At 73.3% G+C, this 54,160-nt stretch carries 58 protein-coding genes, 3 tRNA genes and 2 pseudogenes (1 of these 63 cut by a window edge); 42 read left to right on the forward strand and 21 right to left on the reverse strand.

The genetic code is table 11. The annotated features are described in order from the left end of the window. Nucleotides 1–201: pseudogene (locus GA0070558_RS34485) on the reverse strand (IS1380 family transposase); the annotation flags it as partial. A 1,351-nt stretch (nucleotides 202–1,552) separates the two neighbouring features. After that, nucleotides 1,553–1,837, reverse strand: coding sequence for a helix-turn-helix domain-containing protein (locus GA0070558_RS19645; protein WP_091282372.1), 285 nt, complete (start codon nucleotides 1,835–1,837; stop codon nucleotides 1,553–1,555). Nucleotides 1,838–2,007: 170 nt separating this feature from the next. On the opposite strand from GA0070558_RS19645, the gene GA0070558_RS19650 reads away from it, so the two are divergent. Next, nucleotides 2,008–2,400 carry a helix-turn-helix domain-containing protein gene (locus GA0070558_RS19650; protein ID WP_176734276.1) on the forward strand — a complete coding sequence of 131 codons (393 nt, stop codon included), beginning with the start codon at nucleotides 2,008–2,010 and terminating at the stop codon, nucleotides 2,398–2,400. A gap of 78 nt (nucleotides 2,401–2,478) precedes the next feature. Here the strand turns inward: GA0070558_RS19650 and GA0070558_RS19655 are convergent, their stop codons facing one another. Continuing rightward, a complete protein-coding gene (locus tag GA0070558_RS19655) occupies nucleotides 2,479–3,522 on the reverse strand; it encodes a LacI family DNA-binding transcriptional regulator (protein WP_091282379.1) in 1,044 nt (347 codons plus the stop codon). A 442-nt stretch (nucleotides 3,523–3,964) separates the two neighbouring features. On the opposite strand from GA0070558_RS19655, the gene GA0070558_RS19660 reads away from it, so the two are divergent. From GA0070558_RS19660 to GA0070558_RS19700, 9 genes are all read left to right on the forward strand, one after another. Then, a complete protein-coding gene (locus GA0070558_RS19660) occupies nucleotides 3,965–5,164 on the forward strand; it encodes an extracellular solute-binding protein (RefSeq protein WP_091282382.1) in 1,200 nt (399 codons plus the stop codon). Beyond that, nucleotides 5,161–6,285, forward strand: coding sequence for an ABC transporter ATP-binding protein (locus tag GA0070558_RS19665; protein WP_091282386.1), 1,125 nt, complete (start codon nucleotides 5,161–5,163; stop codon nucleotides 6,283–6,285). The genes GA0070558_RS19660 and GA0070558_RS19665 overlap by 4 nt, the downstream gene beginning before the upstream one ends. After that, entirely contained in the window at nucleotides 6,282–7,223 is a 942-nt protein-coding gene (locus GA0070558_RS19670) for an ABC transporter permease (protein ID WP_256092029.1), read from the forward strand. The genes GA0070558_RS19665 and GA0070558_RS19670 overlap by 4 nt, the downstream gene beginning before the upstream one ends. Further along, nucleotides 7,220–8,110 (forward strand): ABC transporter permease, encoded by an 891-nt coding sequence (locus GA0070558_RS19675; protein WP_091282390.1) that lies wholly within the window; start codon nucleotides 7,220–7,222, stop codon nucleotides 8,108–8,110. Before GA0070558_RS19670 ends, GA0070558_RS19675 begins: the two co-directional genes overlap by 4 nt. 67 nt (nucleotides 8,111–8,177) lie before the next feature. After that, on the forward strand, nucleotides 8,178–9,293 hold the full coding sequence (locus tag GA0070558_RS19680) for a Gfo/Idh/MocA family protein (protein ID WP_091282394.1): 1,116 nt from the start codon (nucleotides 8,178–8,180) through the stop codon (nucleotides 9,291–9,293). Further along, a complete protein-coding gene (locus GA0070558_RS19685) occupies nucleotides 9,290–10,216 on the forward strand; it encodes a DUF6807 domain-containing protein (RefSeq protein WP_091282397.1) in 927 nt (308 codons plus the stop codon). Before GA0070558_RS19680 ends, GA0070558_RS19685 begins: the two co-directional genes overlap by 4 nt. Next, a complete protein-coding gene (locus GA0070558_RS19690; protein ID WP_091282400.1) occupies nucleotides 10,210–10,929 on the forward strand; it encodes a cupin domain-containing protein in 720 nt (239 codons plus the stop codon). Before GA0070558_RS19685 ends, GA0070558_RS19690 begins: the two co-directional genes overlap by 7 nt. Nucleotides 10,930–11,113: 184 nt before the next feature. Further along, nucleotides 11,114–12,886 (forward strand): hypothetical protein, encoded by a 1,773-nt coding sequence (locus tag GA0070558_RS19695; protein WP_141722266.1) that lies wholly within the window; start codon nucleotides 11,114–11,116, stop codon nucleotides 12,884–12,886. A 245-nt stretch (nucleotides 12,887–13,131) separates the two neighbouring features. After that, a complete protein-coding gene (locus GA0070558_RS19700) occupies nucleotides 13,132–14,664 on the forward strand; it encodes a serine/threonine protein kinase (protein ID WP_091282406.1) in 1,533 nt (510 codons plus the stop codon). Between the two features lie 18 nt (nucleotides 14,665–14,682). Here GA0070558_RS19700 and GA0070558_RS19705 read toward each other — a convergent pair whose 3' ends face one another. After that, nucleotides 14,683–15,219 carry a hypothetical protein gene (locus tag GA0070558_RS19705; RefSeq protein ID WP_091282410.1) on the reverse strand — a complete coding sequence of 179 codons (537 nt, stop codon included), beginning with the start codon at nucleotides 15,217–15,219 and terminating at the stop codon, nucleotides 14,683–14,685. 170 nt (nucleotides 15,220–15,389) lie between these two features. Between GA0070558_RS19705 and GA0070558_RS19710 the strand changes: the two genes are divergently transcribed. Then, nucleotides 15,390–15,647, forward strand: a complete 258-nt coding sequence (locus tag GA0070558_RS19710) for a DUF6289 family protein (RefSeq protein WP_077935551.1) — start codon at nucleotides 15,390–15,392, stop codon at nucleotides 15,645–15,647. Nucleotides 15,648–15,716: 69 nt separating this feature from the next. Here the strand turns inward: GA0070558_RS19710 and GA0070558_RS19715 are convergent, their stop codons facing one another. After that, nucleotides 15,717–16,559, reverse strand: coding sequence for an SAM-dependent methyltransferase (locus GA0070558_RS19715; RefSeq protein WP_256092030.1), 843 nt, complete (start codon nucleotides 16,557–16,559; stop codon nucleotides 15,717–15,719). A gap of 189 nt (nucleotides 16,560–16,748) precedes the next feature. On the opposite strand from GA0070558_RS19715, the gene GA0070558_RS19720 reads away from it, so the two are divergent. Both GA0070558_RS19720 and GA0070558_RS19725 read left to right on the forward strand, forming a co-directional pair. Then, complete coding sequence (locus tag GA0070558_RS19720; protein ID WP_091282413.1) at nucleotides 16,749–17,240, forward strand: DUF8243 domain-containing protein; 492 nt, start codon at nucleotides 16,749–16,751, stop codon at nucleotides 17,238–17,240. A 79-nt stretch (nucleotides 17,241–17,319) separates the two neighbouring features. After that, nucleotides 17,320–17,943: a phosphatase PAP2 family protein gene (locus GA0070558_RS19725; protein ID WP_091282417.1), complete on the forward strand. Its 624-nt coding sequence runs from the start codon at nucleotides 17,320–17,322 to the stop codon at nucleotides 17,941–17,943. A 15-nt stretch (nucleotides 17,944–17,958) separates the two neighbouring features. Here the strand turns inward: GA0070558_RS19725 and GA0070558_RS19730 are convergent, their stop codons facing one another. Next, a complete protein-coding gene (locus tag GA0070558_RS19730; protein WP_091282717.1) occupies nucleotides 17,959–18,723 on the reverse strand; it encodes a prepilin peptidase in 765 nt (254 codons plus the stop codon). Between the two features lie 616 nt (nucleotides 18,724–19,339). Here GA0070558_RS19730 and GA0070558_RS19735 point away from each other — a divergent pair. The 12 genes from GA0070558_RS19735 to GA0070558_RS19790 all read left to right on the forward strand — a co-directional run bounded on the left by GA0070558_RS19735 (nucleotide 19,340) and on the right by GA0070558_RS19790 (nucleotide 28,728). Then, nucleotides 19,340–19,879, forward strand: a complete 540-nt coding sequence (locus GA0070558_RS19735; protein WP_439709617.1) for a hypothetical protein — start codon at nucleotides 19,340–19,342, stop codon at nucleotides 19,877–19,879. Next, entirely contained in the window at nucleotides 19,873–20,889 is a 1,017-nt protein-coding gene (locus GA0070558_RS19740) for a hypothetical protein (protein WP_439709618.1), read from the forward strand. Before GA0070558_RS19735 ends, GA0070558_RS19740 begins: the two co-directional genes overlap by 7 nt. Then, nucleotides 20,886–21,545 (forward strand): SAF domain-containing protein, encoded by a 660-nt coding sequence (locus GA0070558_RS19745; protein WP_091282424.1) that lies wholly within the window; start codon nucleotides 20,886–20,888, stop codon nucleotides 21,543–21,545. Before GA0070558_RS19740 ends, GA0070558_RS19745 begins: the two co-directional genes overlap by 4 nt. A gap of 2 nt (nucleotides 21,546–21,547) precedes the next feature. Then, nucleotides 21,548–22,348, forward strand: a complete 801-nt coding sequence (locus GA0070558_RS19750; RefSeq protein ID WP_091282427.1) for a CpaE/TadZ family protein — start codon at nucleotides 21,548–21,550, stop codon at nucleotides 22,346–22,348. Beyond that, nucleotides 22,338–23,921, forward strand: a complete 1,584-nt coding sequence (locus tag GA0070558_RS19755; protein WP_091282431.1) for a TadA family conjugal transfer-associated ATPase — start codon at nucleotides 22,338–22,340, stop codon at nucleotides 23,919–23,921. Before GA0070558_RS19750 ends, GA0070558_RS19755 begins: the two co-directional genes overlap by 11 nt. Further along, nucleotides 23,870–24,823 (forward strand): type II secretion system F family protein, encoded by a 954-nt coding sequence (locus tag GA0070558_RS19760; RefSeq protein WP_439709619.1) that lies wholly within the window; start codon nucleotides 23,870–23,872, stop codon nucleotides 24,821–24,823. Before GA0070558_RS19755 ends, GA0070558_RS19760 begins: the two co-directional genes overlap by 52 nt. Next, nucleotides 24,823–25,686: a type II secretion system F family protein gene (locus GA0070558_RS19765; protein ID WP_176734287.1), complete on the forward strand. Its 864-nt coding sequence runs from the start codon at nucleotides 24,823–24,825 to the stop codon at nucleotides 25,684–25,686. The genes GA0070558_RS19760 and GA0070558_RS19765 overlap by 1 nt, the downstream gene beginning before the upstream one ends. A 29-nt stretch (nucleotides 25,687–25,715) precedes the next feature. Then, nucleotides 25,716–25,925, forward strand: coding sequence for a hypothetical protein (locus tag GA0070558_RS19770; RefSeq protein ID WP_091282437.1), 210 nt, complete (start codon nucleotides 25,716–25,718; stop codon nucleotides 25,923–25,925). After that, a complete protein-coding gene (locus GA0070558_RS19775; protein ID WP_439709620.1) occupies nucleotides 25,925–26,518 on the forward strand; it encodes a TadE/TadG family type IV pilus assembly protein in 594 nt (197 codons plus the stop codon). The genes GA0070558_RS19770 and GA0070558_RS19775 overlap by 1 nt, the downstream gene beginning before the upstream one ends. Beyond that, nucleotides 26,515–26,994 (forward strand): TadE/TadG family type IV pilus assembly protein, encoded by a 480-nt coding sequence (locus GA0070558_RS19780; RefSeq protein WP_091282730.1) that lies wholly within the window; start codon nucleotides 26,515–26,517, stop codon nucleotides 26,992–26,994. The genes GA0070558_RS19775 and GA0070558_RS19780 overlap by 4 nt, the downstream gene beginning before the upstream one ends. 140 nt (nucleotides 26,995–27,134) lie before the next feature. Further along, nucleotides 27,135–27,506 (forward strand): hypothetical protein, encoded by a 372-nt coding sequence (locus GA0070558_RS19785; RefSeq protein WP_256092041.1) that lies wholly within the window; start codon nucleotides 27,135–27,137, stop codon nucleotides 27,504–27,506. A 16-nt stretch (nucleotides 27,507–27,522) separates the two neighbouring features. Continuing rightward, on the forward strand, nucleotides 27,523–28,728 hold the full coding sequence (locus tag GA0070558_RS19790; RefSeq protein WP_091282440.1) for a LysM peptidoglycan-binding domain-containing protein: 1,206 nt from the start codon (nucleotides 27,523–27,525) through the stop codon (nucleotides 28,726–28,728). Between the two features lie 175 nt (nucleotides 28,729–28,903). On the opposite strand, the gene GA0070558_RS19795 is transcribed toward GA0070558_RS19790, so the two are convergent. The 5 genes and pseudogenes from GA0070558_RS19795 to GA0070558_RS19815 form a co-directional block, all read right to left on the reverse strand. Further along, entirely contained in the window at nucleotides 28,904–29,755 is an 852-nt protein-coding gene (locus GA0070558_RS19795; RefSeq protein ID WP_091282442.1) for a Rieske (2Fe-2S) protein, read from the reverse strand. Nucleotides 29,756–29,854: 99 nt separating this feature from the next. Further along, nucleotides 29,855–30,181: a hypothetical protein gene (locus GA0070558_RS19800; protein ID WP_091282445.1), complete on the reverse strand. Its 327-nt coding sequence runs from the start codon at nucleotides 30,179–30,181 to the stop codon at nucleotides 29,855–29,857. Between the two features lie 73 nt (nucleotides 30,182–30,254). Continuing rightward, a pseudogene (locus GA0070558_RS19805) lies at nucleotides 30,255–30,524 on the reverse strand (nitroreductase family protein); the annotation flags it as partial. A gap of 170 nt (nucleotides 30,525–30,694) precedes the next feature. Further along, nucleotides 30,695–31,630 (reverse strand): helix-turn-helix domain-containing protein, encoded by a 936-nt coding sequence (locus GA0070558_RS19810; protein WP_176734277.1) that lies wholly within the window; start codon nucleotides 31,628–31,630, stop codon nucleotides 30,695–30,697. A gap of 119 nt (nucleotides 31,631–31,749) precedes the next feature. After that, nucleotides 31,750–32,772 carry a helix-turn-helix transcriptional regulator gene (locus GA0070558_RS19815; protein ID WP_218107042.1) on the reverse strand — a complete coding sequence of 341 codons (1,023 nt, stop codon included), beginning with the start codon at nucleotides 32,770–32,772 and terminating at the stop codon, nucleotides 31,750–31,752. A 293-nt stretch (nucleotides 32,773–33,065) separates the two neighbouring features. Between GA0070558_RS19815 and GA0070558_RS19820 the strand changes: the two genes are divergently transcribed. Further along, on the forward strand, nucleotides 33,066–33,827 hold the full coding sequence (locus GA0070558_RS19820) for a crotonase/enoyl-CoA hydratase family protein (protein WP_091282453.1): 762 nt from the start codon (nucleotides 33,066–33,068) through the stop codon (nucleotides 33,825–33,827). A 13-nt stretch (nucleotides 33,828–33,840) separates the two neighbouring features. Here GA0070558_RS19820 and GA0070558_RS19825 read toward each other — a convergent pair whose 3' ends face one another. The 5 genes from GA0070558_RS19825 to GA0070558_RS19845 all read right to left on the reverse strand — a co-directional run bounded on the left by GA0070558_RS19825 (nucleotide 33,841) and on the right by GA0070558_RS19845 (nucleotide 38,508). Next, the gene (locus GA0070558_RS19825) at nucleotides 33,841–35,289 is read right to left on the reverse strand and encodes a dihydrolipoyl dehydrogenase family protein (protein ID WP_091282455.1); all 1,449 of its coding nucleotides are present in this window, start codon (nucleotides 35,287–35,289) and stop codon (nucleotides 33,841–33,843) included. Nucleotides 35,290–35,446: 157 nt separating this feature from the next. Continuing rightward, on the reverse strand, nucleotides 35,447–35,626 hold the full coding sequence (locus GA0070558_RS19830; RefSeq protein WP_091282457.1) for a hypothetical protein: 180 nt from the start codon (nucleotides 35,624–35,626) through the stop codon (nucleotides 35,447–35,449). 94 nt (nucleotides 35,627–35,720) lie between these two features. Then, nucleotides 35,721–36,440 (reverse strand): hypothetical protein, encoded by a 720-nt coding sequence (locus GA0070558_RS19835; RefSeq protein WP_091282460.1) that lies wholly within the window; start codon nucleotides 36,438–36,440, stop codon nucleotides 35,721–35,723. Between the two features lie 175 nt (nucleotides 36,441–36,615). Further along, on the reverse strand, nucleotides 36,616–37,263 hold the full coding sequence (locus GA0070558_RS19840; RefSeq protein ID WP_256092031.1) for a response regulator: 648 nt from the start codon (nucleotides 37,261–37,263) through the stop codon (nucleotides 36,616–36,618). 66 nt (nucleotides 37,264–37,329) lie between these two features. Beyond that, nucleotides 37,330–38,508: a sensor histidine kinase gene (locus tag GA0070558_RS19845; protein WP_091282462.1), complete on the reverse strand. Its 1,179-nt coding sequence runs from the start codon at nucleotides 38,506–38,508 to the stop codon at nucleotides 37,330–37,332. Between the two features lie 166 nt (nucleotides 38,509–38,674). On the opposite strand from GA0070558_RS19845, the gene GA0070558_RS19850 reads away from it, so the two are divergent. Further along, nucleotides 38,675–39,838, forward strand: a complete 1,164-nt coding sequence (locus GA0070558_RS19850) for a sensor histidine kinase (RefSeq protein WP_091282465.1) — start codon at nucleotides 38,675–38,677, stop codon at nucleotides 39,836–39,838. Nucleotides 39,839–39,937: 99 nt separating this feature from the next. Here the strand turns inward: GA0070558_RS19850 and GA0070558_RS19855 are convergent, their stop codons facing one another. Next, on the reverse strand, nucleotides 39,938–41,212 hold the full coding sequence (locus GA0070558_RS19855; protein ID WP_091282468.1) for a cryptochrome/photolyase family protein: 1,275 nt from the start codon (nucleotides 41,210–41,212) through the stop codon (nucleotides 39,938–39,940). Next, nucleotides 41,209–42,132, reverse strand: coding sequence for a phytoene/squalene synthase family protein (locus GA0070558_RS19860; protein ID WP_091282471.1), 924 nt, complete (start codon nucleotides 42,130–42,132; stop codon nucleotides 41,209–41,211). Before GA0070558_RS19860 ends, GA0070558_RS19855 begins: the two co-directional genes overlap by 4 nt. Nucleotides 42,133–42,197: 65 nt before the next feature. On the opposite strand from GA0070558_RS19860, the gene GA0070558_RS19865 reads away from it, so the two are divergent. From GA0070558_RS19865 to GA0070558_RS19900, 8 genes are all read left to right on the forward strand, one after another. Continuing rightward, complete coding sequence (locus GA0070558_RS19865) at nucleotides 42,198–43,352, forward strand: polyprenyl synthetase family protein (RefSeq protein ID WP_091282475.1); 1,155 nt, start codon at nucleotides 42,198–42,200, stop codon at nucleotides 43,350–43,352. Between the two features lie 28 nt (nucleotides 43,353–43,380). Then, nucleotides 43,381–44,862, forward strand: a complete 1,482-nt coding sequence (gene crtI / locus GA0070558_RS19870) for a phytoene desaturase family protein (protein WP_091282478.1) — start codon at nucleotides 43,381–43,383, stop codon at nucleotides 44,860–44,862. A 25-nt stretch (nucleotides 44,863–44,887) separates the two neighbouring features. Next, nucleotides 44,888–45,514: an isopentenyl-diphosphate Delta-isomerase gene (gene idi, locus GA0070558_RS19875; protein ID WP_091282481.1), complete on the forward strand. Its 627-nt coding sequence runs from the start codon at nucleotides 44,888–44,890 to the stop codon at nucleotides 45,512–45,514. Further along, nucleotides 45,504–46,463 carry a MerR family transcriptional regulator gene (locus GA0070558_RS19880; protein ID WP_091282485.1) on the forward strand — a complete coding sequence of 320 codons (960 nt, stop codon included), beginning with the start codon at nucleotides 45,504–45,506 and terminating at the stop codon, nucleotides 46,461–46,463. Before idi ends, GA0070558_RS19880 begins: the two co-directional genes overlap by 11 nt. A gap of 72 nt (nucleotides 46,464–46,535) precedes the next feature. Beyond that, nucleotides 46,536–47,333, forward strand: coding sequence for a polysaccharide deacetylase family protein (locus GA0070558_RS19885; protein ID WP_091282488.1), 798 nt, complete (start codon nucleotides 46,536–46,538; stop codon nucleotides 47,331–47,333). Nucleotides 47,334–47,487: 154 nt separating this feature from the next. Beyond that, nucleotides 47,488–47,560 (forward strand) — tRNA-Glu (locus tag GA0070558_RS19890). A gap of 40 nt (nucleotides 47,561–47,600) precedes the next feature. Further along, nucleotides 47,601–47,674: transfer RNA gene (locus GA0070558_RS19895), tRNA-Asp, on the forward strand. Between the two features lie 103 nt (nucleotides 47,675–47,777). Continuing rightward, nucleotides 47,778–47,851 (forward strand) — tRNA-Phe (locus GA0070558_RS19900). 342 nt (nucleotides 47,852–48,193) lie between these two features. Here the strand turns inward: GA0070558_RS19900 and GA0070558_RS19905 are convergent. Further along, a complete protein-coding gene (locus tag GA0070558_RS19905) occupies nucleotides 48,194–48,652 on the reverse strand; it encodes a hypothetical protein (RefSeq protein WP_091282493.1) in 459 nt (152 codons plus the stop codon). A 188-nt stretch (nucleotides 48,653–48,840) separates the two neighbouring features. Between GA0070558_RS19905 and GA0070558_RS33460 the strand changes: the two genes are divergently transcribed. The 5 genes from GA0070558_RS33460 to GA0070558_RS19920 all read left to right on the forward strand — a co-directional run bounded on the left by GA0070558_RS33460 (nucleotide 48,841) and on the right by GA0070558_RS19920 (nucleotide 51,270). Continuing rightward, nucleotides 48,841–49,626, forward strand: coding sequence for a GntR family transcriptional regulator (locus tag GA0070558_RS33460; RefSeq protein WP_256092032.1), 786 nt, complete (start codon nucleotides 48,841–48,843; stop codon nucleotides 49,624–49,626). Then, the gene (locus GA0070558_RS33465; protein WP_176734280.1) at nucleotides 49,623–50,249 is read left to right on the forward strand and encodes a GNAT family N-acetyltransferase; all 627 of its coding nucleotides are present in this window, start codon (nucleotides 49,623–49,625) and stop codon (nucleotides 50,247–50,249) included. Before GA0070558_RS33460 ends, GA0070558_RS33465 begins: the two co-directional genes overlap by 4 nt. After that, entirely contained in the window at nucleotides 50,246–50,416 is a 171-nt protein-coding gene (locus GA0070558_RS33470) for a hypothetical protein (RefSeq protein ID WP_158229360.1), read from the forward strand. The genes GA0070558_RS33465 and GA0070558_RS33470 overlap by 4 nt, the downstream gene beginning before the upstream one ends. 10 nt (nucleotides 50,417–50,426) lie before the next feature. Next, entirely contained in the window at nucleotides 50,427–50,615 is a 189-nt protein-coding gene (locus tag GA0070558_RS19915; RefSeq protein ID WP_256092033.1) for a hypothetical protein, read from the forward strand. Nucleotides 50,616–50,751: 136 nt separating this feature from the next. Next, nucleotides 50,752–51,270, forward strand: coding sequence for an SRPBCC family protein (locus GA0070558_RS19920; RefSeq protein ID WP_091282499.1), 519 nt, complete (start codon nucleotides 50,752–50,754; stop codon nucleotides 51,268–51,270). 2 nt (nucleotides 51,271–51,272) lie between these two features. Here GA0070558_RS19920 and GA0070558_RS19925 read toward each other — a convergent pair whose 3' ends face one another. Next, nucleotides 51,273–51,980: a DUF2786 domain-containing protein gene (locus GA0070558_RS19925; RefSeq protein ID WP_091282502.1), complete on the reverse strand. Its 708-nt coding sequence runs from the start codon at nucleotides 51,978–51,980 to the stop codon at nucleotides 51,273–51,275. A 123-nt stretch (nucleotides 51,981–52,103) separates the two neighbouring features. On the opposite strand from GA0070558_RS19925, the gene GA0070558_RS19930 reads away from it, so the two are divergent. Further along, nucleotides 52,104–52,538 carry a hypothetical protein gene (locus GA0070558_RS19930; protein ID WP_091282505.1) on the forward strand — a complete coding sequence of 145 codons (435 nt, stop codon included), beginning with the start codon at nucleotides 52,104–52,106 and terminating at the stop codon, nucleotides 52,536–52,538. Nucleotides 52,539–52,580: 42 nt separating this feature from the next. Here the strand turns inward: GA0070558_RS19930 and GA0070558_RS19935 are convergent, their stop codons facing one another. After that, a complete protein-coding gene (locus tag GA0070558_RS19935; RefSeq protein WP_043961233.1) occupies nucleotides 52,581–52,970 on the reverse strand; it encodes a hypothetical protein in 390 nt (129 codons plus the stop codon). Nucleotides 52,971–53,139: 169 nt separating this feature from the next. On the opposite strand from GA0070558_RS19935, the gene GA0070558_RS19940 reads away from it, so the two are divergent. Continuing rightward, a protein-coding gene (locus GA0070558_RS19940) for an ABC transporter substrate-binding protein (RefSeq protein ID WP_091282508.1) crosses the window boundary here: on the forward strand, nucleotides 53,140–54,160 show its 5' portion. The gene runs 323 nt beyond the window's last position; 1,021 of the gene's 1,344 nt are visible here — the first part of the coding sequence; the start codon lies at nucleotides 53,140–53,142; the stop codon falls past the right edge of the window.

A 54,160-nucleotide genomic window follows, 5' to 3' on the forward strand; every position in this document is an offset into this window, starting at 1 on the left:
GATCATCACCGCGAGATCGGTCAACACCCGCCCCCGGTCCCTGCCCGGTGTGAACCCCCGACGCGCCACCGCCTGCGACAACGCCCCGGTCAGACCGGTCCGGTCAGCCAGCGTACGGAGCAACACCAACCCGGCGTGCGACACCACACCACGACCGCCGACCTCGACGGACAACCCTCTGGACCAATCGGTACTCTGCACCTACGAAGTGCCTTCCGCGCGCGGAACTCTGAACGACTCGACACCGGTCAGTTTTCCTTACGCGGCAGGCACTTCGCCGTCTCCGCAGACCCTTCCCAACCCCCAAGATCACGGCAGCCGTGAAAGACCGAGGCTACCGGGGCGTCCTCACGGCCACCAGAACCCCATCGGGGCCGACGGGTGCTCCACGGGTGCTCGTATGTCCCCGACACGGACGGATTCACGGCGCGAATCCTGGACTTCGACCTCGACCCACCCTCGCCCGGCTGCAGTAGGCGACACCGGGGGCGACAGTCTCCCCCGGTGTCGTCAGCAAGCGTTGGGCTCACCTTCGACGTCGGCTGCACTGCCAGCAGTCGCCTACGCCGCCTAGCCGGTCCGGGCCCTCAGTCGAGGAGACCACTGGTGCGGCGGGAGAGTGCGGCGAGCCGGCCGTCGGCCCGCTCTCACCCGGTCCTCACCCTCTGCCGTAACACCCGCCGGCACTCGCCGGGTCTGGCGCAGCGCCCTGGGTAGTGCAGTCGAATGTGGACAAGGCGGCGTCGCGGACGTCGATTGCCTGGCGGCGCATGATGACAGGTCACCGCCACGGCACGAACCTTCGATCGTGGGCAATGTCACACGGCGTTGCATGGTGCAAATTGCAACTAGCGACAAGCGCGTCGCTGCATTTCGTCAAACGTGTCCGTTACAAGGAATATGAGACCTTTTGTAAGGTCGGGAAGCAGGATTCGACCCGAATGTCAACGTACAAACCGTGTGGCAAGACGGTGAGGGAATAGTCACGGCGACCGGCGACCCCTGGGGCGGTGCCCGCGTTTCCGTCGCAACGTCCGTCACTCCCGCCCCTGCTGAGCGTTGAGTCGAACGCGGAGGGGAGTACGTAGACCTTCTTCGGGTCACCGGTGTCCGAAGAAACTGAAAGGCCTGAAGGCCCCAACGAAACAAGCCCCGCCCGTCCCGGGAGGCAGCCAGCACCCCGAGACGGCACGGTCCGAGCAGTGGAGGCGCTGGCCACCGCGTTCGAGCTTGCAGCAGTAGTGCTGGAGGCCCGGGGAAACGGTGGCCCTGCTGACGCAGCCAGGGCCACCGCCCATCTGCTACGCCTGATCGCCGCACTCGCAAAGTTCAACGATCAGAGGTAGCCGCTCCCGGTGCGGGGCCGGCGCATGCCGGCCCCGCACCATTCTCAGCATCCAACGAGGACGCTTCAATAACGACGCGGCACTCTCACAAATATGCACTGACGTGCGAAAACATCTGACTGTGAACCAGATGGCCGCCCGTCGATCGGGCATAGCGCGCAGTCACCTCCGGGCCACACCTGTCGGAGGCGGCACTGTGTCATGGGTCAGGACGGCGGTCGCGCGCGATGTGCACCCGGACCTAGCACCGGACCGGCGCCACCGGCACGGGGTGGATCGCCTCGCCCCCTTTCAGAGCCGGCGACAGTGTGGGCCTCGATGTAGGCATGCAGACTTCGGAGCGGGATGCGGATGCTGCCGTTCGGCCCGTCGCCCTTGATCGCCTCCAGTGCGCCGGCCCCGATGTAACGCCCGACGCTCCATCGGGAGACCCGGAGGACGTCCGCGACCTCCTGGACGGTCAGGAAGCGGTCTGTATCCAGCTCCGTCATCGAAGCCCACCTTGCATCGAATCGCAGCGTATCCGTGCGTTACAAGATGCTAGTCGACGCACGAAGCCGACGCAAAGCGATGCGGGACGAACACGCAGTAAGGCCCCGTGGCCTGGCACCATCGCGGCTGGGACTATGTCCGGATCATGCAGTCGTGCTACAACATGCACGTGACTCGGGGGCCCGAAAGGGGCGTGGCGTACGACCTCTGGTGGCGCGTGCGCCACGAGCAGGGCACACGCGGCTGGACGGACGAGGAGCTACGCGCCCGGACCGGCGTCGCCCGCACGACGGTCGACCGCCTCCGGGGTGGGAAGCGGCCACCCACCGCCCGCGTCGTCAATGCCCTCGCGGACGCCCTCGACATCGACCTGACCGAGGCGCACCGGCTCGCCGGTCGCGCGCCCGCCCCGCCGGCCGCCTCCATCGACGGGGAGGGCGCGCCCCGGGTGAGCGCCCGTGAGGCGATCCTGCGGGATCCGGCCTACACCGACCAGCAGCGCAGGGCGATAATGGAGCTGCTCGACATCTTCGAGCAGGCCAATCGCAGCCGCCGGCCGTGAGCACGGCCGGACCTGAGCACGGCCGGGCGGGCGGGGACGCCGCCACCCCGTCGGTCGCCTGGCGCGCGAGTGGTCGGCTCACGCCCCCGGCGCCGGGCCTGTCGATTGGCGCAGCACGACGTGGTTGAGGCCGGGCGGGTGTGCCAGGCTTTCCGGCTCCTCGCCTCTCAGGAGGGCGAGGAGCCGCAGCATCACCTCCCGGCCCTGCCGTTCCCGGTCGACCCTGACGGTCGACAGCGCGGGCCGCATGTACCGGCCGATCTCCTCGTCGTCCCAGCCGACGACGCTGATCTGGCCGGGCACGTCGATGTGCAGGCTCTGTAGCCCCTGGATGACCCCGAACGCGACCCGGTCGTTGGCGGCCAGCACGGCGGTGGCTCCGCACCGGGCTATCACCGTGGTGGCCGCCTCCCAGCCGGACCGTACGGTCCAGTCGCCATCGACGACCGCGCAGGAGGTGAGGCCGAGTTCCGCGACGGTCGCCTCGTAGACCTTGCGGCGGTTGCGCGCGGAGGCCCACAGGTCGGAGCCGGCCACGTGCACGAAGCGGCGGTGGCCGTCGGCGGCGAGTCGGCGCACGATCTCGGCCATCGGCGCGGCGTCCGCGAGCAGGCCCTGGGCCCGCATGTTGTCGTCGTACTCGCCCTCGACCAGCACCGGCACGGGAAAGGACGTGAGGTCGAGGCCCGCCATGCGGGTGGCGAGCGGGGCGAAGGCCAGGATGCCGTCGATGTTGTCGGGATGCAGCAGTGTGTGCATCCGGTCGGCCCTGGCGGAAGCGTCGCCTTCGAGCCCCACGACGTCCAGCAGGTAGCCGGACTCGTGGGCCGCGTCGGCGGCACCGTTCAGCAGCCGCGTGGGCACGAAGTCGGTGGGGCCGGGCAGCACGACGGCGACGCGGCCGGACCGCCGGGTCCGCATGGACCTCGCGGCGAGGTTCGGCCGGTAGTTGAGCTTCTCGATGGCCTGGGTGACCTTCTGCAACGTCTGGGGCTTGAGCCCTCCCTGGCCTCTGAGGAACCGCGACACCGTCTGGTGGGAGACGCCGGCGGCACGGGCCACCTCGTGGATCGTGGCAGCCTTCCCGGTGCGGCCGGCCGGCTCTGGATACCCGGTTGCCATGTCTCATCCCCCCTGGTCGGCAGCATTGATCGATGAGCGTTGACAGAAAAGTGATCGATCACTATCGTAGGCGAAAAGCATCGATGTGCGTCTAATTGCAGTGCGGGTCCGCGGCGGATCCGAACCAGCTGACCGGCGGCGACGGTTGCCGTCCGTTCGCAGGGTACTTCGCTCGGTGTTCGGGCGCGCCCCGGCCGGGTCCCGCCCGGTCCCCGCCGGGCGAGTTCCCGCCGCCCTCGTGCCATGCCCTGGCCCGGGCACCGTCCGTGCCGCCACAGGCGGGGCCCCGGCCAGGTCCGCGCAGTTCACGTCGCAAGCGATGACCAACGGGACCGGCCCGCACCAGCGGGCCGGGCGTCCGCCGGCTCGTCGTGCGCTGACGCCCGATCGGTGACCGCCGCCGGTGTCGGCCTCCGCACCATCCTGACCAGGAGGATCGTCGATGACGAGATCCCGTCCGACCGCGCTCGCGACAGCCCTCGCCCTGCTCGTCGCGGTCGCCGCCGGGTGCGCCGCCCCGGACCGTACCCCGGTCGCGGCACCGCCGACGACGGTGCCGGACCTACCGACCAGGCCGGTCGCGTTACGCATCCTGGACGTGTCCGGCGTCCTCGCCCTGACCAAGCCGATCATCGAGAACTTCGCCAGGGAACACCCGCAGCTCGTGTCCTCGGTGCGGTACGAAAGCGGCACACCGACCGACGTCGTCGGGAAGCTCTACGCCCAGCAGCAGTCGGGCAACGTCACGGACGACCTGGTGCTCACCGGCACCGAGGGGCTGTCCCTGCTCACCAAGCAGCAGACCGTCGTGCCGCTGCTGCCGGGCTACGCCACCGCCCTGCCCGACCCCGCCGCCGTGATGACCCAGGCGGCACGGCAGTTGCAGACCGCCCTCGACGGCACCGGCATGATCATCTCGGGCCAGCCGGACGGCCCGGTGCTCGCGTACGACACCCGGACGGTCGCGCACCCGCCGAAGACCCCGCAGGAGCTGCTGGCCTGGGCGAAGGCCCACCCGGGACGGTTCGGGTACGCCGCCGTGCCCACCGGCAGCGGGCCGGCGAACCAGTTCACCGACGCGCTGCCCCACATGCTCGGCGACACCAACCCGGCCGACCCGGCGACGTGGACGAGGACCTGGGCGTACCTGGCGGAGCTGAACAGGTACACGGCGCCGTACGCCACCAAGACCGTCGACACCTTCGACGCGCTCGCCCGGGGCTCGCTCGACATCGTGCTGACCGAGACCGGCTTCGACGTCCAGATGAGGGCGAAGGGCGTGCTCGGCGACCAGTTCGCGCTGCAGGCGTTCGACGATCCGGTCACGATCGAGGTCGCCCAGTGGGCCGCCGTACCGAGGGGCGTCGCTCCGGACAGGCTGGCCGTCTGCCTGGCCCTGATCAAGTATCTGTTGCAACCCCGTCAGCAGGCGCTGACGATCCCGTTCCGCGCCGCCTTCCCGGTGCAGGGCGTGGAGCTGTCGATGGCCTCCGCCGACGCGCGGGCGCGGTACCAGCGGTTCGGCAGCCCGGACTTCAACGAGCGGCTCCTGGCGACCGCGCAGGTGCAGAACCCCGTGGTCGGCGACCACGTGCAGGTGAAGTACGACATCTGGAACCGGTCGATCGGCGCGAAGAGGTGACCGGCCGGGGAAGCGGCGGCGGCGCGCTGCGGATCCGCGCCCTGCGCCGGGAGTTCGGCTCCTTCGCCGCGCTGGAGGGCCTCGACCTCGACGTGCCCGCCGGCGAGTTCGTGGCGCTGCTGGGCCCGTCCGGCTGCGGGAAGTCGACGGCGTTGAACCTGCTGGCCGGGCTCCTCGAACCGACGACCGGCACCGTCAGCCTGGACGGCCGGCGCATCGACCGGCTGCCGCCGGAGAAGCGCGGCATCGGGATGGTCTTCCAGAACTACGCGCTCTTCCCGCACCTGACCGTGGCCGACAACGTCGCCTTCGGCCTGCGCATGCGCGGCTGCCCGAAGCCCGAACGGGCCGAGCGGGTGCGGCGGTCCCTCGACCTCGTACGCCTGCGGGCCCAGGCCGACCGGTATCCGCGCCAGCTCTCCGGTGGCCAGCAGCAGCGGGTGGCGATCGCCCGCGCCGTGGTGGTCGAACCGCGGCTGGTCCTGATGGACGAGCCCCTGTCCAACCTCGACGCGAGCCTGCGGCTGGACCTGCGTACGGAGATCCGGGCGCTGCACCAGCAGCTCGGCCTGACCACCATCTACGTGACCCACGACCAGGCCGAGGCGCTGTCGCTGGCCGACCGGCTGGTGGTGCTCCGCGACGGCACGGTCCAACAGGTCGGCACGCCCGCCGAGGTGTACGAGCGGCCGGCCAACGCGTTCGTGGCCGGGTTCGTGGGCTACCGCAACAGCGTGCCGGGGGAACTGGCCGCCGGGGTGTTCGACGCGGGTCCCCTCGTGCTCCGGGTGGGCGGCACCGGGAGCACCCCGCCGGACGGTGGTCGCGTCGTGGCGATGATCCGGCCCGAGGACCTGCTGATCACCCGGGAACCCGCGACGGGCGCCGGCAACGAGGTGCCCGTCGACGTGCGGGTGTGCGAGTACCAGGGCCGGAGCTTCGCCGTCGAGGGGACCGGCCCCGGTGGGCGCGTCCTGCACGGCCGCTCGGACCAGCCGGTCCGGCCCGGCGAGCGGGCGGTGGCCGTCGTCGCGCCGGACCGGATCCGGGTCTTCGCCGCCCCCGAGGAGGGCGCGCGGGCCGGCGGGGCCGCCCTGTTGGCCGGTCGGGAGCCGTCGTGAGGGCGGCCGGGCCCGCCGGGGCCACCAGCGACCTCGACCACCCGGAGGCGTACCGGCTCACCTGGCGGGACCGGGCCCGCCAGCGGGGCCTCACGCCCACGCTGTGGCTGGTCGCGCCGGGCGTGGTGTTCATGATCGTGTTCTTCGTCTATCCGCTGTGCTACGGCGTCGGGCTGTCGCTGCAGGGCACGGGCGGCTGGTTCTCGGCCTACCGTGACTTCTTCGCCAACCGGCTGGTCAACGACCACGGCAGCCGCGAGTCGATCCTGATCACGCTGGAACTGGCGCTCGCCGCCTCGATCGTCAACGTCGCGCTGGCGGTGCCGGTCGCGTACCGGATGCGGGGAACGGTCCGGGCCAAGCGCACCATCATGGCGGTCGTCCTGGTGCCCATGACGCTGGGCACCGTCTTCGTCGCCTCGGCGATGAAGGAGTTCCTCGGCCCGTCCGGCTGGCTCAACCGGGCGTTGCTGCACACCGGCGTCGTCGACCAGCCCCTGCAACTGGTCGGGAACTTCACCGGGGTGCTGCTGTCGCTGGTGTTCACCGGGCTGCCCTTCGCGTTCCTGCTGATGGTCGGGTACACCTCCGGCATCGACCCCAGCCTGGTGCAGGCCGCCGCGGTCTGCGGCGCGCGTCCCGCCCAGCGGTTCTGGCTGGTGACGTTCCCGCTGCTGCTGCCCGGGATGACGATCACGTTCTGCCTGTCGTTCGTGCTGGCGTTCGGGGTGTTCCCCTCCGCCACCCTGGTGGGCAACGACGCCGGGCCGACCCGCGTGCTGTCGAAGATCGCCTACACCGAGTACAGCTACGGGCGCTACCCGACCGCGTCCGCCGCCGCCGTGGTCATGGCGGTCGTCCAACTGGCGGTCCTCGGCCTCGTGCTCTGGGGACGCGGCCTGCTCCACCGGGGGCCCACCACCGGGGGCAAGGGATGACCGGCGTCGCCGCCCCGCCCGCCGAGGAGACCGCCCCGACGCTCCCCGGGCCCGGCCGCCGGCCGCTCCGGCACACCCTCACCGGAGCGGTGACCTGGGGCGGGCTGTGGGTGTTCGTCGGGGGCCTGCTGCTGGCCGTGGCCACCGTCCTGCTCACCTCGCTCACCACGCAGTTCACCGACGGCTGGCTGCCGCGCGGGTACACCACCCGTTGGTACGCCCAGTCGTGGGCCACCTTCGACCTCGGGCACCTGCTGGCGACCACGGTCGGGGTCGGGGTCGCCGTCGTCGCGGTCACGCTGGCGGTGGCGCTGCCGACCGCCTACGTGCTGGCCCGGCTGACCTTCCCGGGCCGCAGGCTGCTCCTGCTGCTGATCCTCGTGCCGCAGGTGGTGCCCGTCATGACGTACGCCGTGCCGCTGGCGACCCTGGTCTACCGGCTGCGACTCAATGACACCCTCGCGGGGATCGTGCTGGTCAACCTGGTCCCCGCCATTCCCTTCGCCGTGCTGGTGCTCGTTCCGTTCGTGGAGCAGATCGATCCCCGCATCGAGCAGGCGGCCCGGGTCTGCGGGGCGACGAACCGACGCGTCTTCGTCCACGTCCTCGGGCCGCTGCTGGTGCCCGGCCTGCTCGCGGCCGGGGTCCTGACGCTGGTGCGGGTCGTGGGCCAGTTCGAGCTGACGTTCCTCGTCTCGGGACCGGACAGCCAGACGCTGGTCGTCGCGCTGTACGGCGCGGCGGTCCAGGCCGGCGAACTCGCCTCGCAGGAGATCAACGCCATGGCGGTGGTCTACATGCTGACCACCCTCGTGCTGCTGCTCGCCGCCCTGCGGCTCGTCGATCCGACCGCGGTGGCCGCCCGGGACCGGCGGTCCCGCCGATGAACCCGTCCGCCGCACCCCACCCGCAGGACCGAACCGCCGTCGCACCGACCGCCGAAGGAGCAACCGCGTGACCCGTCGAGACGAACGCATCCGGGTGGCCGTCGTGGGCACCGGCGGAATCGCCACCAGCAGCCACCTGCCCGCCGTCCAGGCACACGGGGACCGGGTCGAACTCGTCGCCGCCGTCGACGTTGACCCGTCCCGGGTCGCACGGTTCTGCGAGCTCGCCGGCATCACCGCCGGCTACACCGACCTCGACGAGATGCTCGCCGCGCGACAGCCGGACCTGGTGCACGTGTGCACGCCGCCGGCCGAACACGTCGGGCAGATCGAAGCGGTGCTGTCGGCCGGGAGCTGGGCCTGGGTGGAGAAGCCCCCGTGCCGCACGCTGGCCGAGTTCGACCGGATCACCGCCGCCGAACAGGCCAGCGGGGCGTACGCGTCGGTGGTGTTCCAGCACCGGTTCGGCTCCGCCGCGCGGCACACCGCCGCGCTGCTCGCCGCCGGTGAGCTGGGCCGTCCGCTGCTGGCGCAGTGCACGACCGCCTGGTACCGCCCGCCCGCCTACTTCGCCGTCCCCTGGCGCGGCAGCTGGGCGTCCGAGGGCGGCGGCCCGACCATGGGACACGGAATCCACCAGATGGACCTGCTGCTGACCCTGCTCGGGCCCTGGGAGGAGGTGACCGCGATCGCCGGGCGGCTCGACCGCGACGTCGAGACCGAGGACGTCTCGCTCGCCCTCGTCCGCTTCACCAACGGCGCGCTGGCCAGCATCACCAACAGCATCCTGTCGCCCCGCGAGGAGAGCTACCTGCGGATCGACCTGTCCGACGCGACCGTCGAACTCACCCACCTGTACGGCTACCGCAACAGCCACTGGACGTACACCGCCGCCCCGGGCGTGGCCGACGACCGCCAGCGGCGGTGGCGGCTGCCGGAGCCCGACCTGCCCAGTTCGCACACCGCCCAGTTCTCGCTGCTGCTGGCCGCGATGCTGGCCGGCGTGCGCCCGCCGGCCAGCGGGGCGAGCGCGCGTCGCACCCTCGAGCTCGTCACCGCGCTGTATCAGTCGGCTCTGACCGGCCGGTCGGTGCGGCGGGCCGAACTCGTCCCGCAGAACCCGTTCTATCACGCCCTGCACGGCGACACGGCCGGCTGGGCGCCCGCGCGGAGCACCGCATGACCCCCGGCAGCCCGGCCCGCCTGCGGGTCCGGCACGACATCGGCACGGCCGTCACGGTCGGCGTGCGGGACCGGGACCGGGACCTGGTGTCCTACGTGTACGGCGCGGAGCCGGACCCGTGGGAGTGCCCGGCACCCTTCTTCCACCCGGTACGCACCACCGCCGGCAACCTCGTCTCGGCGCACCGCCCGCACGACCACCGCTGGCACAAGGGCGTCGCGATGACGATCTCCCACCTGTCCGGGGACAACTTCTGGGGCGGCTACAGCTACGTGCGCGGCGAGGGCTACCAGCGGCTGGACAACGTCGGGTCGCTGCGGCACGACGCGTTCTCCCGGTTCGACGTCGGCGACGACCGGATCGACCTGACCGAGCGGGTGTGCTGGCGCAGCGCCGGGGGCCGGCACTGGATCTCCGAGCAGCGCGACATCGCGGTGCACGACGTCGACGGCCCGGCCGGCACGTGGGAGCTCACCGTCGCCACCGCGCTCACCAACGTCAGCGGGGGGCGGCTGGAGATCGGCAGTCCCACCGTCTTCGGCCGGGAGGCGGCCGGCTACAGCGGCTTCTTCTGGCGTGGGCCCCGCGATCTGACCGGCGGCACCATCCTCGCCGCCGGCGGCCTGGAAGGGCCCGGCGTGATGGGCCGCCGCGCGGCCTGGCTCGCGTACACGGGTCCGCACGACGTCGTCGACGCGGCCTCGACCGTGGTCGTGGTGCCCGACCCCGCCGCCGACGACAGCCCGCCCGTCTGGTTCGTCCGCAACGAGCCCTTCCCGGCGGTCAACCCGTCGCTGGCGTTCGCCGAGGAGGTGGCGCTGGCCGCCGGGGCGACCCTGCGGCGGCGTTACCGCCTCGTCGTCGCCGACGGCGCGTGGGACGCCGACCGCGTCGAGGAGTACCTGAAGGAGCACCCGTGGTGAACCTGCCCAACGGCGTCGGCGTCTCCGGGCTGGAGGTCTACCCCTGGGCGGCGTCGGACGGCTGCCACGGCGGCTCGCCGCACCTGCACACGGCGTGCACCGAGGCGTACGTCGTCGTCGGCGGGCGTGGCGAGCTGCACACCCTGACCCCCGCCGGTCCCGCCACGACCCCGCTGCTGCCCGGCACCGTCGCCTGGTTCACGCCCGGGACCGTGCACCGGGCGGTCAACCTCGGCGGCCTCAGGGTGGTCGTCATCATGGAGAACTCCGGGCTGCCGGAGGCCGGGGACGCCGTACTCACCTTCCCGCCGGAGATCCTCGCGGACCCGGCGGCGTACGCCGAGGCCGCCAGCCTCGGGCCGGAGCCCGCCGACTCCCCGGCGGCCGAGCGCCGCGCCCGCCACCGGCGCGACCTCGCGGTGCGGGGCTACCTCGCGATCAGGCGCGACCTGGCCGCCGGTGACACCTCGTCGCTGCGGGAGTTGTACCGGGCGGCGGTGTCCCTGACCGCGCCCCGGACCGCGGCCTGGCACCGCATCCTCGACGCCGGTCCCGCCGCCTCCCTGCGGGAGGTCCGGCGTCGCCTGCGCTCCCTGGCCGACGGCTCGGGCGCGCACCTGGCCGAGGCGAACGTCCGCGTGCGGACGGCACCCGAGCCCGACCAGCGGCCGTTCGGCATGTGCGGCCGGCTCAGCCCCTACCGGGCGACCTGAACGCGGTCGCCGGCCAGCCGGCCCACCAGCACCACCACCACCGGTGCGGGCCACCGCCCGCACCACGCACCACCGCACCACGCACCACCCGCGCCGTGCACCGCCGCACGGTGCGCGTCCCGCCCGCGCGCCGGACGTCCGGCGCGCGCGGCTCCCGTCCCCGGATCTTCCCAGGAGGAGATCGATGACATCCGTCAGAACAGGACGAACGTTCACCGCCGTCGCCGCCGGCATCCTCGTGGCCGCCGGCATCGTCGCGGTCGAGGCCCCCGCGGCGCAGGCGGCGGCCACCAGCACGATCACGGTCGACTACGGCGCCGACCGGGGCGCGGCCACCCAGGTCGCCAGCGGCTTCCTGCACGGCATCTCGGCGGCCTCGCCCGCGCAGTATCTCGTGGACGGGGTGAAGGTCAGGTCGCAGCGCGGCGCCGACTACCACCCCAACCTGCCGAGCCTCTACGACCCCGCCACGTACCAGCGGGTCTCGGCGACCGGCGCGAACCTGCGGGTCGGCCTCTACTACTACACGGCGAACCCGAACAGCCCGTACCGCAACTACCGCCCGGGGGACAACGGCAACTTCAGCACGTGGACGACCATCGTCAACGGCGTCGTGTCGGAGGCGGAGCAGAAGGGCTACCGGGTCAACGCCTGGATCCCCTGGAACGAGCCGGAAGCGCAGTGGGGGAACCTCTACACCACCACGTACTTCCAGGCGCACAAGGTGGCCTACGACGCGGTGAAGGCCCGCAACTCGTCGTACCGGGTCGAGGCTCCGGAGCTGAGCGCCTACAACTTCACCAAGCTGCAGCAGTTCCTCATCTACTGCCGCGACAACCGCTGCCTGCCCGACGTCCTGTCCTGGCACGAACTGAACCCGACCACGACGGACGTGCCCGGCCACACGGCCCAGATCAGGAGCTGGATGCAGGCCAACGGCATCACCCCGATGCCGATCGCGATCACCGAGTACCAGGGCAGCAGCTACGGCAACGCGGACGCCTGGGCGGCGGGGCCGAACGTCCGCTGGCTGGCGCAGTTCGAGCGCAGCGTCCCCAACGGTCTGGAGGACGCGTTGACCTCGGACTGGGACTACATCGGCAGCGACAACAACTTCATCGCCACGCTGGGCAACTCCGCCGACAAGGCGACCGGCACCCTGCCCAAGGGCGTCTGGTGGAACTACAACACCTACAAGACGATGACCGGCCGGATGGTGAACGTCACCTCGTCGTCCGCGACCACGGTCGACGCGCTCGGTTCGCTGGACACCGGCCAGCGCCGTGGCGTCCTGCTCATCGGCAACCAGACCGCCAGCGACCAGGGGGTGTCGCTGCGGCTGAACAACGCGTCGGCGCTGTCGCTGTCCAACGCCGTCCACGTCCGGGCGGAACGGATCAGCAACGCGTCGACCCTGTCCGCGCCGCAGGTCGTGCTCGACTCGGACGTGACGCTGTCCTCGGGCGGCGCCACCGTCGCGCTCGGCACGCTGCCCGGCAACGCCGTGTACAAGGTGCTGGTCACCCCGGCCACGGCGAGCGCACCGGTCACCAGGGTCGAGGCGGAGTCCCTGTCCACCACGGCCTCGCCCGGCCTGACCGGCCGGGTCTTCACCGAGGCCGGGGCCAGCGGCGGTGCGGCCACCGCCCTGGACGGGACCGCGAAGGGGCAGTACCTCCAGTTCACGCTCCCGGTGGCCGCCTCCGGCGTCTACGACCTGCGCGCGATCGGCAAGCGCAACGGCAACCGGGCGTTCCTGGCCCTCTACGTCGACGGCGCCATGGTCGGCCCGCCGCAGGACCAGTACGGGGGCGCGGCCTACTACCCGACCGACTTCGGCACGCTGTCGCTGTCCGCCGGCAACCACACCCTGCGGGCCGTGGTGGTCGGGAAGAACGCGGGTTCCACCGGCTACAGCATGGTCTTCGACCGGTTCGACCTGGTCAGGGTCGGCTAGGGCGCTGCCCCGGCACCGGATACGGGTGGCGGACGGTGGGTCGAGAAAGGTGTTCCGGTCGACCCACCGTCCGATCCGGGCCGGGGCGCGTCCGCGGGGCGGCGTCGCGGCCCGCCCGGGCGCGGACTGCATCGACGCCGCTGCGTGGGCGAACGATAGGCTGCGGGCGGCGTTCGAGCGGCCTGAGGAGAACGGTTGGTTGGCAACATGGTTCGCGCAGTGGTCGCGGCCTGCGGACATCCGGCGTGAACGACGGGCTGCGTCCCGGCGACCCGGCCCGACTCGGTGGGTACGAGCTCCTCGGCCGGCTCGGCGACGGTGGCATGGGCAGCGTCTTCCTCGCCCGGTCGCCGCAGGGGCGGCGGGTGGCGGTCAAGGTCGTCCGTCCTGAGCTCGCGCACGACGACGTGTTCCGGGCCCGGTTCCGCAGCGAGGTGAACCGGGCCCGCCAGGTCCCGCCGTTCTGCACGGCCGAGGTCCTGGACGCCGACCCGGACCACGACCCGCCGTACCTGGTGGTGGAGTACGTCGAGGGTCCCAGCCTGGCCCAGCTGCTCCGGGAACACGGGCCGCTGGGCGCGGCGCAACTGCACAGCATCGCGGTCGGGGTGGCCACCGCGCTCACCGCGATCCACGGCGCCGGGGTGATCCACCGGGACCTGAAGCCGGCGAACGTCCTGGTCGCGCCGGGCGGGATCCGGGTCATCGACTTCGGCATCGCCCGCGCGTTCGAGGCGACCAGCCAGCACACCCGGACCAACCAGCTGGTCGGGACGGTGTCGTACATGGCTCCGGAGCGGCTGGACACCTCGTCCGGCCAGCCGGCCGGCCCGGCCGCCGACATCTTCGCCTGGGGCGCCCTGGTCGCCCATGCCGCGACCGGTCGCAACCCGTTCGGCGGTGACTCCGCCACCTCCATCGCGATGCGGATCCTCACCCAGCCCCCGGACCTGGCGGGCCTCGGCGGGCCGCTGCGGGAGCTGGTCTCCCGGGCGCTGGCGAAGGACCCCGCCGCCCGGCCCACCGCCCGGGAACTGCTCGACGCGCTGCTGACCGCAGCGGATCAGGGGGCGTTGCCGTCGGGGTCGGGCACGGCCGGGCGCACGGGCTCGAAACGGCGTGGTTGGCTCACCGGGCTGGGCGTGACCGCCGCGGCGATCGCGGTGCTGGTGCCCGCCGCCCTGTTCGGCCCGCGGCTGCTGGGCCCGGCCGACCCGGACCCCACCGGGTCGACCACGGTCGGCGGGCCGGCGACGACCGGGCCGGCCTCCACCACGCCGACACCCGCATCGGGTACGCCGACCGGGTCGCCGTCGTCCGCCGGGGCCGACCGCACCCGGGCCATGCTGGCCGGCCAGCGGCGCGTCCTGCTGCACGTCGTGGAGATCGACCGTGACCTCTCGCTACCGTACGACGGCAAGGTCCACGTCGGCGACGGCACCGGCAAGGACGCCGTCTTCGTGCTCGAACCCGTCGGCGTCGACTACATGATCAGATCGCTGAACCCGGAGATCGCGCACCAGCCGTGCCTCGGCGTCAAGATCGATTCCGCGGGGTACGCGTCGCTGGTGGGAGCCGAGTGCTACCCGACCGACGCCACCCTGTTCGGGATCACCCGCGAGGGCAAGGACGACAAGGGGCGCACCTCCTACTCCATCATCAACGAGAAGTACGGCGTGGTGCAGTGGAGCCCCAGCCAGAAGAAGATCTACGTGGAGGTCCTCGGCGACGCCCCGGTCGGCACGACGTTCAGCCTGGTCGACCGAGGCGCGGCCTGACCAGGGGACGCGGCCGGCTCAGCCCGCGATCGTGGGGCCGAAGAGGGGATCCGCCGGGCCGGCGGTGACCGGCTCGGCGTGGTGCTCCGGCGGCGGGAGCTGCCTCACCGACTGCCGGGAGTGCAGGCGTACGCCCGCCTCCCCGCGCCGTGCGGCAACGGTGAGGGTGGCCATCCGCACCGGCTCCGGCGGTGCGGTGAAGCCCCGGGAGCCCCACCGCACCCAGATCGGCACCCGCCCGGCGGCGGCCTCGGCGAGCAGCTTCTCGACCGTACGACGCCGGTCGGTGTGGTCGACCTCGATCACCACCGGCGGCGCGGCCGGCCGGGCGCAGGCGACGTCCACGACCGACTGCTGCCCGGACATCGGGGGCGGCAGCGGCACGACGCTGGCCGCCCGCCGGTAGACCCGCCACCCCTGTGCCGCACCCCAGTCGGCGATCGTGTCGACGAGCAGCTCGGTGACCCGCTCGGTGGTGAGGTCGACGAAGGTGAGGGCGGCGAGCCGGTCGGACAGGTCCCCGGCCAGGCGCGCTCCGTCGTCTGGGTCGCTCATCGGGCCCGGCCCACCGCTGCACCGTCGTGGTCCGCGGCGGCGGGTCGCCCGGTCACGGCTTGTCCGTCATCGGCATCCCCGCACGATAGCCACCGCCGCCGCACCTACGCCATTGATCGACGGACGACTATCATCAGCGCATCCAGCCCGCTCGATCGAGAGGTGCCTCAGTGAAGAAGCTCGTGCGGAACGCCGTGGTGGCCACCCTGCTGACGGTCGCCGGCACCACGGCGGTCGTGGCCAGCCCGGCCCACGCCATCCCGTACCCGAAGGACAACGAGAGCATCACCATCGTCTACTACTCCGACGCCAGCAGGACCGTGGAAGTCGGAATGCTCGTCTACGGAAACTGCCTCGACGACTTCGAGTACGGCATCCGCACCGCCTACTCGACCATCAACCGCACCACCTGCCCCAGGAACCTGTAGGGGCTCGGGTGGGGCCCGACGACGAGCCGGGCCCCACCCGACGGCAGCCCTCCGGCCCGGCCGGGCGGCTCAGCGGCGGACGCCCACCCCGCCGAAGCCGTGCGACACCCCCGCTCGCGGCCCGCCGTCCGGACGCCAGTCGGCAAGCCAGGACAGGCCCGGCTCCACCAGCTCGTACCCGTCGAAGAAGCGCAGGATGTCGGCGCGGGTGCGGGGCACCAGCGGGGCGCTGCTCTGCTGGTAGACGGCGCGACCCTGCTGGGCGGGCAGCGGCGGGGCGCCGTCGAGGGTCAGGTGGGACAGCAGCAGCTGGCTGCCGGGGGCGGTGGCGTCGCGCAGCCGGGCGACGGCCGCGTAGGGATCCTCCGCGTCGGGCACGAAGTGCAGCACCGCCACCAGGAGCACGGCCACCGGCCGGGTGAGGTCGATCGACGCCGTCACGTCGGGGTGGGCGAGCAACTCGTCGGGCCGACGCAGGTCACCCTCGACGACGACCGTGCGGGCCGCGTCGCCGAGCAACCGCCGGGCGTACGCGACGGCGACCTCGTCGTAGTCGACGTAGACGACCTTGGAGTCGGGGGCCACCGCCTGCACCACCTCGTGCACGTTGCCCTGGGTGGGCAGCCCCGCGCCGATGTCGAGGAACTGCCGTACCCCCCGCTCGGCGGCGTACCGCACGGCGCGGCGCAGGAACGCGCGGTTGGTCTGGGCGGCGACACCGGTGTCGGGGAAGATTTCCAGGACCTGACGGGCGGCGGCCCGGTCGACGGCGAAGTTGTGGCAGCCGCCGAGGTAGTAGTCGTACATCCGGGCGACGTTCGGCCTGCTCTCGACGCCCCCGGCGGACGAGGTCGCGGGCTGCGGGGTCGTCGGCCCGGAGGTCGGTGCGGTCGGTGCCGGCTCGCTGGTCACGGTGTCCTCCACGGGGGTCCGCGCCCGCCGCGCGGCAGCCCGCCGCGAACGCGCCCTGAATGTCTAGCACCCCGCGTGGCTGCCCGCAGGCCCGTCGTGTCGTTGATCCGGTTGTGTCCGTCGACCACCCGGGCGACGGTGGGCTGCGGGTGCCGGCCAGGCCGGCGCCGCGAGGTCGAGGAGGTCGCCATGACCCGCCAGCGGGAGACCGTCGAGGTCGATCCGGTCCTGTTCCGCGCCGTGTACGACTCACCGGCCTCGCTGCCCGGCCGACACCGCTGGGTCACCCCCGAGCACGACGTACGCCGGATCGAGAAGCTGCTCGGCATGCCGGCGCGCAGCATCGGCGCGCCGCTGTGGGTCAGCGGCGACGAGCCGGACTGCCCGAAGTGCGGTCGGCGGATGACCTGGCTGGACATCGTCTCGTCGGCCCTGCACGGGGTGCACGACCCCGCGATGATCGCCCGGGTGATCCTCGGCGACCGTCGGTACGTCAACACCGAGGTCCCGGACGCGATCCCCGGCGTGCACTGCGTCGACTGCCGGACCCCGATCGATGGGCTGCGCAGTTTCAAGTGCCACAACTGGGCGTACGCCTTCGAGGCGCTCCAGGACGTCGTCGAGCGGATGTCCGGCGTGGTGCAGCACCCCGTCCCCGGCCCGGCCGCACCCCCGGCGTGAGCCGCCTCGCCCCGTGGCCCGGTCGGTTCACCGACCCGGGGTCGGGTGAACAGCAGGTGAACTTTTGGTAGGGTGAATCATGATCAACGCTGGTTTGTCATCGATTCCGCCCTTCAGCGATGGTCTGTACCACGGCGTCGTCAGCTTCGCCGACGGCACGCCCGAGCCGGTCCAGTGGTTCGCCGCGCACTTCACCGAGTGGTCGATCGTCCTGCTCGGCCTGCTCCTCGTGGCCGCCGCCCTGCCCAAGCTGGGTGCCGGGCCGCGCAACCTGGCCCTCGCCGTGGCCGCGCCGGCCACCGTGGTCCTCGCGTACGGCGGCAGCGAGCTGCTCAAGACCGTCGTGGACCAGGACCGCCCCTGCCGCGTACCGACCGACCTGTTGATCATCGCCGAGCGGTGCCCGCCCGTGGGGGACTGGTCCTTCCCGAGCAACCACTCCACGATCGCCGGGGCGCTGGCGACGGCGATCGTCCTGCTCTCCCCCCGGCTCGCCTGGTACGCGGTTCCGCTGGCCGTGCTCGCCGCGTTCTCCCGCGTCTTCGTCGGGGTGCACTACCCGCACGACGTGCTCGCCGGCCTGCTGCTCGGCGCGCTGGTCACCGGCGTCGGCGCCCCGCTGCTGGCGCGGCCGGCGGCCGAACTGCTGCGCCGGCTGTCCCGCCCGGTGAAGGGAGGGCCCGCGCGTAGCGCGGGCGCGTAGCGGGAGGCGGGTCGGTCAGCGAGCCAGCAGCAGGGCGGCGACCGTGCCGAGGACGAGGAACGGGCCGAACGGCAGGTGGCTGGACCAGCGGACCCGGCGGGCCAGCAGCAGCGCCAGGCTGGTCAGCGCGGACAGCGTGAACGTCACCAGCAGGCCGAGGACGAGCACGGGCCAGCCGTGCCAGCCGAGCAGCGCGCCCACCCCGAGCGCCAGCTTGGCGTCGCCGAGGCCGAAGCCACGCCGCCCCAGCAGCAGGGTGGTGGCGGCGAAGGCCAGCGCCAGCCCGGCCCCGGCGAGCGCGGCGCGCAGCCAGGGGGCGCTCCCCGCCGAGGTCGCGGCGGCCACGCCGTAGAGGGTCAGGACTCCGGCGGCGGCCGGCCAGGTGAGCCGGTCGGGCAGCCGGTGCACGGCCGCGTCGATCAGCACCAGGGGCACCGCGAAGCAGAGCCACCAGGCGAGGGCCGCCCGTTCGGCCGGCGCGCCGGGCACCGCCACGAGCACCGCCAGCGCCGCGAGGGCGGCCAGCTCGACCGCGCCGGCCGGTGCGCCGACCCGGGCCCGGCAGCCGCCGCACCGGGCCGCCGGGCCGAGCGCGGGCCAGGGCCGGTCGAGGCCGAGCGGCGTGCCGCAGCGCGGGCAGGCGACCCGGTCCGGCTCCCCCGGCGGTACGGCGTACCGGGCGACCGCGAGGCGGAGCAGCGGCGTGCCGGCCAGCAGGGCCGTCAGGCGTACGCGGGAAAACCGGCCCGGCGCGGGGGCCGGGACGGGCGGTCGCCGCAGCCGTTCCCCGGTCACGCCCGGCTCCACGACCGGGACACCCCGGGACGGGGCGACACGGTGAGTAGTTCTCGGCTTGCCGACGTGTAGCGGATGGCGCGGAATCCGACGGCCGCCCGTCCCACCGGGTCGCCGTCCAGATGGGACGCCCGCCTGGCGGTGCTCCTCCGTCGACCGGGGGGCAATTCGGGCCTACCCACCTGGAGCGGGCCGCCATTCGCGCCGATTGGACCAACCGCCGTCGACACCTCGACACTGTGACGGCGGTCACCATACAACAACGGGGCGCGACACAGGACATCGACTCCCGCCATCCGCGATCACCGCCACCCGTCACTCAGAGTATTCGAACAGATTGCCTCTGTTGCATCGCCTAGCGTCAGCTTATGCTCGCCCCTTGAGTACGACGCAACCCCGGCATGAGGCGTCGGAGGCCACAGAAGACATCGGTGCACGGCTCTTGGAAGATCAGCACAGGTAAATGCGGCGGTGGACAGAAGGGCCCGGATGAGTCGATCCGGGGCGCACTGCCGCACGCCCGGAGACGGTCGGTGCACCGCCCGCCCCGGGTCGCCAGCGAGGAGGCACGGCGTTGCGAACACGGCGCCCCGGCCGATGGATGATCTTACTGGTCACGGCCCTGACCGCCGCACCGGTGGCCGCCTGCGGCACGGAACCGGGCACCACCGCGCAACCCCGTGCGGCGGCCCAGGCCAGCACTCCAGCCGCCCCGACCGCCGCCGAGGAGCGGGCGGCCCGGGAGGCGGCGCTCGCCGCCTATTCCGGATATCTCGCGGCCTCGCGGGCGGCGAGCCGGCGCAGCGATCCGCGCCACCCTGAACTGGCCAAATTCCTGGCCGACCCGTTGTTGACCAGGGTCCGACTGGCAATTCGCGAAGCTAAGGAGCACGGTGCCGTGCGTACCGGAACTTTCGTTTCCGACCCCACCGTCACCTCGGTGAGCCTGGACTCCGTCCCCGCCACCGTGGAGATCCAGGACTGCCTGGACACCACCGGCTACCGGCTGGTCGACGCCAAGACCAAACGGGTGGTGCCCGGCTCGGGCGGCGGTCGGCACCTGGCCACCGCCACGGCCACCCGGTACCACGGCCGTTGGCTGATCAACTACGGCGCCGGCCACGAGGACCAGCCGTGCTGACCCGGTGGGCCCGCCGCGTGGCTGGTTCCGCCGCCCGCCCGACACGACCGCCCGCCGCCCGCCCCGGGCTGCCCTCCGCGCCCCGCCCCGGGCGGCTGCTGGCCACGACCCACCCCGCACGGCTGCTGGCCGCGATCGGCGTGGTCCTCGCGCTCGCCGTCGTGGCTGCCCCGCCGACCGCCACCGTCGCGGCGGCCCGCGAGGGCGGCATCGAGTGCCCCATCGGCCAGAACGACTGCGACGTCTGGGACGACGACCCGGGCAACCCCGGCGGCGGGAACCCCGGCGACGGCGACGGATCGAGCGGCGGCAGCGGCACGTGCCAGTGGAACGGCAGGGTCATCGCCTGCTACGACGACGTCCTCGGCTGGTTCAACAACGGCGACGGCTGCTACTACAAGCTGTCGCAGCCGCAGCCGGAGGGCACGCCCGAGGGCAAGCAGTGGTACACGGCCACCTGCAACGGCGGTGACCTCGGCACCCAGCACGAGGTTCTGCTGGACGCGCCGCCGCCCGGCTACGGCACCCCGCCCGATCCGGAGGAGCTGGCCCGCCGGGCGCTCGCCTCGATCTCGCTGCTGCCGCCCCGGGCGACCGTTGCGCCCCGCAAGAGCATCGGCCCCGGGCTGGTCGGCCTGCCTGTGTGGATGTGGGCGAGCCCCGGCAAGGCCTACTTCGGCACGCTGGAGGCCTCGGCCTCCGACCGGGGCCTGACGGTGAGCATCGCGGCGAAGGTCGACAAGATCGTGTGGGACATGGGCAACGGAGACAAGGTCACCTGCCGCGGCCCCGGCACCCCGTACGACCCGAAGGGCCCGAAGGCCGGCGGCCCCTCGCCGGACTGCGGCTACGACGGCGGCTACGCGAAGGCCGACACGTACGAGATCTTCGCCACGACCCACTGGAACGTCCACTGGACCGGTGGCAACCAGAGCGGTGACATCCCGCAGACCCGGACCAGCGGCATCATCCAGGTCCAGATCGACGAACTTCAGGTGGTGACGCGGTGAGTCTCGCTACGCGCAACGGGACCGGGCAGCCGGTGGACGCTCCCGTCGCACCACCTCGGGTCGTCCGGCAGCGGCGGGTCCGGCCCGGCCTGCTCGGCCTCGCCGTGCTGCTGATCGCCCTCGGCGGCCTCGGCGCGGCGTTCGCGGTCACCTCCGTGCGGGCCACCGGCAGCTACCTGGCGGTCGCCCGTCCCGTCGAGGTGGGCCGCACGCTCGGCGCGGACGACCTGGTCACCGTGCAGGTGGCCGGCGGCCAAGGGCTGCGGCCGGTGCCAGCCGCTCAGCTCGACGACGTGGTCGGCATGCGGGCGGCCGTCGCCCTCACCCCGGGCACCCTGCTGACCCTCGGGCAGCTCACCGACGACCCGCTGCTCGGTCCCGGCCAGCAGCAGCTCGCGCTCGACCTCGCCCCGGGCCGGGTGCCGGCGAAGCGGCTGCACCCCGGCGACCGGGTGCTGCTGGTCAGCACCCCGGACCGCAGCTCCGGCGGGCAGCCAGCCTCCAGCACCCGGTTCGAGGCGACCGTCATCGACACGGCCACCCCGAGCACCAGCAGCGTGGTGGTCTATGTCGCGCTCACCGCCCGGGACGTGCCCGCCGTGGTGGCGCTCGCCGCCCAGAGCCGGATCGCGGTCGTGCTGACCCGGGCGGCCTGAGCATGGCGATCATCGCGCTGGTCTCGGCCAAGGGCTCGCCGGGCGTCACCGCGTCCGCGCTCGCCTGCGCCCTGACCTGGCACCGGCGGCTGATCCTCGCCGAGTGCGACCCGGCCGGCGGCTCGATCCTCGCCGGCTACCTCGGCGGTGCGCTGGACGGGCCCCGGGGCATCGGCGAGCTGGCCGTCGGGGAGTTGCGCGACGGCAGCCTGGAGACGGCGTTCTGGTCGCAACTGGTCGACCTGGACGCCCCGCGCCGGGAGCGGCTGTTGCTGCCCGGCGTCGTCGACCCGGCCCAGGCCGGCAGCGTCGCCCCGCTCTGGCAGCGGTTCACCGACTTCTTCCTCGACCTGGAGCGCGGCGACCCCCCGTACGACGTGCTTGTCGACTGCGGCCGGCTCCAGGTCGCCGGCCCGCCGTGGCCGATCCTGCGCGCCGCCGCCGTGGTCCTCCTGGTCACCCGGGCGCGGCTGCCCGACCTCTCCGCCACCCAGGCCATGGTCCGGGCGATCGAGCGGGACTTCACCGAGCACCGGGTGCCGCCGGGCACGCTGCGGCTGCTGCTGGTCGGCGACGGCCACGGTCGGGGCGAGATCAGCAAGGCGCTGCGGCTGCCGGTGATCGCGCGGCTGCCGGACGACCCGCGTACCGCGGAGGTGTTGACCCTCGGCGGGACCCTGCGGGCCGGACGGCCGCTGATGCGCGCGGCCGGCGCCCTGGAGGTGCCGGTCCGGGCGCTGCTGGACCGCCGCCGGGCGCGGCTGGCCTGGCCCGTCACCCAGGGGGTGCCGGGTGCGGTTTGAGCCGGTGTCGCACGACCCCCGGGTGGCGCGGCAGCCCGCCGCGACCTCCATCGCCCCGCCGCTCGCCCCCGCGTCGGGCGGCCCCCACCCGCCACCCGCGCCGACCGGCGGCGGCCACCCGCAGCCGCCGCCGGCGGGGGCCGCGCCGGCCCCGCCCGTCGCGCCGGCCCCGCCCCGACCCCGGGTCGACTTCGCCGTGGTACGCGAGCTGCGCCGCGAGCTCAGCGAGCGGCTCACCCTGTGGCAGCGCGGTCGGGAGTTCGACGCCGACGCCGAGGACGTCGAGCGGGCCCGGCTCGCCGTCGCGGTGGTCGCCGAGTACGCGGACGCGGTCCGCCGCGCCGGCACCCCGATGGCCGCCGGGGAGGAGCGGCTGCTGCTCGACCAGGTGACCGCCGAGCTGGTCGGCCTGGGGCGGCTGCAGACGCTGCTGGTCGACGGCACCATCGAGGAGGTGCACATCCTCGGCTGCGACCAGGTGCGCATCACCCGGCACGGCGGCGGGGTCGACTGGGCCGACCCGATCGCCGACAGCGACGACGAGTTGGTGGAGATCCTCCAGGCGGCGGCCCGCCGGGCCGGGGCGACCGAGCGGTCGCTGTCCACCTCGAAGCCGACCCTCGACCTGCAGTTGCCCGACGGCAGCCGGCTCGCCGCGGTCTTCCTGGTCAGCCACCGCCCGTACGCGGTGATCCGCAAGCACAACACCCTCGAGGTGAGCCTCGACGACATCGCCGGCGGCCGGGGCGACCTGGACGAGATGATCGACCCGCTGCTGCGCGACTTCCTCCGGGCGTCCATGCGGGCCGGGCTGAACATCATGGTCGCCGGCCTGGCCGGGGCGGGCAAGACCACCGTCATCCGGGCGCTGATGGACGAGATCCCGGCCGACGAACCGTACGTGCTGCTGGAGGAGAGCCGGGAGCTGCTGCCCACCCGCCGGGGGCACAAGCACCGGGCGGTGATGAGCTTCGAGGCCCGCGAGGGGCACGGCGAACGCGGGCTGGACGGCCGCCCGGCCGGCGAGGTGAGCATCGCCGACCTGATCCCCGTCTCGCTGCGGATGGGCGTGCTGCGGATCATCGTCGGCGAGGTGCGGTCCCGGGAGATCGTGCCGATGCTCCAGGCCATGACCACCAGCCGGGGGTCGATGTGCACCATCCACGCCCGGTCGCCGGGCGGGGTGGGCGAGCGGATCGTCGAGCTGGCGCTCTCCCACGGCCGGGAGATGACCGTCGACCAGGCCCGCCGGATGGCCGGCAACGCCCTCGACCTGATCGTCTACGTCACCGTCGAGGACGAGACCGCGATCGGCGGGCGCAAGCACCGCTTCGTCTCCCACGTGGAGGAGGTCATCGGCGTCGGCGAGGGCAGCCGGATCACCACCACCACGGTCTTCGGTCCGGGCCCCGACGGCCGGGCGGTCCCCCGGCACCTGCCGGAACGCGTCCGCGACCAGTTGCTGCGGGTGGGCTATGACGCCCGGCTGCTGGGCCGGTGGATCGACGCCGGCACGGGGGCGTGGCGGCGGCCCCGGCACACCCGGCTCGGTGCGCGGGCGGTGGCCCGGTGACCGCCGACATCGAGCTGATCGCGGTGGTCTCCGGCGCGGCGTGCGTGGCCGGCCTGGTGCTGGCCGTCGTGGCGCTGGTCGGCACCACCCGGCCGGCCGGGCCGGCTCCCGGCGCGGGGCCCGGCGGCGGGCTGAGCCGGCTCTGGCAGGGCTCCGGCACGCCCCGGCAGCGGCGCAACCACCAGCTCCTGCTCGGCGGGGCGGTGCTGGCCGGCGCGCTGGCGTTCCTGCTCACCGGGCTGCCGGTGGTCGGCCTGTTGGTCGCCGTGGCGGTGCCCGGCGCGCCGTGGCTGTTCTCCGTCGGCCGGGCCGAGCAGCGGGCCATCGCCCGGATCGAGGCCGTCGGCGAGTGGACCCGCCGGCTCAAGGACGTCTCGTCGACCGGTCAGGGCCTCCAGCAGGCCATCCTCGGCACGCTGGCCACCGCCCCCGCAGAGATCGAGGAAGAGGTACGCCTGCTCGCCGCCCGCCTCCAGGCCGGCTGGCTGGCGAAGTCGGCGCTGCTCGCGTTCGCCGACGAGATCGGTGACCCGGTGTGCGACCAGGTCGTGGCGGCGCTGATCCTGCACCTGTCCGACCGGGGCGAGCGGCTCGGCGACGTGCTCGGCTCGATCGCGGGTGCCGCCGCCGCCGAGGTCGCCACCCGGCGGGAGATCGAGGCCAAGCGCACCCAGCCGCGTTTCGCGGTGCGCTTCCTCACCGGCATGACCCTGCTGACCATCGCGTACGGGCTGGTCAACACCGACTACGTCCGCCCGTACGGTACGCCGGTCGGGCAGCTCGTGATGCTCGTGCTCGGCGCGGCGTTCGTCGGGCTGCTGGCCTGGGTGCGGTCGATGAGCCAGCCGCCCCGGCCGGCGCGTTTCCTGCCCGCCCCCGACCCGGCGGAGGCGATCGGATGATCCTCAACTGGCACCTCACCCTGGCCGTCGTCGGTGGGGCGGCGGTCGGCCTCGGGCTGTTCCTGGTGGTCCGGGAGGCCCTGCCGGCCGCACCGGCGCTCGGCCCCGCCCTGCGCCGGCTGCACCAGCCGCCGGGCACCGGCCGAGCCGCCACGGGGCGCGGGCCCGACTGGATCGGCGGCTTCGCCCGCTGGCTGCGCCCGCCGCACCGGCAGCTCGCCCTGCTCGACCGCACCCCCGAGCAGTACGCCCTGTCCCTGCTGCTCTCCGCCCTGGTAGGGCTGGCCACCCCGACCTTCCTCGGCGCGGTGCTCTTCCTCGGCGGCGTGTCCGTGCCGCTGGCCGTGCCACTGTTGGGCAGCCTCGGCATGGCGTTCGTCGCCGCCCTGATCGCGCACCGCAGCGTGCTGACCCGCGCGGACGCCGCCCGGGACGAGTTCCGCCAGGCGGTCTGCACCTACCTGGACCTGGTGGCGTTGCAGCTCTCGGCCGCGCACGGCCCGGTGCAGGCCCTGGAGCGGGCCGCGGCGGTCTGCGACGGCTGGGTGTTCGACCGGATCCGGGAGTCGCTGCGGATCGCCCAGATGCAGATGCACTCGCCGTGGGACGAGCTGCGCGAGCTGGCCGACCGGATCGGCATCCCGGAGCTGGGCGACGTCGGGGCGATCATGCGCTCGTCGGGCAGCGAGGGCGCGCAGGTGCACGAGACGCTGCGCAGCCGGGCCGACTCTCTGCGCGACCAGATCCGCACCGACAACCTGGCCCGCGCCGAGGGCGTCACCAGCCGGCTGGACATTCCGGGCTCCCTGCTGGTCTTCGTGCTGCTCGGCTTCGCCGTCTATCCGTTCCTCGCCCGGTTGTGAAACACCCTCCCCCTCCGAAGGAGCACGCCATGCACCTCATCGCCTACCTGCACGTCGCGCTGACGACACGGCTGGCCGAACTGCGCCGCGACGGCGAACGTGGCGACAGCCCCGTCCCGACTGCGGTGATCATCTTCGGGCTGGTCGCCGTGGCGATCGCCGTCACCGGCCTCGCCCTGGCCAAGGCCAACGACTGGATGAGCTCCATCCCGAACCACCAGGCCCCGACGGCACCGTAATGACCCACCGCCCCACCCGCGTGGACCGGAGCCGGTCGGCACCCGCCGACCGGCCCGCCGGCCTGCGCCGCCCCGGGCCGCCCCGGCCAGGGGCCGGCCTCGGCCGGTGGGCCCCGCGGCGGCTCGGCGGCGCCGTACGGCTGGGCTGGCGGGCCCGGCGGCAGCTCACCAGCGGTCTACGGCTCGGCCGGGCGGCCCGGCGGCGGCTCACCGGGGGCGGGGCGGAGCGGGGGGCCAATCCGGTGGAGCTGGCGGTGGTGATGCCGGCGATCCTCGTGCTGCTCTTCGCCTCGATCCAGGTCGCCGCCTGGTTCGTCGCCCGCGCCACCGCGCTCAACGCCGCGCAGAGCGCGGTCAACGCCCAGCGCCTGTACGAGGCCCCCGCCGGGGCCGGCGAGGCGCGGGCGGTCGACTTCCTCACCGCCGCCGGGGACTGGCTGGTCGGCTGGGACCAGCCGGGGCCCGCCTGCGTCACCGACGTCGCCGAGGTGACCTGCACGGTCAGCGGGGACTCGTTGTCGGTCATCCCCGGCGTCAGCTTCCCGGTGCGCCAGACCGCGCACGGCACGATCGAACGGTGGACGACCGGATGAGCCGCCGCCGTCGCCCCGCAGCCGAGCGTGGCTCGGTCGCCATCGAGGTGGCCGTCCTCGCCCCCGCGTTCATCGGGCTGATGGTGCTGGCCGGCGTCGCCGGGCGTACCGCGATCGCGCAGGAGGCGGTCCAGTCGGCGGCGCACGACGCCGCCCGCGCCGCGTCCATCTCCCGGGACGCCAAGACCGCGCGCGAGCAGGCCCTGGCCGCCGCGCAGAGCCAACTCGACTGGCAGCGGGCCAACTGCGCCGGCCAGCCCTCGCTCACCCTGCGTGGCTCGGTGGGCGGCTCGCCGACCAGCTTCGCCGAGGCGTTCGACAGCGGCCCCGGCACGACGGCCGCCGTGACCGTGCAGGTCACCTGCACCGTCTCCTTCACCGACATCGACCTGGCGCTGCTGCCCGACATGGCGGCCAGCCGGACGATCTCGGCCAGCTTCACCTCCCCGCTGGACCGCTACCGGAGCCGGTCGTGACCGCCCGCGCCCCCGGCGGGGCTGTGCACACCGCCCCCGCCGACGGTCCAAACGAGCGCCGGGCCACCACCCCCGCCGCCGGCCCGGGACGCCGGTGGCGCGGCGACGAGGGCCGGGTCAGCCTGTTCCTGGCGGCGGCGATGATCGGCGTCCTCGCGATCATCGGTCTGGCCTTCGACGGCGCCGGGCAGCTCCGCTCCCGGCAACTGGCCGACAACCTGGCCGCCGAGGCGGCGCGCACCGGCGGCCAGTCCATCGACCGGGCGAAGGCCATCCAGGGCGGCCGCAAGGAGATCGACGAGGCGGCGGCCAGGGCGGCGGTGACGAGTTACCTCGCCGCCGCCGGTGCCACCGGCCACAGCGTCGAGTTCCCCGTCGTCGACGGGGAGAAGCTCATCCGCGTCCAGGTCACCGTCACCTACGACCGCTACCTGCTCGGCTTCTTCGGCTTCGGTGCCGCCGTCACCGTCTCCGGCGAGGCAACCGCACGCGCCCTCACCGAGGGCCCCTAGGAAGGGAAGGCACGCCATGGCCGCACCGGGTCGCTCCGCCGCACGGCGGGTCGGGCAGGTACTCACCGGGTTCGGCGCGCTGGTCGTGCTGATCGCCGTACTCGTCGGGGGGCCGGTGGCGTTGCTCGCGTTCGCCGGGAACCCGCTGCCCGACCACCTGCCCAGCCTCGCCGAGGTCGGTGCCACGCTGACCAGCCGGGACGACGGTCAGCTCTTCCTGCGGGCGCTGGCCCTGGTCGGCTGGTTCGGCTGGGCCACGTTCGCCTTCTCCGTGCTCGTGGAGCTGGGCGCGCAGACGCTGCGCCGACCGGCACCCCGGCTGCCCGGGATGAGCCGGCAGCAGCGCGCCGCCGCGGCGCTGGTCGGCTCGGTGGCCCTGATCATCGCGGCGAGCCCGGCCGCCGCCAGCGCGGCCACCGTGCTGTCCGGCCCGTATCCCGCCGCCGCACCCGCCGCCGTCGCCGGGGCACCGGTGGCCCGCCCGGTCGCCGCGCTGCCGGTGGTCGACGCCCGGGCCGCGACGCCGACGGCCGCCACGGCGGCCGACCTCCGGCAGGAGGCGGAACCGACGGTGTACCGGGTCGCCAAGGGCGACTACCTGGGCGAGGTCGCCGAGCGCTATCTCGACGACTTCGACCGCTACCGGGACGTGGCGAAGCTGAACCGGCTGGGCGACCCCGACCGCATCCGCCCCGGGCAGCTGATCACGCTGCCCGACGGCGTCCACGACACCGGGGCCCGCAGGCACGCGACCGGGAAGCTGGTGGTCCGGCCCACGACGCCCACCCCCGGCGGTACGGTCACCCCCCGGCCGCCGTCGGCACCCGCCACCCCGCCCGCCGCCGACGCGCCGGCCGCACCAGGTGCGGCCCAGCCCTCGCCCACGCCGCCCTCGCCCACCTCGCCACGGGCCACCCGCCCCGCCCCCGGCCCCTCCGCCGCCCAGCCGCCGGCCGGCTCGTCGTCGGCGGGCTCGTCGCACGGCACCCAGCAGGTCGCCCAGCCGCCCTCAGGGCCGCAGCCCGCGATGGCCGCCGGAGCGTCCCGGGCGGGGGCGGGCGATCAGATGAACCGGCCCCTCGCCGTCTCCGCGGTACTCGCCGTCGCCAGCATCGTCGGAGCGCAGATCGGGGCCGTCCTCGGGCTACGCCGCCGGCCGGCGGTCGCCAGGGCCACCAGCAGCGCACGGGCCCTCGTCACCGGCCGGCACCGCCGGGACTGACCCCCGAGCCGAGGCACGGCACCGAGCCGGGCGGGGCGGGGCCGGGCCGGGCCGGGCCGGGCCGGGCGCATGATCGACTTCATGTCGCCGACATGGGGGCATCCGGCGTGCGGGAAACCGCCATGTCGCCGACATGGCGGCCGGGCCCGCAGGTCTGGCCTGGGCCGGCCGGGCCTCAGGGCAGCCTCGCCTCCAGGACCCCGTCGACCACCCGGGTCGGCAGGATCTGCTGGTCGTTCCCGGACGGCCCGTGCATGACCTCGCCTCCGTTGAGCCGGAACGCGCTCCCGTGCCACGGGCAGACGACGCAGGCATGTCCGTCGATCTCGGTGACCTCGCCCTCGCCGAGCGGGCCGCTCTGGTGCGGGCAGCGCTCCAGCATCACCGTGACCTCGTCGCCGTGCCGGTAGAGGATCACCGAGACGTCGTCCACCTCGCGGGTGACCAGCTTCCGCTGGGGCAGGTTGGCCATGTCCGCCAGCGGGTGCCAGCCCTCGCCGATCCGGTGCAGTTCGGAGATGCTCTGGTTGACCTGCGCCCCCTGCTTGTACGCGAGGTGCCCGCCGAGGTACGCCCCCGCGCTCGCCGCGCCCAGCCCGAGGTAGGCCAGCGCCCGCCCCGTCCCGTGCCGCCCGCGCAGCCGGGCCGCCAGCGAGCCCGCGTACAGGGTCAGGCCGACGGCGTTGGCGGCGGCGTGCACCAGCCCGACGCGGCGCTGCTCCCGGGATAGGGCCGCCCAGTCGTTCAGGCCGGCGATCGCCGCCGGGAGGGCGCTGACGGTGCCCAGCCCCACCAGGGCGGTGGCCGCCCGGCGCTGGCCGGGCATCAGGTCGAGTACGGCCGCGCTGATCCAGGAGCCGACCGGCACCTGCACCAGCGCCGGGTGCAGCGGATGGCCGATGAAGACGCCGTGCAGCAGGTCGCGGACCCGCTGCGGGCGCAGGGTGGCCTGGACGCCGCGCTGCAGCCGGTCGCCGGCCTGGTCCAGGGCCGAAGCCTGTTCGAGTTTCGTCAAGAGTGCCCGCATTCCGTCCGACTTCCCGGCAGAAGCGGTCGCAAACCGGGCAGCCGTGCCGGGTGTCCGGCGTACGCACGGGTCGCGCGTACGCCAGACGCGGGACCCCGGCTACCGGCAGATGAACTGGGTGGTGCCGCTGTACTGGGTCGTGCTGCCGTCGAAGTAGCTGTAGCTGGCCCGCACCGGGTGGCCGAGGTTGCTGGCCGGGCAGGTGGCGAAGAGGGTCGACCCGGCGGTCGTGAAGGTGCCGACGCTACCGGAGTACCAGGTGATGCTCCAGGTCGTCGTGCCGGCGCTGCTGGCGTCGCAGTAGAACTGCGACGCGCCGGACTCGCAGAAGGGTGCCGGGGCGGCGGCGAGGGCCGGGGTGGCACCGGCGGCGAGGCCCAGGGCGGCGAGGGCGGACACGGCCAGGACCTTGACGGTGGTACGCATGGAACTCCTCCCAACGTAGCTAAGTGATGACTCAGCGCCACGCCAGCCTAGCCACCACATAGACGTACCTGGATTAGCTGTTTGGTCGGTCGGTCACCCGTTGCGGCCAGCGGTCGTGGTGCACCGCCTCGGCGAGGGGCCGGCGTCGCCGCCACCCGTGCCGCTCCAGGTCGGGCACCGCCTCCAGGTGCGTGACCGGCCCGACGCAGAGCCAGGCCACCGGCCGGAAGCCGGCCGGCACGCCCAGCAGTTCGGCGAGGAACGGCTCCCGGTAGAAGGAGACCCACCCGACGCCCAGCCCCTCGGCGGCGGCGGCGAGCCAGAGGTTCTCGATGGCCAGGCAGACCGGACGTCCCGTCGGCGGTGGATGGCGTCGTAGAGTTCCACAGGCAGGCTCCCCGCTGCGTTCGGCCCGCCCCGGCAGGCCCGTGCCGGGCTCGCACCGGCTTCCCGATTGCCCCCACGTCCGCGGGGCACCGCACATGATCGTGCGGCCGGCGATGCTAACCCGCGTCAGCGGTGCAGCGTCCGGCCAGGCAGTTCCCCGTACGTGGCAAGGTAGCGGTCGGCGAAGCGGCGCGGGTCGGCGAATCCCCAGCGCGCGGCGACACCCGCCACGGTGGTGCCGTCTCCGGGCATGGCCCGGGACAGCTCCTGGCGGGCCAGGTCGAGACGCACCCGACGCAGGTAGGCAAGGGCGGTCGTGCCGAGCTGACGGCGGAACGCGAGCTGCACCGCGCGGGGAGTGGTGGCGGCGGCGCGGGCGATGTCGACGAGACCGATGTCGGCCCCAGCGTGGGACTCGATGAAGGCGATCGCCCGACGCAGGGTCCCCGGGTGGGCGTCGGCGCGGTCGCCCGGCCGCTCCTCCCGCACGGCGTTGTTGGGGAACGTGGCGAGCGTGGCGGCGGCGAGCAGACGGCCGACACCGCCGAGCACGAGCGGGGACCCGGACGCCCCACCGACAGCGCTCACGACGGATTCCGCGTACTTGATGGTCTGTCGCCACCGCCAGGCCGCGTCGGCGGAGATCGGCCGGAAACTGGAGAACCGCAGCGGAGCCACCGGCCGGTCCGGGTCGGCGCGGGCCACCTTGTCGATCAGCGAGAGGTCCAGCACCACCGAGTCCAACTCGACGTCGCAGGACCATGAGGAGCCCGGCAGGTCCGGCTGAAACAGCACGGCGAGTTCGCCGGGACCGACCAGCTCGTCGATGCCGTCGCACCGATGCCCGTAGTAACCCCGCCGGGGGGCGGTGATCACGAGGTTGCCCAACGGCTCCGCGTTGACCCGTAGGTCCATGTTCACGCTGATGTCGTCGAGAAGGTATGCGCCGACGTTCCACCGGCTGTGACGCAGCGGCCGACCGGTCGGGACGGCAGCCAGCCGCACACCCTGGCCATAGGTGACCTCGTAGACGTGCGCGGCTTCAGCGGGATCACTGGTCACGAACTGATTACGCACGGGAAGGCCGACATGAACACTATCGGTAAACATTAGCCACCCCTGAGTTACGGCCAGCATAGGCGGCCGCGACCCTGACGAGTGAAGACGCGCCGGGGGCCGGGTCAGTCCCGCAGGGTGTGGCTGGGCGGCTGCCCGTAGGCCTGGCGGTACTGGGTGGCGAATCGACCCAGGTGAACGAAGCCGTAGCGGACGGCGACGACCGCCACGGTGAGTCCCTCGCCGGGCTCGGCGGCCTGGAGGTCGCGGTGCACCCGCTCCAGGCGCACCCGCCGCAGGTAGAGCATGGGAGTGGTGTCGAGATACCGGCGGAAGGCCTGCTGGAGCGCCCGCACGCCCAGCCCGGCCGCGACCTCCGTCACGGTCAACGGCTGGTCCGCGTGTTCCTCGATGTAGGCGACCGCGCGCCGGACCGCCGCCGGCGCGACGGCGCCGGGGCTGCGGGTCGGCGCCTCGGTCATCGTCGTGTTGGGGAACGTGGACAGCGCGACGGCCACCAGCAGGCCGGTCGCCTCCGCCTGCACCAGGGCGTTCGACCCGAACTCGGTGTCCGGCAGCACGATGTGGGTGAGATAGCGGGTGGTCTTGCGCCACAGCTCGGCAGCGGCCGGGGACACCGGCGTCAGGCCCTGGAACCGCAGGTTCACCGGCGCGAGGCCGCACCGCTCGTGCGCGATCCGCTGCACCTCGGCGATGGGTAGCTCCACCGCGACGACCTCCATGTCCCGGTGCAGGATCGTCTTGGTCCGCCGGGGCGGCGCCAACAGCAGGTCACCCACCCCGCCCATGACCCCACCCGCCCCGGCATCGATCCCCCAGCCGCCGGACAGCACCTCCGCCACCCCGACGATGTCCCGCGGAAACACCTCGTTGTCCGCGTTCATCGCGTAGCGCACCCGGGCGAGGCTGGCCGCGCCGAGCTGCGTGTACGTCGACTGGAAGGTGAACTCCCCGGAGCCGCCGGACGCGCGTACGCGGTGTTCGGGATACGTGGCCTTCAGCCACCGATGCGCCTCGTCCGGATCGTCCGTCACCAGCCGCGACCATCGCTGCTCTCTAACCGGCCCGTCGCCACCACAGTCGACGGTCCTGTCCACCGGCAGTCCCGCCTTGCTGTGCCCCTTCACGGCATCTCCCGTATCCCGTACGGAGACGCCGATTGGCGCCCTCGCTCCACCCGTTCGGACCACGAGAAGCGGTAAGGCGGACCACTCGGGTCACGCCGCCTCTGCCGGCAGCCTCCAGCGCGCATTGTGGCCCTCAATGCACTGGGTTTGAAGTCGCCACATACCCGCTGTCCGACACACGAAGCAGATGTACGGACAACGAACGATGCCGGTCGGCACCCCGTTCCACGGCCGTGCCGCCCTCAGCGTGGCTCGCGCTGGTGCGTCGGCACCCAGCAGGGCATGCTGTCCCGATGGGGGTACGGGTCGAACACGCCGCCGCGGTGACCACGGTGATCCTGGACCGGCCGGCGGCCCGCAACGCCGTCGACGGTCCCACCGCCCGGGCCCTGGCCGACGCGTTCCGCGCCTTCGAGGCCGACCCGGCGGCGGCGGTGGCCGTGCTGTGGGGGGCCGGCGGCACGTTCTGCGCCGGGGCGGACCTCAAGGCGATCGGCACGCCGAGCGGCAACCGGGTCGAGCCGGACGGCGACGGCCCGATGGGCCCGACGCGGCTGCGGCTGTCCAAGCCGGTGATCGCCGCGATCTCCGGGTATGCCGTGGCCGGCGGGCTGGAGCTGGCGCTCTGGTGCGACCTGCGGGTCGCCGAGTCCGACGCGGTGCTCGGCGTGTTCTGCCGGCGCTGGGGCGTGCCACTGGTCGACGGCGGCACCGTCCGCCTGCCGAGGCTGATCGGCGAGAGCCGGGCGATGGACCTGATCCTCACGGGCCGGCCGGTCCCGGCCGAGGAGGCGTACGCGATGGGGTTGGTGAACCGGCTGGTCGCGCCCGGTGCGGCCCGCGCGGAGGCCGAGCGGCTGGCCGCCGAGATCGCCCGGCACCCGCAGGCGTGCCTGCGCAACGACCGGGCGGCCGTGCTGGCCGGCGCGAACCTGCCCGAGCCGGACGCCCTCGCGGTGGAGCTGGCCTACGGCGCGGCGTCCCTCGCGGCCGACGCGACGGCGGGGGCGGCGCGCTTCGCGGCCGGCGCGGGCCGCCACGGCGCCCCCGCCTGAAGGTGTCGATCGGCTACCTCAGGTCGCGCAGGGCGGTCTCGATGGCGCGGTGGAACGTCGGGTACGCGTAGATCATGTGCCGGAGCCGGCTCAGCGGCACCTCCGCGTGCACCGCCACCACCAGGCCCGACAGCACCTCGCCGCCGGCCGGGCCGACCGAGGTGGCCCCGACCAGCACCCCCCGGTCGGCGTCCGCGACCAGCTTGACGAACCCGTCGCCCCGGTGGATCCAGCCCCGGGTGGACGAGTCGAGCCGGCTCACCCCGACCTGCACGTTGATGCCCCGCTCGCGGGCCTGCCGCTCGGTGAGCCCGACCGCGCCGACCTCGGGGTCGGTGAAGGTGACCCGGGGCAGCGCCCGGTAGTCGGCGTGCGGCACCCCGCCGGCGATCCCGGTGCCCTCCGTGCGCGCCGCGCCGCCGACCGCGCTGGCGGCACCGCTCGCGTCCGCGCCGGCCCGCGCCCGCCGGACGTGGTCGAGCACGTCGGCGACCACGATGGCCGCCTGGTACATGGCGATGTGGGTGAACGCGCCCTCCCCGGTCAGGTCGCCGACGCCCCAGATCCCGTCGGCGGCCCGCATCCGGTCGTCCACGGCGAGGAACCGCTGGCCCGGGTCGACGCCGACGGTGTCGAGGCCCAGCTCGCCGAGGTGCGCCCGGCGGCCGGTGACCACGAGCAGCCGCTCGGCGGTGAACTCGGCCCCGCCCACCGCCCGCAGCGTGAACGCCCGCCCGTCGTGGTCGACCCGCTCCGCGCGTACCCCGGTGGCGATCCGCACCCCGTCGGCGCGCAGGGCGGCGGCGGCCACCTCGGAGGACTCGGGCTCCTCGACGGCGAGCACCCGGCCCGACGCCTCCAGCACGGTCACCTCGACGCCGAACCGCGCGAAGACCTGGGCCAGCTCCAGCCCGATCGCGCCACCGCCGAGCACCAGCAGGCTGGCCGGCAGCTCCTCGACCTCGATGGCCTGCTGGTTCGTCCAGTACGGCGTGTCGGCCAGCCCGGGCAGCGGCGGCACGAAGGGCCGGGTGCCGGTGCCGAGCACGATGCCGTGCCGGGCCTGGAAGACCCGGTCGCCGACGCGGACCCGACCGGTCCCGTCGAGCGCCCCGCTGCCCCGCACGAACCGGCCGCCCTTGCCGGTGAACCGCTCCACGGCGACCCGGTCGTCCCAGTTGTCGGTCGCCTCCTCGCGGATGCGCTTCGCCACCGGGGCCCAGTCGGGGCGTACGTCGGCCTCGCCCGCGAACTCGGCGACCCGCCGGGCCTCGGCGACCGCGTTGGCCGCCCGGATCATCATCTTGCTCGGAATGCACCCCCAGTACGGGCACTCGCCGCCGACCAGCCGCCGCTCGATGCCGACGACGCTCAGGCCGGCCTCGGCGAGCCGGCCGGCCACCTCCTCGCCGCCGACCCCGAGCCCGAGCACGACCACGTCCACCAGTTCCGGTTCCGCCATCGGACCAGCATTCCGCACCGGAGGACCGTGGGCCACCGCGAGGTCGGTAGTTCCCGCATCTGCGGGCCGCCGGGCCCCTGCCGTGGCTGAACGGGTGCGCCGACCTGTCGTACGCCGATCCGGCTGGCGGTTCGCGTGGTCTCGCGTCCAATCGCGCTCAGCCGTCCATGTTGCTGATGGCTACCTGCACCCACATGATGGCGGCCACGGCGATGCCCAGGAACGTGAGAGCCGACAGCCCCGACGCGGCACCGAGGCTCAGGCGCCTGCGGGCCACGAGGAAGACGGTTGCGGATGCCGCCACCGCGAACAGCGCCAAGTAGACCGAGAATCCCATTTCCCTACCTTTTCTGTCGTTGTGAACTGGATCGTCTTGCGGGTGGCCGGTCCGGCGGTGCCGGCCTGTCACCGTGACGGGCCACCGAGGGTCGTCACTTGGCGTACGGCAGGACCTGCAGGCCGGTGTGCCCGTCGCCGGAGGCCGTGATGTGGCCGTCCTTGACGCCGATGACGCCGTGGGCGCCGTGCAGTTCGAACAGGCCGGAGTCACCCGCCAGGACCACCCGCCACACCTGCGACGCCTTCCCGTCCTGGCAGTTCTCCAGCTTCAGCGCGGCGCCGGCAGTGTCCGCGACGCAGTACCCGGAGCCGACCTCTTCGTCCCAGAACGGCGGCTTGATGACCACCCGGTTCTCCGCCGACACCGCAGCCGGGTGGAGGGACATCATCGTGGAGTCCGTCCGACCGGTCCCGGTGAAGTCGACCCCTGCCCGGCCCACCTGGAGGAAGCGATCCACGCCGTCGTCGGCGACGTCGATCAGAACACTCTTGCCGGGCTTGATGCCGGTGATGCGGAGTCCGGACAGGTCCGAGACGGCCCTCGCCTTGGTCGTCGTCCTGGCCGGAGCGGCGGTGGTGGCCCTTCCGCTCGGCACGGCAGGGGCCGACGCGGCCGAGGTCTCGTCGGGAGCCGCGGGAGCAGCCGGCGACGTGGCCGGAGCGGGGGTGGCCGACGGGGCGGCGGTCGTGTCCTGATCGCTGGTGCAGCCGGTGAGCAGAGTGGCGGCGGCGAGGACCGCCCCCATGACGAACGAACGGGTGTGGCGCCAGTGGGCAGGCGTGCTCGCCTCGTACGGCGGTGTCGGGTTCATGCCCTAGAGACTGCCGAACGGCGGCCGCGCTGCCTTCCGTCCGTGAGCCGGCACCGGCTCGGCGCTGGGCGGAGATCAGGCACCGTGTCTCCACCGAAAGGTGGAGGCGTACGGGGGCGTCAACGGGGCCGGCACGGCCCGGCCGCGGTTGGTGAGATCGCCTTGCGCGAACCTGTCAGACGTCGACGAGACCCGCGCGCCACGCCCAGGACGCCACCTCGACCCGGTTGCGCACACCGAGCTTCGACTGCGCGGCAGCGAGGTGCGTCTTGACGGTGGACACCGCGACGAACAGCTCGCCCGCGATCTCCTGGTTGGTCAACCCCCGTGCCACCGCCCGCACGACGTCGCCCTCCCGCTCCGTCAGGGCTTCCGCCGGTGCGGTCGCCCGGGCCTGCGGCCGATGCCGGAAATGACGCAGCAGCCGCACCGTGACCTGCGGCGCTACCAGAGTGTCGCCACGTACGGCCGCGCGGACCGCCTCGACCAACAGGGCCGGTCCGCAGTCCTTGAGCAGGAATCCGCTCGCCCCGTACTGCAGGGCGGTGTCCACGTACTCGTCGTCGTCGAACATGGTGATGACGACGACCGGGATCGGATCGGCCACATCGGGACCCGCGAGCAGCTGGGTGACCTGCAGTCCGTCCAGGCCCGGCATCCGGATGTCCAGTACGCACACGTCGGGGCGCAGCCGACGTGCCGCATCGACCGCGGCTCGCCCGTCCGCGACGTCGGCCACCACGGCGATGTCCGGCTGGGCCTCCAGGATCATCCGGAACCCGACCCGCATCAGCTCCTGGTCATCGGCGATCAAGACCCGCACTGCCTACCGTCCCGTCCTCGATCACACCGATCGAGCACGAATGATACGGGCTGTCCGGCGACGCACCTACCGCTCGGCCCGACGCAGCGGCACGTCGGCCGTCACCCGCCAGCCGCCGGTCGTGCGACCTGCGGTGAACCGGCCGCCGAGCAGGCGCACCCGCTCCCGCATGCCGATGAGCCCGAAGCCGCCGCCGCGCCGGCTGCCGCTCGTCGGGGTGGACCGCCCGTCGTCGTGGACGTCGATCCGGACGTTCCCCTCCTCCGTCCATACCGATGCCACTATCTCCCGTGCCCGACCGGCATGCCGCCGGGCGTTCGCGACCGACTCCTGCACGAGGCGCAAAACCGATGTCGCGACCTCGTCGGCCACCGGTTCGGCAAGATCGACCGTCAGCCGTACCGGCGGACTGCCGGCCGACGTGATCGCCCGGAGGTCGGCCGCCAGGTCCGTGGTCCGGGCCAGCGGCGCCGACGTCACACCCGCGCCCTGTTCGCCCTCGCGCAGCGTGGCGACCATGCGACGCATCGCGGACAACGCCTCGATGCCAGACCGTTCGATCACCGGCAGCGCTCTGGCCGCCGCACCGGAGTCCGTCGCGGTCAGCGCCTGCGCGGCCCGCGCCTGCTCCATCATCGCGCCGACCTGGTGCGCCACCACATCGCGGAGCTCCCGCGCCAGGCCCAGCCGCTCACGCTGCTGCGCCGCGATCACCGCTGCCCGGCTCGCGCGGGCCCGCTGCCGGTCACGACCCCGCAGATACCACCCGTACGCCACCGGGAGCACCACCATCGCGATCTCCCACAGCGACACACTCCACCACGGTTCCGGCGCCGCCCCTTCGGGGAGCGACCAGTACTGCGGCCGAAGCTGCGTCGCCGTCAGACCAGTGACCAGCATCAACCCGATGAGCCCGGCAGCCGCAATCCCCGGAACCTGCCGGACCACCGCCACGATGATGACCGCCAGCGCGGCGATCTCGGTCATCGCCAGGCCACCCGGCATCTCGGCGCCGACCGCCCGCAGCAGCACCGACGAGACGACGAGCGTGGCCGCGACACCCAGCGCCGCGGCGACCGGCCGAGCCCGCGCCAGGAGCGCCGTGGCCGCCACCACGACGATGCCCGGGGCCATCCACCCCCGGCCCGCGGTGTCGAGTTCCCTCGAGAACTGCACGTCGAGCAGGGCCAGAACCACCAGCAGGACCACCAACGGCCACTGCCGCAGCACCGGTGCCAACACCATGGCCCCCCATCAACCCGCGCCTCCACCACCGCCGGGAGGACCCAGCACACGGTACGGGCCGTCGGTTCCGTACGGCTCATCGTCGACGGGCGTGAATGGCCGTCGCGCTATCGTCACCGGCGACTGCCGGGATTCTGACCGAGGTGAGGACTGCTGTGGTGGCGGCGTGAGGCTCGACTGGCGAGGTCTGATCACCTGGGAGTGGCCACTCGCCGGGCTGCTCCTGCTCGCGTTGGCTCTGGACGGAGCCGCGGCGAGTGAGATGTGGCCCTACGACGAGCGGTGGGAGCTGCCAAGTTCCCTCACACTGTGTGCCCTCGCGCTGCTGGCGTCCCGTTGGCCGGTCCTCGCGGGCCTGGGTGTCTCGCTGGTTCTGCTGGTGTGGTCGGTGGTGATCCGGCTGGCCGACGTCGCGCTCCTCTCCGCCGCAGGCGGGCTGCTGGGCGCCGAGTTCGCCGCGGTGCTGGCCGTCATCGTCGCCGTGGTCCGCCGGTCGTCCAGGCCCGCCGCCGCCGGTGTCGTGGGGCTGACCCTGTTCAGTTGTCTCGCGGTCCGGGTCCTGCGACCGGAGCACCCGGGCTCCCCCCAGGACCTGGGCTGGGCCGCTGTCCTGCCGGTTCTGGCCGTCCTCGCCGGCTGGTACCTGCGGACGCGCGACGCCCGGCACTCGCGGGAGAGGCGAGCCGTGGTGGTCGCGGCGCAGCTGCGTGAGCGGGTCGCCCTGGCCCGGGAACTGCACGATGTGGTGGCGCACCACATCGGGGGGATGGTGGTACAGGCCCAGGCGGCGCAGGCGGTGGCGGTGCCCGACCCCGGCGCGCCCGCGCGGGTGCTGCCGGTGATCGAACGGGCTGGCGCGGACGCCCTGTCGGCGATGCAGCGGATGGTCACCACGCTGCAGGACATCGACGAGGGCGGCGGGCAGCCGGCGACGCCGACCACGGATCTGGTCGCCGACCTGCACGCGGTGACGGCTACCCCGGCCGGCGGCACCCTGGTCCGGCTGACGGTGGAGCTCGCGGAGCCCGTACCGGCGGAGGTCGCGACCACGGTGCTGCGGCTGGTCCAGGAGTCGGTGACGAACGCGCGTCGGTATGCCACCGACGCCCAGGAGATCACCGCGACGGTACGAGCCGGAGGCGGGACCGTCCGCGTGCAGGTGCGGGACGACGGCCGGCACACCGATCGGCCGAGAAGATCCGGGGGCGGCGGTTACGGCCTGATCGGCATGCGGGAACGGGTGCAGTTGCTCGGCGGCCGGTTCGAGGCGGGACGCTTGCCCGATGCGGGCTGGCAGGTGCTCGCGGACCTGCCGCTGCGGGCCGGGTAGGCCACGGGCGAGTCGCTGCGCGGTGACTGGCGACCGTCGTTCGGTTAGGAGGGGTCCCTTGTACAACAGAATGCGTTAATAAGGGGCCCCTCCTTGCACTCAGCGCGCCCAGCGGCGGACGTACGCGCCGTCGGGGTCGAAGCGGGCCGCCTGGCGCACCGGGTTGAAGCCCCGGTGCGGCCGGCTGTCGTTGCCGGTGCCCGCCACCCACTGCCAGTTGCCGGCGTTGTTGGCCACGTCGCCGTCGAGCAGCCAGCGGGAGAAGACCGCCACCCCTTCGCGCCAGTCCAGCCCGAGCACCTTGGTCAGATAGCCGGCCGTGATCAGCCGGGCCCGGTTGTGCATCCAGCCCTCGGCGCGCAGCTGCCGCATCCCGGCGTCGACGATCGGCAGGCCGGTACGCCCCCGCGCCCAGGCGTCGAGCGCCTCGGGGTCGTGCCGCCAGTCCTCGGTGGCCCCCCGCCGGTACGCCTTCGTGGCGATCTCGGGGAACGCGGCGGTGACCTGGTAGTAGAAGTCCCGCCAGCAGAGCTGCCGGACGAACGGGCCGAACCGCGCGCCGCCCGGATCGCCGGCCCGCTCACCCGCCCGGTTCGCCACCTCCAGCGGTGAGAGGCAGCCGAAGCGCAGGTACGGGCTGAGCCGCGAGGTCGCGTCGCCGGCCAGGTCGTCGTGGATGTCGCCGTACCGGTCGACGGTGGGCAGCCACTGCGCGAGGCGGCGGCGGGCGGCGGCCTCCCCGCCCGGCACGGCGTGCGGCGACTCCCCCTTCGGCAGGGCGGGCAGCTCCCCGACCGGCAGCCCGTCGGGCCGCGAGCCGGCCGTCAAACCGTCGGGCCGCGCCCCGGCCGCCAGCGCGTCGGGCAGTCGTACCCGGTCGGGCGGGGCCGACTCCTCCCGCCACAGCGCCCCCTGCCAGGCCCGGAAGTAGGGGGTGAACACCCGGTAGTGGTCGCCGCCGGCCGGGCGCACCGCGCCGGGGTCGACGACCGTGAGGCCCGGGAAGAGGCGCAGGTGCAGGCGGTGCCGCTCGCACTCGGCGCGCAGCCGGCGCTCCCGGGTGCGGGCGTACCGGCTGACGTCGGCGGAGAGGCCGATCCCCTCGGCGCCCACCTCGCCGGCCAGCCGGATCGTCTCGGCCACCGGGTCGCCGTGCCGGATCACCAGGTCGCCGCCGCGTTCCCGCAGCGCGTCGCGCAGGGCGGCGAGGCTCTGGTGCAGGAAGCGCGTCCGGTTGGGCGAGCGGCCGGCGAGCGCCGGGTCGAGCACGTGGAGCGGGACGACCCGGTCGAAGGCGGCGCAGGCCGCGGCCAGCGCCGGGTGGTCGTGCACCCGCAGGTCGCGGGTGAACAGCACGATCGCGGTACGCGTCATCGGCCGGCGGGCGTCTGGGCCGGGCCGGGGACCACGACGGGGGTGCCGGCGGGGGTGAGCAGGGCCCGCCCGGCCACCGCCATCCGCCGCCGCCGGGGCACCAGCGCCCGCCGGGTGAACACGTCGTAGCCCTGCGCGGCGACCTCGTCGAGGATGCCGCCGTAGAGGGCGTACGCGGTGCGCATGCACGCCTGGGAGGCGGGCGCGAGCAGGGTCACGCCCGGCGCGGCGGCCTCGTAGTGCGTCTGGGCGCGGCTCACCTCGTACTCGATGAGGTCGCGGATCCTCGGGGTGGCCCGGCCCCGGGCGGCGGCGGCGAACAGGTCGTCGCGGGTGACGTCGAACTTGGCGAGGTCCTCGTCGGGCAGGTACGTCCGGCCGCGCGCGAGGTCCTCGGCGACGTCCCGGATGAAGTTGGTGAGCTGGAAGGCGAGGCCGAGCTGCCGGGCGGGCTCGCGGGCGGCGGCGGGGTCGGAGCTGCCGAGGATCGGCAGCATCATGGTGCCGATGACGGCGGCCGAGCCCTCCATGTAGTCGAGCAGGTCGTCGTAGGTGGGGTAGGCGGTGACGGTCAGGTCCATCGCCATGCTGCGCAGGAACGACGCGAAGTCGGCCCGGTCCAGGTCGAAGACGGCGATGGTGTGCAGCACGGCGGGCAGCAGCGGGTCGTCGACCTGGGCCCCGCCCAGCCCGGCCAGGAAGCGGGCCGACCAGTCGTCGAGCCGGGTGGCCCGCTCGGCGGGTGGCAGGTCCTCGGTGCGGTCGACGATCTCGTCGGCATACCGGGTGAATCCGTACAAGGCGTGAACGTGCCGCCGTTTCCAAGCGGGGAGCAGGCGGGTGGCGAGATAGTAGGTGCGGCCGTGACGTCTGTGCAGCTCGCGGCAGCGGTCATAGGCAGCGGTGAGGTCGACGTCCACCGGCCCTCCCTCGGATTCGACGCAGCAATCGACGCAACTCGTAACCCTAGGGTACGCTCGCCGACATGGCCAACGACGCAGTTGCGGGTAATGCGCTCCGCGTCGCGCCGGCACAGCCGGAAGCGACGGACGATCCGGTCCGCGGCGTACTGGCCGCGTTCACGAAAGACCTGGTCAAGGGGGTCGACGACACCCTCGCGGGGTTCCTCGCCGCCGAGGTTTCCACGCTCGCCGAAATCGACTCGGCGATGGGCGAATTCGCCGCGACGGCGCGCGACTGCGTGCTGGCCGGCGGCAAGCGGGTGCGCCCCACCTTCGCGTACTGGGGCTGGCGAGGGGTCGCCGGCGGGGACGAGCCGCTGCCGGCGGTGCTGCCGGCGCTCGCGGCCCTGGAGCTGCTGCACACGTTCGCCCTCGTGCACGACGACGTGATGGACGCCTCCGACACCCGGCGCGGCCGGCCCACGGCGCACCGGTCCGCCGCCGCCCGGCACGTCGCCGCCGGGCACACCGGCGACCCGGACCGGTTCGGCGAGGCGGTCGCCGTGCTCGTCGGCGACCTCTGCATGGTCTGGGCCGACCGGCTGCTCGGGCGCGCCACCGTGCCGCCGGCCCGGCTGCTCGACGTCCGGCGCTGCTACGACCAGATGCGCGTCGAAACGGTCGCCGGGCAGTACCTCGACGTCCTGGGCGAGAACGACGCGGCCAACTGGTCGCTGGACCGGGCCCTGCGGGTCGCCCGCTACAAGACCGCCAGCTACACCGTCCAGCGTCCGCTGCTGTTCGGCGCGGCCCTGGCCGGCGCCGACACCGACGGGCCGCTGACCGCCGCGTACACCCGCTACGGCCTGGCCGTCGGCGAGGCGTTCCAGCTCCGCGACGACCTGCTCGGCGTCTACGGCGACCCGGCGACCACCGGCAAGCCGGCCGGCGACGACCTGCGCACCGGCAAGCCGACCGCCCTGCTGATGCTCGCCCGGCAGCTCGCCACCACGAACCAGCGCCGGGCGCTGGAGCGGGCCGGCCGGGTCGCCGTCGCCCGCGAGGTGGCCCGGCTCGCCGAGCTGGTCGCCGACACCGGCGCGGTCGCCCGGGTCGAACGGATGATCTCCGACCGGGTCGCCGACGCGCTGGCCGCGCTCGACACCGCAGCGATCGACGAGACCGCGCGCACCGCGCTGACGGGCCTCGCCACCGCCGCCACCGCGCGGCGGGCATGATGGGCAACTTCGTGAGGGAGGTGGTCGCGTGCGCACCGTGACCGGACGTACGGACCGGGTGGTGGTCGTCGGGGCGGGACTCGGCGGGCTGGCCTGCGCGCTGCACCTGGCCGGCAGCGGGCGGCAGGTGACCGTGCTCGAACGCGAGGCGGTGCCGGGCGGCCGGGCCGGGCGGCTCGGCGTCGACGGCTACGAGTTCGACACCGGCCCCACCGTGCTCACCATGCCCGACCTGATCGCCGAGGCGCTCGGTGCGGTCGGCGAGGAGCTGGGCGACTGGGTCGAGCTGATGCCGCTGGACCCGGCGTACCGGGCGTACTACCCGGACGGCTCGACGCTGGACGTCATCACCGACACCACCCGGATGGCCGCCGAGATCGCCTCGGTCTGCGGGCCCCGGGAGGCCGACGGCTACCTGCGCTTCGTCGACTACGCCCGCGAGCTGTGGCGGCTGGAGCGCGCCGACTTCATCGAACGCAACCTGGACGCCCCCACCGACCTGCTCACCGGCAACCTGCTGAAGCTGCTGGCCGGCGGCGCGTTCCGCCGGCTCCAGACGAAGATCGAGCAGTTCTTCCGCGACCCGCGCACCCAGCGGATCTTCTCCTTCCAGGCCATGTACGCCGGGCTCGCCCCGCACGACGCGCTGGCCATCTACGCCGTCATCGCGTACCTCGACTCGGTGGCCGGGGTCTACTTCCCGCGCGGCGGCATCCACGCGGTCTCCCGGGGGATGGCCGGCGCGGCCGAGAAGCACGGCGTGCAGATCCGCTACGGCACCACGGTGGCCCGGGTGGAGACCGCGAACGGCCGGGCGACCGGGGTGGTCACCGCCGACGGCGAGTTCGTCCGAGCCGACGTGGTGGTGCTCAACCCGGACCTTCCGGTCGCCTACCGCGACCTGCTCCCGCCGACCAGGCGACGCCGGTTGACCTACTCGCCGTCGTGCGTGGTGCTGCACGTCGGCTCGCGGCAGGGCTATGAGAAAATCGCCCACCACAACATCCACTTCGGACGATCCTGGAAGGGCACGTTCGACGAGGTGATCCGGCGGGGGGAGCTGATGACCGACCCGTCCCTGCTGGTCACCAACCCCAGTCGCACCGACCCGGCGGTCGCCCCGGCCGGCGGGCACACGTACTACGTGCTCGCCCCGGTGCCGAACCTCGACCGGGCCCCGTTCGAGTGGCGCGGCGACCTCACCCGCCGGTACACCGACCAGCTCGTCGGGACGCTGGAAGAGCGCGGGTACGTCGGTTTCGGCGCCGGCATCGAGGTGCTGCGCGCGGTCACCCCGGCCGAGTGGGCCGAGCAGGGCATGGCCGCCGGCACCCCGTTCGCGTCCGCGCACAGCCTCTTCCAGACCGGCCCGTTCCGCCCGTCGAACCTGCACCGCACGCTCGACAACGTGGTGTTCGTCGGCTCCGGCACCCAGCCCGGCGTCGGCGTGCCCATGGTCCTGATCTCCGGCAAGCTGGCCGCCGCCCGCGTGACGGGCGACGGCCAGTGAGCGCCCGAGTAGTGGGAGGTGTGCGGTGAGCGTGCGCGAGGAACACCTGGTCGAGCTGGTCGACGACGACGGCCGGGCGCAGGGCGAGGCGACGGTGTCCGCCGCCCACCAGCCGCCCGGCCGGCTGCACCGGGCCTTCTCCGTGCTGCTCGTCGCCCCGGACGGCCGGGTGCTGCTGCAGCGCCGGGCCGCCGTGAAGACCCGGTTCCCGCTGCGCTGGGCCAACTCCTGCTGCGGCCATCCCGCGCCGGGCGAGTCGCTGGTGACCGCCGCGAACCGCCGGCTGGGCGAGGAGCTGGGCGTCGGGCCCGTCGAGCTGACCGAGGCCGGCGTGTACGTCTACTACGCCGAGGACCCGTCCACCGGTCGGGTCGAGTTCGAGTACGACCACGTGCTGCGCGCCGACGTCCCGGCCGACCTGCCCGTGTCGCCGGACCCGGCCGAGGTGGCCGAGCTGCGCTGGGTCGACCCGGCGACGCTGGAGGCCGACCTCGACGTCGACCCCCGGGCGTACGCCCCCTGGCTGGGTGGGGTGGTGAACCGCCTGCTACGCCCGTCCCGGCCGGCGGGCACCGCCGGCCCCGACGCGACCCCGGCCGGTCCCTGCGCAGACGAGGTGAACGAGGCGGCGGAGCGGTCGGGTGGGCGATGAGGCGTTGAGCGCGGGGGCCGTGGCGCGCCGCCTGGGCGTCGCGGTCACCACGCTGCGCACCTGGCACCAGCGGTACGGCCTGGGCCCCAGCCAGCACCTGCCGGGCCACCACCGGCGCTACACGCCGGCCGATCTCGCGCGCTTGGAGATCATGCGCAAGCTCACCGCCGAAGGGGTCACCCCGGCCGAGGCGGCCCGCTGGGCCCGCCAGGTGCCCGCCCCGGGGCCGGGCGGCGAGCCGTCCGCCGTCGTCGCCAACCGGATCCGGCCGGGCGGCGGGCGCGACGGCGGCGGGCAGACCATCCCGGTCGGTCGGGCCGGCCCGGCGGCCCGAGGGCTGGCCCGCGCCGCCATGCGGCTGGACTCGGTGGCGATCGGGGAGACGATCGCGCACGCCCTGGCCACCGACGGAGTCGTCGGCACCTGGGAGGGGCTGCTGCGCCCGGTGCTCGTCGGCATCGGCGAGCGGCACACCGCCACGGGCGGCCTCATCGAGGTGGAGCACCTGGTGTCGCGGTGCGTCTCGGAGGCGTTCGCGGCCGTCGCCCGCGCCTCCTCGGCCCCCGGCCCGGCCCGCATCCTGCTCTCCTGCGCCGACGAGGAGCAGCACACCCTGCCGCTGGAGGCGCTCGCCGCCGCGCTGGCCGAGGCCGGCGTCGCGTACCGGATGCTCGGTGCCCGGGTGCCGGCGGCGGCCCTGGTCGAGGCGGTCAACCGCACCGGCCCGGCGGCCGTGGTGGTCTGGTCGCACATCCGGGCCACCGCCGATCCGGCCCAGCTCACCGCACTGCTGGCCAGCCCGCGCCGGCCGCTGCTGGTGCTGGCCGCCGGCCCCGGCTGGCGGGCCGACTCGCTGCCGGCCGGGGTGGTCCGGCCGGTCGACCTGGCCGAGGCGGTCTCGCTCGCCCTGGCCGTGCGGGACTCCCTGGACCAGTCGACGGGGGACTGACCGCCCTGCCGCCGTTCACGTTTCGTCCACTACGGTCGAGTGGCCCACGGCCCCCGACCCCTCGGAGCGACGATGAGCGCACGGAGAGTACTCTCTTTCGGCCTCTGCCTTGCATTGTTCCTCGCCGGCTGCGGCGAGCGGACGACCGACCGGCGTCCGGGAGCCGCCGCCTCCCCGTCGACACCGACCGCACCCCCGGCGGAGCCGACGCCCAAGCCGACCGTCGCCCCCAAGCCGACCCGCACCACCCCACCCCCGCTGCGCCCGCGCCCCACCAAGCTCCCGACGGGGCTGCGCCGGACCACGGGCGGCAAGGCGGTGGCGTTGACCTTCGACGACGGGCCCGACCCGGCCTGGACGCCGAAGATCCTCGACCAGCTCAAGGCAGCCGGGGCGAAGGCCACCTTCTGCGTGGTCGGCACGCAGGTGCGCAAGCACCCGCAGCTGGTCGCCCGGATCTCCCGCGAGGGGCACCAGCTCTGCAACCACAGCTGGCGGCACGACATCGACCTCGGCCGGCGGCCGGTCGCCGAGATCCGCGCCGACCTGACGCGCACCAACCGCGCCATCCGGGCGGCCGCGCCCGACGCCAAGGTGACCCTCTACCGGCAGCCGGGCGGGCGGTGGACCCCGGAGGTGGTGACGGTGGCGAAGCAGCTCGGCATGCGATCGCTGCACTGGGCCGTCGACCCGCAGGACTGGGCGAAGCCCACCGCACCGACGATCAGGAAGCGGGTCATGGGCGCGACGAAGCCGGGCTCGATCGTGCTGATGCACGACGGGGGCGGCAACCGGGCCGCTACGGTCGCCGCCTGCGCCCACCTCATCGGCGACCTGAAGCGGCGCTACGGGCTCACCCGCATCGGCTAGACCGCCCGTGACCTGCAGGTTTGTGGCTGGATGTGCCGCCAGCCATACCGATTTGTTTCGTGGGCCGACCGTCACGTATGCTTTCGAAGCCTCCGGCGGGGCCGGATGGGAGCAAGTCCGCTAGAAGTTGCGAGTGTGCAATGATGGCGGGGCCGCCCTCATCGTCTAGCGGCCCAGGACGCCGCCCTTTCAAGGCGGTAGCACGGGTTCGAATCCCGTTGGGGGCACGACCGGCGCAAGCCGGAGCAACACCGGTAACACCAGCCAGGTCCTGTGGAGCAGTTGGAGTGCTCGCCGCCCTGTCAAGGCGGAGGTCGCGGGTTCAAGTCCCGTCAGGACCGCAAGCGCTGACGCCGCGCGTAGGATGCGCGGCGTTCTGCGTATCGGAGCAGGTGCCCTGCCGGCGGCGATCCCGCCACTTGGGTACGATGAGCCGAGCAGCACGGCCAGGTAGCTCAGTTGGTACGAGCGTCCGACTGAAAATCGGAAGGTCGGCGGTTCGACCCCGCCCCTGGCCACATAGCCTTTCGCCGGGCTACAGAGGTCCCCACCAGCGGAAACGCAGGTGGGGATCTTGCTTATGCGGCCCCGGGTCGGAGCGCTCGACGCTGTCCGTGGTTGACCGCTGGGCACCCATGATCACCGCCGCTAGTCGCACGTCGGTTGCACGCCAAGTTCACCCCCGCAGCGCGGGGAACAGTCGATCGGCACGGGGTATCGAGGTCTCTTCTCGGGATCACCCCCGCATACGCGGGGAACAGCCGATGTGCTGGCTGCTGCGATAGAAGGGGTCCGCCGAAATTACCAACACGGCGGCCCCAGGGGATCTGGCAACGAGCAGCGCCCAGCAGACCCGAGGATCAGCCCCCCGTAGCCGCGCTCCCCGCAAGCCGAACGGATCCCGCCTCGGGATGACTGGCCACCCCGGTCACCTTCCACGCCACCGACACCGCCCGGCTCTGCCGCCGCTCGCCGCAGCCCCACACCTGCCGCTCACGCGCGCTGAGCGCCCTCACCTCCGGAGCAGCCGAACCGACCGTGCCGCCGTTCATGTCGAGCAACTCGCTGTAGCGCAGATTCACGTTGCGAGCCGCGACCGCACGTGCCCGCACCTCGTCCACGCCGAGACGAGCTACGCCCTGAATCGCGTAGCCGATCTCCTGGTCGCGAGTCAGCGCCACCCGTCGCGTGGGCATGTCCGACACCGCCAGCGCCACTGCCACCTCCTGCGCACCCAACACCGACGTGACCAGCACCCGGAGGTGCTCCACATCCTCGCCGCCGGGAACCTGGGGTGCCGAGATAGGATCGACCTGCATCTTCGTACTCCTTTGCGTGGAGGGGACGTTGCTGCACGGGCCTCGGCGGGGTTGCACCCCCACCGAGGCCCTTCTGTTCATGCCCAGCCCGTCTGTACTGACTAGACAATGAGACTCTTGCTCCTCCTCGCACCCCTGTCAAGCTCTTCGCATAGACTGTCTAGACCATGCTGCGGAGGGAGCGGACTGTGAGCGTCAAGCGCGCGGGACAGATGCCGGTCTGGCAGCAGATTGCAGAGGATCTACGGCAGGCGATCAGCGACGGCACGATGCCACCGGGTGCCCAACTGCCAACCGAGGCGGAACTGACCGCACGGTTCCAGGTTGCCCGCAACACTGCCCGCCAGGCGCTCGCATCGCTGGTGAGCGAGGGACTGATCGTTGCGGCCAGACCTCGTGGTTACTTCGTGAGAGACCGCAAGCCGATCAACTACCGGCCACAGCAAGAGTTCATGCCGCAGCCCCGGTACATCGAGACAGACAGGTTCATCGCCCAGCACTCGGCCGAAGGACGAGAAGCACGGCAGACGATTGAGATATCGATAGTCGACCCTCCTGAGATCGTCAAGGAGCGGCTCCACCTCCAGGATGGGGAGCTGACCGTCGTCCGCAAGCGGGTGCGCTACCTGGACGGCGAGCCGTTCAACACCAACGACAGCTACTTTCCGCTCAGCCTCGCGCAGGGAACGGATATCATGCGGCCGGACGACATCGCGCGAGGGGCCAACAGGGTCCTTTCGGAGCGCGGCTACTGCCAGATTCACGCGCTGGACGAGTTCTACATCAGGATGCCTACGCCGGAGGAGGCGAGGCGACTTGCGCTGATGCCCGGCACGCCAGTCGCGTACCACGTTGTCACTGGCTACACGAGTGATGGAACAGCCGTCCGCGTGGTGCTCAACGTACTGCCGGGGGACCGCCACGTCATCGCATTCGAACGCACTCGACCGGCGGAAGAGCTAGTCGAGTCATGATCGAGTTGAGCATCAGGGTTGCGACAGAGGCGGACCTTGCTGTCCTTGTTCGCCTGCAATCCGATACCGTTCGATGGCTTGCAGCTCAGGGACTCGACCAATGGCAGCCCACCGGGCGGAGTGAGAGACAGACGCCCGAGCGGATGCAGCAGCGGATTGAAGACGCGGTCGGCCGGGGAGAGTGCTACGTCGCTGTTGACGGCTTTCGCATCGCAGCGATGGCAATAGTCGACGAGTTGGCAGACCCCGAATTCTGGCACGAGGAAGACGAGCCACGCGACGCACTGTATGTCCACAGAGTGATCGTGGATCGTGGCTACGCTGGCAGCGGTCTCGGCGAGGCACTGGTTGACTTCGCCTCGAAACTAGCGGCTGACCGAGGAAAGAGTTGGCTTCGCTTGGACGCCTGGCGAACGAATCTGGCGCTCCATGGGTACTACCGCCGACAGGGTTTTGATCATGTCCGTACCGTCTCACTCCCTCACCGGGGGTCAGGGGTGCTCTTCCAGCGCCGAGCAGGGGAGGCGTCCCGGGGAACGGTTCGGTTTGAACGGATGGAGCGTATGGGCCCGGAGGGGGAAGAGTTGAGGCAGGGCGGTTCGCTGGACGGGGAGGGCCGATGACGGTCCCCAACGAGCAGGACGAGTTCGAGCGCATGAGGCTCGTTGAGCGGATCGAGCGGGCGCGCGAACTGATCACGCAGTACGAGACTCATCAGGAGTTCTACCGCCGTCAGGTGGAAGACAGCCGGTACGAACTCGGTAAGCTGGACGAACGGCTAGGAGGTTGAGGCGATGACGATGGACCCGCACGTTCAGGCACTCAACGACGCGCTGCGCAGCGAGCACGAGGGATGGATCGCGGAGGTCCAGCGCTGGGCGGACGAAGCCGCCGCCGCCGGTGACCACGAACGGCAGCGGCGTCACCTCGCCCACGTCGAGCGGCTCCGGGCGATGCCCTACCCCTGGGAGTCCGCACAAGCAGCATGAGTCGCTGCGGCGCGCGGCAGCAAGGCGTTGCGTCACGACCACTCGGCGCTACTGTCCGACATCCGGGCGCAAGGGGTCCGCAAGCCGGCACTTTGCAAGCTGCACTTCAGGACACCAGCCGGTATGGTCCGGGCCTATGGGACAGGAGATCGACGGTCCGACAGCCGTCCGGCAGGACGTCGCACGATACTCGCTCCGCAGCAGCCTCCTCGTTCCCGCCTCCGCCGAACGGGCCTTCGCGGTCTTCACCGGCGCCCTCACCGACTGGTGGGTGCCGGAATACACCTGGTCCGGGCCGGCCGAGCTGGTCGAGTTGGGCGTCGAGCCGCACGCCGGCGGCATGCTCTACGAGATCGGCCCGCACGGCTTCCGCGCCGACTGGGGCCGGGTGCTCACCTGGGATCCGCCCCGCCGCCTGGTGTTCGTCTGGCAGATCGGGCCCGACCGCGTGCCCGTCCCCGACCCGGCGCGGGCCAGCGAGGTGGAGGTGCTGTTCCTCCCCGAGGGCCCGGAGTGGACCCGGGTGGAGGTCGCGCACCGGCACTTCGACCGGCACGGCGCAGCCGCCGAGGGATACCGGGAGGCCCTCACCGCCGGCTGGCACGAGCTGCTGACCCGCTATCTCTCCTGCGTCCTGCACCCCCACGACAGCTGACGTCAGCGGGTGAGGCCCCGTGCCGGCCGGGCTGCGGGGGTCACCCCCCGGCCGCCGAGGTCCGCACTCCGCCCCGCCGCCGCGCCCGAGCCGAAGCCGGTGCCGGCGAGCCGCCTCGGCGCGGCCGTGCGCAGCCGGGGATAGACCTCGGCGACCCGACGCTGGACCCGGTCCGAGCGGTCGGCCAGCACGAGCGCGACGGAGGGGCCGCCCGAGTCGGCGACCGCGTCGGCCTCCGCCGCCGCCAGTCGCGCGCCGACCACCTGGGCGAACCCGGCGAGCCAGGACCGCCGGAACGCGGCCGGGTGCTCGCCCGCCGGGACCCCGGCGGCGGCCAGCCCATGCGCGGCCTGCACCAGCATCGAGGTGAAGAGCAGGTCGACCCGTTCCAGGTCGCTGGCGAAGCCGAACAGGTGCATCGCGAAGCCGTCGCCGTGCCGGCGGCGCACGCAGCGGCAGCGCAGCGGGTCGGCGACGGCCGCGAGCAGGCCGGCCTTGTCCCGGGCGTACGGGGCGACGACCTCGACCACCCGGTCGCCGACCGGGTCGGTGGTCGGGTCGCGGGCCGCCAGCAGGGCCCGGTCCACGCCGTAGCGGGCGATCAGCTCGGTCGCCTTGGCGGTGAAGGCGGCCGACTCCTCGGGCGTGCAGGCCGGGTCCTCGGCCTTCGCCAGCAGCTTGCGCACCTTGGCGAGCATGGCCTGCGACATGCCACCAGAGCTATCACACCGGTCCCGCCACGGCCGGGCCGACGCCGGGAAGATCGACCAGTATCATCGTCCCGGTCGGTCGGCCGTCCCACCCGGACGGTCAACAACCCGTTGGAGGCACCCATGTCGTCCCCGGTCGTCCGCCTGCTGTCCACCTCGACGGCCGCGGCCGTGTCGGCGCTCGCCCTCGCCGCCCCCGCCGCCGCCGCTCCCGCCCAGCCGCTGGTCGCCGGCAACCTCGCCGGCACGTACGCCACCTGCTACGGCGGCGCCGTGCGCTCGTACTTCCAGACCGGAAGCTGGGGCGGCGAGGCCGGCACCTACCGGACCACCAGCCGCTGCGCGGACGTCAACGTCCGCAACGACAGCAGCTTCGGCACCCAGGCGTGCGTGGTCTTCGTCGACAAGACCAACAACTGCAACTACTGGACCTATCTCCCCGCGAAGTCGGGGTGGACGACGGTGGCCACCAACGTCCGCGACGGGGTGAACTTCCGGGTGCGCTTCCAGAACCTGCGCTACGAGTACGAGCCGCTGATCGCGTACCACGCGTTCTGACCGGCGACGCCCGACGCCCGGCCCCCGGGTCGGGGTCGGGCGTCAGCCGGCCCGGCTGCGCAGGGTGGCCACCGTCGAGCCGGCGAGGGTGAGCAGGCAGTCCGGCAGCAGGCCGTCGGCGACCGCCGCGCCGAAGAGCGCCTCCCCCGTGTCGGCGTCGGCGTTGGCGTACGCGCTGACGAAGCGCGCCACCCAGCGGGTGTCGTAGCCCGCCTCGTCGATGCCGGGGAAGTCCAGCGCCGCGCCGCCGGGGGCGGGCACGTCCCCGACCATGGTGGCAGCGAGGCACCAGGCCACCCCGTACGCTCCGGCGAGGCCGGCCCGGTCGACCACCTTGTCGAAGGTGCCCACCACCGCGTCGCCGTCGCCGGCGAGGGCGGAGTGGAGCACGGCGGTCGCGTCGTCCAGCGTCTGCTGCGGTACGTCCGTCACCCGCCGAACTGTACGTCCGGTGGTCAAGCGGTGACCACCCGAGAGCGCGCGCCCCGTGACCGTCCGTGCGTCGCCGGGGCTAGCTGGGGTTTGACCCTCCTCCACGGTCCCGCCGATCAGCCAGGCACGCTAATGTGCGCAGCGGACCTTTCCCGGAGGAAGGACGACCATGCTCGTATCACCCGGCTCGCGCGTCGCCGCACTGGCGGCGTGCGGGGCGCTGCTCCTCGCCGGCGCCGGCTGCGGCGCCGACAAGTCCGAGGAGGCGACCACCACCCCACAGGTCCGCCTCTACGGCAGCGACGGCAACATGACCAACGCGTACGCTGCGGAATTCAAGGAGCGCGCCGACCTGCTCGACGGCATGAAGGGCACGACCCCGCTCACGCCGTTGCCGGAGGCCTTCAAGAACCGGCTCCGCGCCGTCGACCCGAAACTGACGGACTATCTCTACTCCGCCGAGTCGTACGACGCCGTCGTGATCAGCGCCCTGGCCGCGCAGTTGGCCGGCAGCACCGATCCGGCAGCGATCGCCAAGCAGATCGTCGGCGTCACCAACAACGGCGAGCGGTGCGAGAAGCCGGCGGAATGCCTGCGGCTGGCGCGGAACGGGCGGGACATCGAGTACCGGGGTGTTTCGCTCAACCGGGCCGGGTTCACCGATGCCGGTGAGCCGGCCACCGCCAGCTACGCCACCCTGACCTTCGGCGAGGAGAAGCTCGACGACGGCAAGACCGAGTTCGTCGGCGCCGGCGACGAGTCTGCGGCGAGCACCAAGAACCCGCCCCGGTCGCACCGGCAGGACAGCGGCAAGGTCCCCTCGGCGCCCCTGGTCCTCGGCGGCCTGCTGCCGCGCACCGGCGACCTGGCCATCGCGTACCCGCCGCTGGCCGCCGGGGCCGCGCTCGCCCTCAAGGAGATCAACGCCGCGGGCGGCGTGCTCGGCGAGGACGTGCGCTGGGTCGACGGGGACGACGGCACCAACCCGGCCGTGGCGAAGGAGACGGTGGAGAAGCACATCGCCGACGGCGTGCACGTCATCATCGGCGCGGGCGCGTCGGGCATCTCCCGGGCCGTCCTGCCGGACGTGGTGGCCGCCGGCCTGGTGCTCTTCTCGCCGTCCAACACCGATGCCGGGCTGACCTCGGTCGAGGACAAGGGGCTCTACTTCCGCACCGCCCCTCCGGACA

The organism is Micromonospora haikouensis (genome assembly GCF_900091595.1).
Taxonomy (GTDB): Bacteria; Actinomycetota; Actinomycetes; order Mycobacteriales; family Micromonosporaceae; genus Micromonospora; species Micromonospora haikouensis.

What these genes read in the sequence shown, in the direction of transcription:
- GA0070558_RS19920 (WP_091282499.1), top strand. Translation starts at nt 50,752, where the DNA reads ATGGGACAGGAGATCGACGGTCCGACAGCCGTCCGGCAGGACGTCGCA.
- GA0070558_RS19830 (WP_091282457.1), bottom strand. Translation starts at nt 35,626, where the DNA reads ATGGGATTCTCGGTCTACTTGGCGCTGTTCGCGGTGGCGGCATCCGCA.
- GA0070558_RS19675 (WP_091282390.1), top strand. Translation starts at nt 7,220, where the DNA reads ATGACCGGCGTCGCCGCCCCGCCCGCCGAGGAGACCGCCCCGACGCTC.
- GA0070558_RS19865 (WP_091282475.1), top strand. Translation starts at nt 42,198, where the DNA reads ATGGCCAACGACGCAGTTGCGGGTAATGCGCTCCGCGTCGCGCCGGCA.
- GA0070558_RS19845 (WP_091282462.1), bottom strand. Translation starts at nt 38,508, where the DNA reads ATGGTGTTGGCACCGGTGCTGCGGCAGTGGCCGTTGGTGGTCCTGCTG.
- GA0070558_RS19905 (WP_091282493.1), bottom strand. Translation starts at nt 48,652, where the DNA reads ATGCAGGTCGATCCTATCTCGGCACCCCAGGTTCCCGGCGGCGAGGAT.
- GA0070558_RS19915 (WP_256092033.1), top strand. Translation starts at nt 50,427, where the DNA reads ATGGACCCGCACGTTCAGGCACTCAACGACGCGCTGCGCAGCGAGCAC.
- GA0070558_RS19820 (WP_091282453.1), top strand. Translation starts at nt 33,066, where the DNA reads ATGGGGGTACGGGTCGAACACGCCGCCGCGGTGACCACGGTGATCCTG.
- GA0070558_RS19660 (WP_091282382.1), top strand. Translation starts at nt 3,965, where the DNA reads ATGACGAGATCCCGTCCGACCGCGCTCGCGACAGCCCTCGCCCTGCTC.
- GA0070558_RS19645 (WP_091282372.1), bottom strand. Translation starts at nt 1,837, where the DNA reads ATGACGGAGCTGGATACAGACCGCTTCCTGACCGTCCAGGAGGTCGCG.
- GA0070558_RS19855 (WP_091282468.1), bottom strand. Translation starts at nt 41,212, where the DNA reads ATGACGCGTACCGCGATCGTGCTGTTCACCCGCGACCTGCGGGTGCAC.
- GA0070558_RS19790 (WP_091282440.1), top strand. Translation starts at nt 27,523, where the DNA reads ATGGCCGCACCGGGTCGCTCCGCCGCACGGCGGGTCGGGCAGGTACTC.
- GA0070558_RS19695 (WP_141722266.1), top strand. Translation starts at nt 11,114, where the DNA reads ATGACATCCGTCAGAACAGGACGAACGTTCACCGCCGTCGCCGCCGGC.
- GA0070558_RS19720 (WP_091282413.1), top strand. Translation starts at nt 16,749, where the DNA reads ATGACCCGCCAGCGGGAGACCGTCGAGGTCGATCCGGTCCTGTTCCGC.
- GA0070558_RS19795 (WP_091282442.1), bottom strand. Translation starts at nt 29,755, where the DNA reads ATGCGGGCACTCTTGACGAAACTCGAACAGGCTTCGGCCCTGGACCAG.
- GA0070558_RS33465 (WP_176734280.1), top strand. Translation starts at nt 49,623, where the DNA reads ATGATCGAGTTGAGCATCAGGGTTGCGACAGAGGCGGACCTTGCTGTC.
- GA0070558_RS19775 (WP_439709620.1), top strand. Translation starts at nt 25,925, where the DNA reads ATGACCCACCGCCCCACCCGCGTGGACCGGAGCCGGTCGGCACCCGCC.
- GA0070558_RS19705 (WP_091282410.1), bottom strand. Translation starts at nt 15,219, where the DNA reads ATGAGCGACCCAGACGACGGAGCGCGCCTGGCCGGGGACCTGTCCGAC.
- GA0070558_RS19835 (WP_091282460.1), bottom strand. Translation starts at nt 36,440, where the DNA reads ATGAACCCGACACCGCCGTACGAGGCGAGCACGCCTGCCCACTGGCGC.
- GA0070558_RS19885 (WP_091282488.1), top strand. Translation starts at nt 46,536, where the DNA reads ATGAGCGCACGGAGAGTACTCTCTTTCGGCCTCTGCCTTGCATTGTTC.
- GA0070558_RS19930 (WP_091282505.1), top strand. Translation starts at nt 52,104, where the DNA reads ATGTCGTCCCCGGTCGTCCGCCTGCTGTCCACCTCGACGGCCGCGGCC.
- GA0070558_RS33470 (WP_158229360.1), top strand. Translation starts at nt 50,246, where the DNA reads ATGACGGTCCCCAACGAGCAGGACGAGTTCGAGCGCATGAGGCTCGTT.
- GA0070558_RS19800 (WP_091282445.1), bottom strand. Translation starts at nt 30,181, where the DNA reads ATGCGTACCACCGTCAAGGTCCTGGCCGTGTCCGCCCTCGCCGCCCTG.
- GA0070558_RS19825 (WP_091282455.1), bottom strand. Translation starts at nt 35,289, where the DNA reads ATGGCGGAACCGGAACTGGTGGACGTGGTCGTGCTCGGGCTCGGGGTC.
- GA0070558_RS19735 (WP_439709617.1), top strand. Translation starts at nt 19,340, where the DNA reads ATGATCTTACTGGTCACGGCCCTGACCGCCGCACCGGTGGCCGCCTGC.
- GA0070558_RS19780 (WP_091282730.1), top strand. Translation starts at nt 26,515, where the DNA reads ATGAGCCGCCGCCGTCGCCCCGCAGCCGAGCGTGGCTCGGTCGCCATC.
- GA0070558_RS19725 (WP_091282417.1), top strand. Translation starts at nt 17,320, where the DNA reads ATGATCAACGCTGGTTTGTCATCGATTCCGCCCTTCAGCGATGGTCTG.
- GA0070558_RS19925 (WP_091282502.1), bottom strand. Translation starts at nt 51,980, where the DNA reads ATGTCGCAGGCCATGCTCGCCAAGGTGCGCAAGCTGCTGGCGAAGGCC.
- GA0070558_RS19685 (WP_091282397.1), top strand. Translation starts at nt 9,290, where the DNA reads ATGACCCCCGGCAGCCCGGCCCGCCTGCGGGTCCGGCACGACATCGGC.
- GA0070558_RS19785 (WP_256092041.1), top strand. Translation starts at nt 27,135, where the DNA reads ATGATCGGCGTCCTCGCGATCATCGGTCTGGCCTTCGACGGCGCCGGG.
- GA0070558_RS19655 (WP_091282379.1), bottom strand. Translation starts at nt 3,522, where the DNA reads ATGGCAACCGGGTATCCAGAGCCGGCCGGCCGCACCGGGAAGGCTGCC.
- GA0070558_RS19750 (WP_091282427.1), top strand. Translation starts at nt 21,548, where the DNA reads ATGGCGATCATCGCGCTGGTCTCGGCCAAGGGCTCGCCGGGCGTCACC.
- GA0070558_RS19770 (WP_091282437.1), top strand. Translation starts at nt 25,716, where the DNA reads ATGCACCTCATCGCCTACCTGCACGTCGCGCTGACGACACGGCTGGCC.